This is a genomic window from Pseudacidovorax sp. 1753, from assembly GCF_040544975.1.
In the GTDB taxonomy this organism is placed as follows: domain Bacteria; phylum Pseudomonadota; class Gammaproteobacteria; order Burkholderiales; family Burkholderiaceae_C; genus Xenophilus.
The window spans coordinates 53976-109386 of record NZ_JBEPKY010000005.1; the positions used below are offsets into that span (position 1 = coordinate 53976).

53 protein-coding genes (2 of these 53 only partly in view) are annotated in these 55411 nt (G+C 70.5%); 38 read left to right on the top strand and 15 right to left on the bottom strand.

From position 1 onward, the window contains the following. Nucleotides 1–501, bottom strand: partial view of an SDR family NAD(P)-dependent oxidoreductase gene (locus ABIC63_RS07435; RefSeq protein ID WP_354319247.1) — the 5' portion only. It extends 357 nt beyond the left edge of the window; the window shows 501 of its 858 coding nt (coding positions 1–501); it begins with the start codon at nt 499–501; its stop codon lies beyond the left edge, outside the window. Nucleotides 502–640: 139 nt separating this feature from the next. On the opposite strand from ABIC63_RS07435, the gene ABIC63_RS07440 reads away from it, so the two are divergent. Continuing rightward, nucleotides 641–1684, top strand: coding sequence for a substrate-binding domain-containing protein (locus ABIC63_RS07440; RefSeq protein ID WP_354319248.1), 1044 nt, complete (start codon nt 641–643; stop codon nt 1682–1684). 24 nt (nt 1685–1708) lie between these two features. On the opposite strand, the gene ABIC63_RS07445 is transcribed toward ABIC63_RS07440, so the two are convergent. The 6 genes from ABIC63_RS07445 to ABIC63_RS07470 are packed head-to-tail and all read right to left on the bottom strand — an operon-like array spanning nt 1709 to nt 8913. Further along, on the bottom strand, nt 1709–2656 hold the full coding sequence (locus ABIC63_RS07445) for an NAD(P)H-dependent flavin oxidoreductase (protein ID WP_294372199.1): 948 nt from the start codon (nt 2654–2656) through the stop codon (nt 1709–1711). Next, the gene (locus ABIC63_RS07450) at nt 2653–3645 is read right to left on the bottom strand and encodes an NAD(P)H-dependent flavin oxidoreductase (protein ID WP_354319249.1); all 993 of its coding nucleotides are present in this window, start codon (nt 3643–3645) and stop codon (nt 2653–2655) included. The genes ABIC63_RS07445 and ABIC63_RS07450 overlap by 4 nt, the downstream gene beginning before the upstream one ends. Further along, a complete protein-coding gene (locus ABIC63_RS07455; protein ID WP_354319250.1) occupies nt 3642–4751 on the bottom strand; it encodes a CaiB/BaiF CoA transferase family protein in 1110 nt (369 codons plus the stop codon). The genes ABIC63_RS07450 and ABIC63_RS07455 overlap by 4 nt, the downstream gene beginning before the upstream one ends. Next, a complete protein-coding gene (locus ABIC63_RS07460; RefSeq protein ID WP_354319251.1) occupies nt 4748–6877 on the bottom strand; it encodes an acetate--CoA ligase family protein in 2130 nt (709 codons plus the stop codon). Before ABIC63_RS07460 ends, ABIC63_RS07455 begins: the two co-directional genes overlap by 4 nt. Before the next feature lie 15 nt (nt 6878–6892). Further along, a complete protein-coding gene (locus ABIC63_RS07465) occupies nt 6893–8038 on the bottom strand; it encodes an acyl-CoA dehydrogenase family protein (RefSeq protein ID WP_354319252.1) in 1146 nt (381 codons plus the stop codon). A 59-nt stretch (nt 8039–8097) separates the two neighbouring features. After that, on the bottom strand, nt 8098–8913 hold the full coding sequence (locus ABIC63_RS07470; protein ID WP_354319253.1) for an IclR family transcriptional regulator: 816 nt from the start codon (nt 8911–8913) through the stop codon (nt 8098–8100). 170 nt (nt 8914–9083) lie between these two features. Between ABIC63_RS07470 and ABIC63_RS07475 the strand changes: the two genes are divergently transcribed. The 6 genes from ABIC63_RS07475 to ABIC63_RS07500 all read left to right on the top strand — a co-directional run bounded on the left by ABIC63_RS07475 (nt 9084) and on the right by ABIC63_RS07500 (nt 15246). Next, on the top strand, nt 9084–10067 hold the full coding sequence (locus ABIC63_RS07475) for a Bug family tripartite tricarboxylate transporter substrate binding protein (protein ID WP_354319254.1): 984 nt from the start codon (nt 9084–9086) through the stop codon (nt 10065–10067). Between the two features lie 42 nt (nt 10068–10109). Then, entirely contained in the window at nt 10110–10541 is a 432-nt protein-coding gene (locus tag ABIC63_RS07480) for a Zn-ribbon domain-containing OB-fold protein (RefSeq protein ID WP_354319255.1), read from the top strand. Beyond that, nucleotides 10538–11692, top strand: coding sequence for a thiolase family protein (locus ABIC63_RS07485; protein ID WP_354319256.1), 1155 nt, complete (start codon nt 10538–10540; stop codon nt 11690–11692). The genes ABIC63_RS07480 and ABIC63_RS07485 overlap by 4 nt, the downstream gene beginning before the upstream one ends. A 17-nt stretch (nt 11693–11709) precedes the next feature. After that, on the top strand, nt 11710–12531 hold the full coding sequence (locus ABIC63_RS07490; RefSeq protein WP_354319257.1) for an enoyl-CoA hydratase/isomerase family protein: 822 nt from the start codon (nt 11710–11712) through the stop codon (nt 12529–12531). A 40-nt stretch (nt 12532–12571) separates the two neighbouring features. Further along, nucleotides 12572–13387 (top strand): SDR family NAD(P)-dependent oxidoreductase, encoded by an 816-nt coding sequence (locus ABIC63_RS07495; protein WP_354319258.1) that lies wholly within the window; start codon nt 12572–12574, stop codon nt 13385–13387. Between the two features lie 191 nt (nt 13388–13578). Continuing rightward, nucleotides 13579–15246 (top strand): ankyrin repeat domain-containing protein, encoded by a 1668-nt coding sequence (locus ABIC63_RS07500; protein ID WP_354319259.1) that lies wholly within the window; start codon nt 13579–13581, stop codon nt 15244–15246. Nucleotides 15247–15320: 74 nt separating this feature from the next. Here the strand turns inward: ABIC63_RS07500 and ABIC63_RS07505 are convergent, their stop codons facing one another. Then, nucleotides 15321–16376, bottom strand: coding sequence for a GGDEF domain-containing protein (locus ABIC63_RS07505; protein ID WP_354319260.1), 1056 nt, complete (start codon nt 16374–16376; stop codon nt 15321–15323). Next, nucleotides 16376–17536: an AAA family ATPase gene (locus ABIC63_RS07510; protein WP_354319261.1), complete on the bottom strand. Its 1161-nt coding sequence runs from the start codon at nt 17534–17536 to the stop codon at nt 16376–16378. The genes ABIC63_RS07505 and ABIC63_RS07510 overlap by 1 nt, the downstream gene beginning before the upstream one ends. Before the next feature lie 249 nt (nt 17537–17785). Between ABIC63_RS07510 and ABIC63_RS07515 the strand changes: the two genes are divergently transcribed. From ABIC63_RS07515 to ABIC63_RS07545, 7 genes are all read left to right on the top strand, one after another. Further along, entirely contained in the window at nt 17786–18358 is a 573-nt protein-coding gene (locus ABIC63_RS07515) for an adhesin (protein ID WP_354319262.1), read from the top strand. 178 nt (nt 18359–18536) lie between these two features. Continuing rightward, complete coding sequence (locus tag ABIC63_RS07520; RefSeq protein WP_354319263.1) at nt 18537–19316, top strand: amino acid ABC transporter ATP-binding protein; 780 nt, start codon at nt 18537–18539, stop codon at nt 19314–19316. 33 nt (nt 19317–19349) lie between these two features. Then, nucleotides 19350–20282, top strand: coding sequence for an aminotransferase class IV (locus ABIC63_RS07525; protein WP_354319264.1), 933 nt, complete (start codon nt 19350–19352; stop codon nt 20280–20282). Between the two features lie 38 nt (nt 20283–20320). Next, a complete protein-coding gene (locus tag ABIC63_RS07530; RefSeq protein ID WP_354319265.1) occupies nt 20321–21166 on the top strand; it encodes a transporter substrate-binding domain-containing protein in 846 nt (281 codons plus the stop codon). 177 nt (nt 21167–21343) lie between these two features. Further along, nucleotides 21344–22033: an amino acid ABC transporter permease gene (locus tag ABIC63_RS07535; RefSeq protein ID WP_354319266.1), complete on the top strand. Its 690-nt coding sequence runs from the start codon at nt 21344–21346 to the stop codon at nt 22031–22033. Nucleotides 22034–22038: 5 nt separating this feature from the next. Then, the gene (locus tag ABIC63_RS07540; protein WP_294372137.1) at nt 22039–22704 is read left to right on the top strand and encodes an amino acid ABC transporter permease; all 666 of its coding nucleotides are present in this window, start codon (nt 22039–22041) and stop codon (nt 22702–22704) included. Between the two features lie 55 nt (nt 22705–22759). After that, nucleotides 22760–23440, top strand: coding sequence for a GntR family transcriptional regulator (locus tag ABIC63_RS07545; RefSeq protein WP_354319267.1), 681 nt, complete (start codon nt 22760–22762; stop codon nt 23438–23440). A 99-nt stretch (nt 23441–23539) separates the two neighbouring features. On the opposite strand, the gene ABIC63_RS07550 is transcribed toward ABIC63_RS07545, so the two are convergent. Next, nucleotides 23540–24211, bottom strand: a complete 672-nt coding sequence (locus ABIC63_RS07550; RefSeq protein ID WP_294372133.1) for a TetR/AcrR family transcriptional regulator — start codon at nt 24209–24211, stop codon at nt 23540–23542. Nucleotides 24212–24365: 154 nt separating this feature from the next. On the opposite strand from ABIC63_RS07550, the gene ABIC63_RS07555 reads away from it, so the two are divergent. From ABIC63_RS07555 to ABIC63_RS07595, 9 genes are read left to right on the top strand one after another with little or no spacing between them, the layout of a single operon-like run. Continuing rightward, nucleotides 24366–25559, top strand: coding sequence for an acyl-CoA dehydrogenase family protein (locus ABIC63_RS07555; protein ID WP_294372128.1), 1194 nt, complete (start codon nt 24366–24368; stop codon nt 25557–25559). 14 nt (nt 25560–25573) lie between these two features. Then, nucleotides 25574–26665, top strand: a complete 1092-nt coding sequence (locus tag ABIC63_RS07560) for an acyl-CoA dehydrogenase family protein (protein WP_354319268.1) — start codon at nt 25574–25576, stop codon at nt 26663–26665. After that, nucleotides 26666–27460 carry an enoyl-CoA hydratase/isomerase family protein gene (locus tag ABIC63_RS07565; protein ID WP_294372123.1) on the top strand — a complete coding sequence of 265 codons (795 nt, stop codon included), beginning with the start codon at nt 26666–26668 and terminating at the stop codon, nt 27458–27460. Nucleotides 27461–27518: 58 nt separating this feature from the next. Next, complete coding sequence (locus ABIC63_RS07570) at nt 27519–28772, top strand: ABC transporter substrate-binding protein (RefSeq protein WP_354319269.1); 1254 nt, start codon at nt 27519–27521, stop codon at nt 28770–28772. Nucleotides 28773–28785: 13 nt separating this feature from the next. Then, a complete protein-coding gene (locus tag ABIC63_RS07575; protein WP_354319270.1) occupies nt 28786–29673 on the top strand; it encodes a branched-chain amino acid ABC transporter permease in 888 nt (295 codons plus the stop codon). Then, nucleotides 29670–30695, top strand: a complete 1026-nt coding sequence (locus ABIC63_RS07580; RefSeq protein WP_354319271.1) for a branched-chain amino acid ABC transporter permease — start codon at nt 29670–29672, stop codon at nt 30693–30695. Before ABIC63_RS07575 ends, ABIC63_RS07580 begins: the two co-directional genes overlap by 4 nt. After that, on the top strand, nt 30692–31525 hold the full coding sequence (locus ABIC63_RS07585; protein WP_354319272.1) for an ABC transporter ATP-binding protein: 834 nt from the start codon (nt 30692–30694) through the stop codon (nt 31523–31525). The genes ABIC63_RS07580 and ABIC63_RS07585 overlap by 4 nt, the downstream gene beginning before the upstream one ends. Continuing rightward, nucleotides 31518–32222, top strand: a complete 705-nt coding sequence (locus ABIC63_RS07590) for an ABC transporter ATP-binding protein (protein ID WP_354319273.1) — start codon at nt 31518–31520, stop codon at nt 32220–32222. The genes ABIC63_RS07585 and ABIC63_RS07590 overlap by 8 nt, the downstream gene beginning before the upstream one ends. A gap of 25 nt (nt 32223–32247) precedes the next feature. Then, nucleotides 32248–33930 carry an AMP-binding protein gene (locus tag ABIC63_RS07595; protein WP_294372109.1) on the top strand — a complete coding sequence of 561 codons (1683 nt, stop codon included), beginning with the start codon at nt 32248–32250 and terminating at the stop codon, nt 33928–33930. A gap of 17 nt (nt 33931–33947) precedes the next feature. Here the strand turns inward: ABIC63_RS07595 and ABIC63_RS07600 are convergent, their stop codons facing one another. The 3 genes from ABIC63_RS07600 to ABIC63_RS07610 are packed head-to-tail and all read right to left on the bottom strand — an operon-like array spanning nt 33948 to nt 36336. Further along, nucleotides 33948–35177, bottom strand: coding sequence for a beta-ketoacyl-[acyl-carrier-protein] synthase family protein (locus ABIC63_RS07600; RefSeq protein ID WP_294372106.1), 1230 nt, complete (start codon nt 35175–35177; stop codon nt 33948–33950). Nucleotides 35178–35211: 34 nt separating this feature from the next. Beyond that, entirely contained in the window at nt 35212–35493 is a 282-nt protein-coding gene (locus ABIC63_RS07605; RefSeq protein ID WP_294372103.1) for an acyl carrier protein, read from the bottom strand. Between the two features lie 3 nt (nt 35494–35496). Continuing rightward, the gene (locus ABIC63_RS07610; RefSeq protein WP_354319274.1) at nt 35497–36336 is read right to left on the bottom strand and encodes an alpha/beta hydrolase; all 840 of its coding nucleotides are present in this window, start codon (nt 36334–36336) and stop codon (nt 35497–35499) included. A gap of 173 nt (nt 36337–36509) precedes the next feature. Here ABIC63_RS07610 and ABIC63_RS07615 point away from each other — a divergent pair, with 173 nt between their 5' ends. The 5 genes from ABIC63_RS07615 to ABIC63_RS07635 all read left to right on the top strand — a co-directional run bounded on the left by ABIC63_RS07615 (nt 36510) and on the right by ABIC63_RS07635 (nt 41703). After that, on the top strand, nt 36510–37187 hold the full coding sequence (locus ABIC63_RS07615; protein ID WP_294372094.1) for a response regulator transcription factor: 678 nt from the start codon (nt 36510–36512) through the stop codon (nt 37185–37187). Then, complete coding sequence (locus tag ABIC63_RS07620) at nt 37184–38596, top strand: ATP-binding protein (protein WP_354319275.1); 1413 nt, start codon at nt 37184–37186, stop codon at nt 38594–38596. Before ABIC63_RS07615 ends, ABIC63_RS07620 begins: the two co-directional genes overlap by 4 nt. 17 nt (nt 38597–38613) lie before the next feature. Then, nucleotides 38614–39819: a LysR family transcriptional regulator gene (locus ABIC63_RS07625; protein WP_354319276.1), complete on the top strand. Its 1206-nt coding sequence runs from the start codon at nt 38614–38616 to the stop codon at nt 39817–39819. 101 nt (nt 39820–39920) lie between these two features. Beyond that, nucleotides 39921–40937, top strand: coding sequence for a Bug family tripartite tricarboxylate transporter substrate binding protein (locus ABIC63_RS07630; protein ID WP_354319277.1), 1017 nt, complete (start codon nt 39921–39923; stop codon nt 40935–40937). After that, the gene (locus ABIC63_RS07635) at nt 40930–41703 is read left to right on the top strand and encodes an alpha/beta fold hydrolase (protein ID WP_354319278.1); all 774 of its coding nucleotides are present in this window, start codon (nt 40930–40932) and stop codon (nt 41701–41703) included. The genes ABIC63_RS07630 and ABIC63_RS07635 overlap by 8 nt, the downstream gene beginning before the upstream one ends. 60 nt (nt 41704–41763) lie before the next feature. On the opposite strand, the gene ABIC63_RS07640 is transcribed toward ABIC63_RS07635, so the two are convergent. Continuing rightward, nucleotides 41764–42738 (bottom strand): helix-turn-helix domain-containing protein, encoded by a 975-nt coding sequence (locus tag ABIC63_RS07640; protein ID WP_354319279.1) that lies wholly within the window; start codon nt 42736–42738, stop codon nt 41764–41766. A gap of 169 nt (nt 42739–42907) precedes the next feature. Between ABIC63_RS07640 and ABIC63_RS07645 the strand changes: the two genes are divergently transcribed. Genes ABIC63_RS07645 through ABIC63_RS07655 form a run of 3 tightly spaced genes read left to right on the top strand, consistent with a single transcriptional unit; the run spans nt 42908 to nt 45835 of the window. Beyond that, a complete protein-coding gene (locus ABIC63_RS07645; RefSeq protein ID WP_354319280.1) occupies nt 42908–43441 on the top strand; it encodes a 2,4'-dihydroxyacetophenone dioxygenase family protein in 534 nt (177 codons plus the stop codon). A 17-nt stretch (nt 43442–43458) separates the two neighbouring features. Then, a complete protein-coding gene (locus ABIC63_RS07650) occupies nt 43459–44751 on the top strand; it encodes an MFS transporter (protein ID WP_354319428.1) in 1293 nt (430 codons plus the stop codon). Nucleotide 44752: 1 nt separating this feature from the next. Further along, the gene (locus ABIC63_RS07655; protein ID WP_354319281.1) at nt 44753–45835 is read left to right on the top strand and encodes a 2,3-butanediol dehydrogenase; all 1083 of its coding nucleotides are present in this window, start codon (nt 44753–44755) and stop codon (nt 45833–45835) included. 96 nt (nt 45836–45931) lie between these two features. On the opposite strand, the gene ABIC63_RS07660 is transcribed toward ABIC63_RS07655, so the two are convergent. Beyond that, a complete protein-coding gene (locus ABIC63_RS07660; protein WP_354319282.1) occupies nt 45932–47569 on the bottom strand; it encodes an ArnT family glycosyltransferase in 1638 nt (545 codons plus the stop codon). A gap of 134 nt (nt 47570–47703) precedes the next feature. On the opposite strand from ABIC63_RS07660, the gene ABIC63_RS07665 reads away from it, so the two are divergent. The 7 genes from ABIC63_RS07665 to ABIC63_RS07695 form a co-directional block, all read left to right on the top strand. Further along, entirely contained in the window at nt 47704–49152 is a 1449-nt protein-coding gene (locus tag ABIC63_RS07665) for a sensor histidine kinase (RefSeq protein WP_354319283.1), read from the top strand. Beyond that, nucleotides 49137–50489 (top strand): sigma-54-dependent transcriptional regulator, encoded by a 1353-nt coding sequence (locus tag ABIC63_RS07670; RefSeq protein ID WP_354319284.1) that lies wholly within the window; start codon nt 49137–49139, stop codon nt 50487–50489. The genes ABIC63_RS07665 and ABIC63_RS07670 overlap by 16 nt, the downstream gene beginning before the upstream one ends. A gap of 156 nt (nt 50490–50645) precedes the next feature. Next, nucleotides 50646–51524, top strand: a complete 879-nt coding sequence (locus ABIC63_RS07675) for a hypothetical protein (RefSeq protein WP_294371979.1) — start codon at nt 50646–50648, stop codon at nt 51522–51524. Between the two features lie 68 nt (nt 51525–51592). After that, nucleotides 51593–52135, top strand: coding sequence for a hypothetical protein (locus tag ABIC63_RS07680; RefSeq protein ID WP_294371977.1), 543 nt, complete (start codon nt 51593–51595; stop codon nt 52133–52135). 19 nt (nt 52136–52154) lie between these two features. Beyond that, nucleotides 52155–53489 carry an MFS transporter gene (locus tag ABIC63_RS07685; RefSeq protein WP_354319285.1) on the top strand — a complete coding sequence of 445 codons (1335 nt, stop codon included), beginning with the start codon at nt 52155–52157 and terminating at the stop codon, nt 53487–53489. Between the two features lie 101 nt (nt 53490–53590). Beyond that, nucleotides 53591–54514, top strand: a complete 924-nt coding sequence (locus tag ABIC63_RS07690) for a LysR family transcriptional regulator (RefSeq protein ID WP_294371972.1) — start codon at nt 53591–53593, stop codon at nt 54512–54514. A 101-nt stretch (nt 54515–54615) separates the two neighbouring features. Next, nucleotides 54616–55411, top strand: the 5' portion of a protein-coding gene (locus ABIC63_RS07695; protein WP_354319286.1) for an ornithine cyclodeaminase family protein. 221 nt of this gene lie beyond the right edge of the window; only the first 796 of its 1017 coding nucleotides appear in the window; its start codon is at nt 54616–54618; its stop codon lies beyond the right edge, outside the window.

Consider the following 55411-nt stretch of genomic DNA (forward strand, 5'->3'; position numbering starts at 1 on the left):
GCCCGGCGCCATGTGCCGCAGCGCCTGCTGGCCGAACAGCATGCAGGCGCGCACGTTGACCGCATGCTCCGCGTCCCATGCCTCGGCCGACTGCGCGTCGAGCGCGAGGCCACTGGCCACGCCCACCACCATCACCAGCCCGTCCAGGCCCTGCATGCGGGCGGCGGCGCGCTCGACCACACCGGGAATGGCCTGGGCATCGGCCACGTCGGCCACCTCTTCATGCGCGGTGCCGCCGGCCTCGCGCACCAGGGCGCAGGTCTGCGCCAGCGCGGCGGGGTTGATGTCCACGCAGGTGAGCGTGGCGCCCTCATGGGCGAACAGCTGCGAGATGGCGCGGCCGTTGCCCACGGGCGGCTGCGGATCGTCGATGTCGCGCTGGCCCGCGCCCACCACGAGGATGCGGCGCCCCGCCAATCGGCCGGACGATGGACGCAACCGGCCCAGCGCCTCGTCGTAGAGCTGGGCATCGGGTTGGATGGCGGGGGCGGATGAGGACATGGGGGATGGCTCCTTGTGTTGTCTGCAACGCTTCGGGAAGGCTGCATCGTGCCGAGGTGGAAACGTTTCCGGCCTAGCGCTAACCCTCGACTGCTGTCACCTAAGATGCAGCCATGCTGTGGACTGGAAACGTATCCGGATGAAGACGGACAAGGCACGCGTGGACCTGCGCGACGTGGCGCGGCTGGCGGGTGTGTCGCTGGGCAGCGCCTCGCGCGCGATGAACGGTGCGGGCGCTTCTGCGGCAACGCGCGAGAAGGTCGAGCGGGCCGCCGCCACCCTGGGCTGGCGGCCCAACCATGCCGCGCAGGCCCTGCGCTCGCGGCTCAGCCGCACGGTGGGCTGCCTGCTGCCGGACATCGGCAATCCGCTCTATGCACAGGTCTTTCGCGCGCTCGAGGACGAGTTCCTGGCACTGGGCTATCTGCCGCTGCTGGCCAACGGCGCCAACGACCTGGAGCGTGAGCTGCGCACGCTGTCGATGTTCATGCAGCGCGGCATGGACGGCGTGATCCTGGCGCCCGGCAACGAGCGCAGCCCCGAACTCGTCGAGGCGCTACGGACGCTGCCCATGCCGGCTGTGGTCTTCGACCGCGAACTGCCAGGCGTGCACGACAGCGTGGTGATCGACCATGCGGCCGGCGTGCGGGCGGCGGTGGAGCGGCTCATGGCGCTGGGCCACCGCGCCATCGCGCTGGTGCTGTGGCAGGGCGAGACGCGGCCCGTGCGCCGGCGTATCCAGGGCTACAAGGCGGCCTATGCCGGTGCGGGCCTGCCGGTGCCCGCGCTGATCGTGCAGGCGCAGAGCGTGACGGCCTCCGCCTTCGACGAGATTGCGGAACTGTTGGCCCGGCCCGGCCGGCCGACGGCGCTGATCGTGCAGGGCACGCACATGCTCAACAGCGCCCTGCGCGCGGTGGCCTCGCGCGGCCTGCGCATGCCGCAGGATGTCTCCATCGTCGCCATCGGCGACACGGCCTTCGCCCGCGACCATGAGCCTGCGGTATCGGTGCTGACCATCGACATGGCGGATGCGGCGCGGTGGCTCGCCAGGCTGCTCGTGGACCGCATTGCCGAGCCGGGCCTGCCGGCGCGGCGCGAGCGGGTGGAGCTGCGCTATGAAGAGCGGGACTCCGTCGTCCCGCTCGGCGACGAGGCCAAGCCTGCCGGCCGGCGCCGCTGAATCGCGACCGGCCATGCGCACGGCTCAGCGCGCCGCGCCCTTGTACTCCGCCCGCAGCTGCCGCACGAGCGCTTCCACGCTCTGCACCTCGCGCACGGCCGACACCGTGTGGCCGCCGCTCCAGATGTCGGTCCAGCGCTGGCTGGCCGCGCCTTCCGAGCCGCCGCCCCAGCGGCGGCGTGCCTCTTCGACCGACACGCTTTCGTCCAGCGTGTTCACGTCGATGCCCAGCCGCTCGGCCGACTGGCGCAGGAAGCTGGCCGGCAGTCCGGTGAAGGCCCGCGTCAGCAGCACGTCGTCGATGTCCGCATCGCACAGCATCTGGCGGTAGCCCTCGCTGGCCAGGCTCTCCTGCGCGGCGATGAAGCGCGTGCCCATGATCCCGAGGTTGCAGCCCAGCGTGATGGCGGCGCGCAGGGCCACGCCGTCGGCCATGCCGCCGGCCAGCACGATCGGGCCGTCGAACACGCGGCGCACGGCGCGCACGAAGGCGAAGGGATTCGCCCAGCCCGTGTGGCCGCCGGCACCCGCGGTCAGAAGCACCAGGCCGTCCACGCCCGACTGGATGGCGCGCTCCGCATGGTGCAGCGAGGCCACGTCCGCAAAGACCCGGCAGCCGCCGTCGTGCAGCACCGGCACCACCGACGACGGCGAGCCCACGCTGGTAATGACCAGCTGCGCGCCATGGCGGGCGATGAGGTCCACCTCGGCCCGCACCTTGGCCGGGTCGCGCCGCATGATCAGGTTGGGGCAGTACGGTGCCACCGTGTCGCCGCCGGCGCGTGCCTCCTCGTCCAGGCGCGACATCCAGGCGTCCAGCTCGTCGAGCGAGCGGCAGTTGGCGGTGGGAAAGGCGCCGATCACGCCGCTGCGGCAGGCAGCGGACACCAGCTCGATGCCCGACACGCGCAGCATGGGTGCGGCGATCACGGGCACGGCCAGGCGGCCGAGGAAGTCCAGGGAGGAGTTCATGGCAGAAGTGCTGGAAGGGCGCGCATCGCGTCCCGGCACTGGGCCAGGAACTCGTCGACGATGGCGTCCAGGGGTTGGATGCGGTGGGCGAAGGCGATGGCGGGGCCCAGGGACAGCATGCCCTGCTGCCAGTCGCCGCCTTCGTAGCAGGCGTCGCGCGCGAGGCGTCCGGCGATCAGCGGGCCGAAGGCCGCGTGGTCGGTGACGCCCGTGCGTTCGATGGCTTCGATCTGGCGCGCCGTCTCGTTGCGCAGCACGCGCCAGGTGTTGCCCAGCGATTGCAGCAGCCGAACGGTGCTGTGCTCGTCGCAACCCACCAGGTGCGCCTTGTAGGCCGGATGCGCCGATATCTCCTCGCAGACCAGGAAGCGGCTGCCCATGAGCACGCCGTCCGCGCCCAGGGCCAGTGCGGCAGCCAGTTGGCGACCGTGGCCGATGCCGCCGCCCAGCACCAGCGGCACGCTGATGCGCCCGCGCGCCAGTGCGCCCATCAGCATGGTCGGCAACTCGTTCATGCCGGGATGGCCGCCCTCCTCCATGCCCACCAGCGCAATCGAGTCGGCACCAGCGGCCTGCGCGGCCAGGCCATGGCGCAGGCTGGAGGCCTTGTGGATCACCACGCCGCCCGCGGCATGGATGGTCTCGATCAGCGTCTGCGGGCCGTAGCCCGCCGTCTCGAAATGGCGCACGCCATGAGCGAGCGCCATGTCGAGCCAGCGCGGGACGTCGGCGTTGGCCTCGGGCCGGGCCGAAAGCGTGAGGTTGACGCCGAAGGCGTGGCCCTCGGCCAGCTCGCTGCAGCGCTGCAGTTGGGCGCGCCATTCGGCCTCGCCCGGAAAGGAGCGCGGCGTCAGGAAGCCCATGCAGCCGGCCCGGGCCAGCGCACTCACGTACGCGGCATCGGACAGCCACATGAGCCCGCCGCCCAGCACCGGATGGCGGATGCCGAACAGCTGCGTCAGCCGGGTCTGCAGCAGGGCGGGCGTCACGGTGCAGTGCCGGCGCTGTCCAGGCGCGGGGCGCCAGCGAGCGCCCGCGGGTCGACCCCGCGCAGGTTCACGGGAAAGGGCACCGCCGCCAGCGGCTCGCTGCCGAGGAAGCGGCCGCGCCCGGCGAACTGCGCGGTGGCGGCCAGCTCCGTCGGCGCCACCACCGGGGCGACCGGCAGGTCGGCCCGTGCCATGCGCTCGAAAGCCGCATCGGCATCGAGCGCCGCGACCTGCGCGGCCAGCCGCGCATTGATGCCTTCGGCCTCGGCCTTGCGTGCCGCGAAGCCGCGGTAGCGCGCATCGACGAAGGGGCCCATGTCCAGCACCTCGCACAGGCGCGCCCAGAAGTGGTCTTCCAGCGCGGCGACCGACAGGTGCCGGCCATCGCGGCAGCGGAAGATGCCGTAGGCAGGCTTGACCAGCGCCACGCTTCGCTGATCCTCCAGCGTGGTGGTTCCGCCATCGCGGAAGCTGCCCAACCGCGGCGTCATCCAGTGCAGGGCGCAATCCGCGAGGGCCACGTCCAGGTGCTGGCCCAGGCCGCTGTGCTGGCGCTGCAGCAGGGCCGCCAGCGTGGCTGAAAGCGCATACATCGCACCGCACAGGTCCGCGGCCGGCAGGCCGAAGCCGGGCGCCGGTGGCCCGCCGGGCTCGCCGGAGAGCGCCATCACGCCCGCCGCCGCCAGGTAGTTGATGTCGTGGCCCGGCAACTGGGCCCAGGGCCCATGCTGCCCATAGCCGCTCAGCGACACATAGACCAAGCGCGGATGCGCGGCCTGCAGGCTGGCATGGTCCAGCCCCAGGCGGGCCATCACGCCCGGCCGGTAGGACTCGACCAGCACATCGGCGCCGGCCAGCAGGGCATGGGCCCGGGCGCGGCCGGCCTCGTCCTTCAGGTCCAGCAGCACGCTCTTCTTGCCGCGGTTGACGGCCTCGAAGCCGCCCGGCCCGAGGCGCCGGGCGTTGTCGCCATGCGGCGGACGTTCGACCTTGATCACCTCGGCGCCCATCTCCGCCAGCATCTGCGTGAAGAAGGGGCCGGGCAGCAGCTCGCTGAAGTCGAGCACGGTGATGCCGGCGAGCGGCGGAGCGGGTTCGCTCTTCATTCGCTCTCCAGCATCACGATGACGGCATCCAGCGGCAGCGCGCCCTCGCCCTCGCTGCCCACCCATACCGGGTTCAGGTCCATCTCCTCCAGGCTTGTCGAATGGGCCATGACGAAGTCCGAGACGGCGAGCAACAGCCGCTCCAACGCGGCCACGTCGGCGGGCGGCTTGCCGCGCGCGCCCTGCAGCAGCGGGTAGCAGCGCATTTCGCGCACCATGGCGCGGGCATCGGCGGGCCGCAGCGGCAGCAGGCGGCGCGTGACGTCGCGCAGCAGTTCCACATAGATGCCGCCCAGGCCGAAGGTCATGACATGGCCGAAGACCGGGTCGCGCGTGACGCCCACCATCAGCTCGAAGCCGCCACGCGGAGCCATCTTCTCGATCAGCAGGCCATCGATGGCCGCCTGGGGCTTGTGGTGGCGCACCGAGGCCATGATGTCGTCCCAGGCCAGCTCGACCTGGGCACCGTCGCCGATCCCTACCTTCACGCCGCCAATGTCTGACTTGTGCACCACGTCCGGGCTGGCGATCTTGGCGACCACCGGATAGCCCATGCCGTCGGCGATGCGGCGCGCTTCTTCGCGCGTGGCGGCCACGGCGGCAGGCAGCAGCGCGATGCCGGACTGCGCCAGCAGCTGCTTGGCCTCCAGCTCCGAGAGATTGCGCACCGTGCCCGTCGCCGGCATCGCGGAGGGCGCGGGCAGCGGCCTGCGAGGCTCGCCCAGCCCGCCGGCACGCTGCCAGCGGCCCCACTCCGTCCAGCGCTGCACGGCCTTGAGGGCCTTGCCCACCGAGCGCGGCGGCGCGAAGCCGCCCTCGACGAGCAGCCTGTAACCCTCGCCCAGGCGATCGCTCATCCAGATCGGGATGATGGGCGTGGGGCTTTGCTGCTGCGCGGCGCGGATGGTGTGGGCCAGGCTCACCGTCGTCGCGCCGTATTCGAGCGCGATGGGCGCGAGCACGCAGCCCAGGTTGGGGTCGGTGGTGACGGCGCCCAGCGTCTGCTCGATCAGGTCGGCATCGCTCAGGATGGCGGCCGTGGTGTCCACCGGGTTGTCGATGGCGGCGTAGTCGGGCAGGCGGCTGCGCAGCAGCTCGCGGGTGTGCGGCGCGAACTCGGCCAGCTTCAGGCCGGCGGTGCCCACGGCATCGGCCGTGAGCGCGGCCGTGCCGCCGGAGGAGCAGTAGATGCCGATGGCCTCCTGCGCCGGCGGCATCGCGCGGGCGAACAGCCAGGCGGTGTCGACCAGCTCGTCGATGTCGTCCACCTCGATCACGCCGTACTGGCGGAAGACCGCGCTGTTCACCTCGGCCGAGCCGGTGAGCGACGCCGTGTGCGACTGGGCGGCGCGCTGGCCGTATTCGGACTTGCCCACCTTCAGCGCGATGACGGGCTTGCCGTTGTCGGCGGCGCACTGCAGGGCGGCCAGCAGCCGGGGGCCGTCCTTGATGCCCTCCAGCAGCGTGACGATGACCTTGATGTCCGGCGCCGTCGCCATGTAGTGGATGAAGTCGGCCACCTGCAGGTCGACTTCGTTGCCGGTGGAGGCCCACAGGCCGATGCCCACCCCGCGCTCCATGGCCTGCATGACGTTGCGGCCCAGGCCGCCGCCCTGCGTGGCCAGGCCGATGGGGCCGGGCACCAGGTCGTGCGGGAAGGAGGGCGAGAAGGTCATGCCCAGCCGGGCGTTGATGTTGCACAGGCCCGGGCAGTTGGGCCCGTAGATGCGCATGCCGGCGGCGTCGGCGATCTCCTTCAGGCGCTGCTGGGCGCGCTCGCCTTCGGCGCCGGCCTCGCCGAAGCCGGAGGTCAGGATGACCAGGAAGGGCACGCCGCGGGCCGCGCATTCCTCGGCGACGGCCAGCACGCCGGCCGCGGGCACCGCGATGATGGCCACATCGGGCGTCTGCGGCAGCGCGGCGACGCTGGGCCAGCAGCGTCGGCCGCGCAGCTCCGTCTTGGTGGGGTTGACCAGGTACAGCTCGCCGCGGATGGTCGAGTGGTCGATCAGGTTGGTCAGCGTGCGGCCGCCGATGCTGTGGGGCCGGTCGGAGGCACCGACCAGGGCGATGCAGGCAGGGTCGATCAGGCGCGCCAGGTCGGCGCGGTGGGTGGAGGTCGTCATGCGTGCTCCTGCGGCTCAGGCGATGGCCGAGATGCCCAGGATCTCGCGGCCGACGATCAGCGTCTGCACCTCGGTCGTGCCTTCGGGGATGGTGCCGCCGCGCGTGTCGCGGAAGATGCGCTCGATGGGATAGTCGGTGGCATAGCCCAGGCCACCGTGCACCTGCAGCGCCATGCTCGCCACCTCGTGCGCGGCCTCGGTGGCATAGAGCTTGGCGATGGAGGCGGCCGTGCGGGCCTCGCCTTCGGAATCCAGCGCGGCGGCGGCGCGCAGGCCCAGCGCGCGGGCGGCCTCGACGCGGATCGTCATGTCCACGATCAGCTTCTGCACCAGCTGGAAGCTGCCGATGGGCTTGCCGAACTGCGTGCGCGTGCGCGCATGCGCGATGGACAGGTCCAGCGCGGACTGCGCCGCGCCCACGGCACCCATGGCGATGTTGACGCGGGCGCTGTCCAGGCCGATCAGCATCTTCTTGAGGGCCTTGCCCTCCTCGCCCAGCAGGTTCTCGCGCGGGATGCGGACGTTGTCGAAGTTCAGCTCGGCGGTGCCGGTGCTGCGCAGCACCATGGTGTCCACGCGCCGCACCTCGAAGGGCGACACGTCGCGCTCGACCAGGAAGGTGGACAGCTGGCCCTCGCAGTCCGGGCTGAAGGTGCGGGCCACCACGATGCCGAAGTCGCCGAAGGCGCCGTTGGTGATCCACAGCTTGCGGCCGTTGAGCACGTAATGGTCGCCCTGAAGGTCGGCGCGGGTCTGCACCTGCGCGATGTTGGAGCCGGTGCCCGGCTCGCTGATGGCGCTGAAGCAGCGGCGCTCATTGGCCAGCAGCGGCCGCAGGAAGCGCTCCTTCTGCTCGGGCGTGGCTTCCTGGGCCAGCTTGTTGATGGCGGCGTTGGTGATGTTGAGGATGGTGCGCAGCGACAGCCAGGCATAGCCCGCCTCTTCCATCAGCAGGGCCCAGGTGAGCTGGTCCATGCCCATGCCGCCTTCTTCTTCCGGCAGACGCCCACCCAGGTAGCCGAACTCGGCCAGCTTGCCGAGCACCTCGAAGGGAAAGGTGCGGTCCTGGTCGTGGCGCGACACGATGGGCGCGATCTCGGCCTTCATGAAGCGGCGGATGCTGTCGCGCAGCATCGTCTGCTCGGAAGAAAGGGTGAACATGGTTTTGTCTCCTGGGTGGTCGGATGGATGGCCGGCCTGGGGGCCGTGCCGGGGTGGCGCTAAGCCCGGGCCTTGGTTCGTTTGGAAGGTGCGGGCGCTGGGGATTCGGCGGACGCCGCGGCTTCGGCCACGGCCGCGTGTTTGCGGAAGACGAGGGCCTGCACTTCCTGCAGGGCCTCGATGCACAGGGTGCGCTGGGCGCGCATGCGGTCGGTGAGGCCGGCCACCGACAGGGCGATGGCCTCGCCGCCGATCTGGCCGGCGACGGCCACGGCGGTGAGGCCTTCGCTGCCTTCGTTCTCGACCCAGATGTAGCCCTGCTCCCGGGCCTTGGCCACCTGAGCCTCCAGGGCGGCCAAGTCGGTCAGCGTGCCCGAGGCCAGGCTGCGCAGCGGCTTGAGCCGCAGCTGGCGCGCCGCCTCCTCGGGCGTGCCGATGGACAGGATGGCCTTGCCCAGCGCCGAGACGTGCAACGCCAGCTTGTCGCCCACGTGCTGCATGTAGCGCAGCGGATGGCGGCCTTCGCTGAGCGCGATCACCTTGACGATGCCGTTCTCCAGCCGGCCGCACAGGCCGGTCTCGCCCGTGCGGTCGCGCAGCAGTTCGCAGGCCTCGGCGCCCACGGCATAGAGCGGGTCGCTGGCCGAGATCTCCTTGGCCACGGCCAGCAGGCGGGCCGTGGGATAGAAGCGCCGGCTGCGCGCCGTGCGCAGCAGGTAGCCCAGCTCGTGCAGGGTGTGTAGCAGGTCGGAACAGCTGCTTTCGGGCAGGTCCATGAGTCGGGCCAGGTCGGAGTTGGACAGCTCCCGCTTCTCGCGGGCGAAGACCTCCAGCAGGGTCATGGTGCGGGCAGCGGCGGGGACAAGGGTGGGCATCGCCTCTCCGATATTTCGTAGAAAAACACGATGGTACAGACCGTGCCGGTTCCGGCGTCTGGCTGACTTTCCGTGGTTGCGCTGTGAGTTCATCGATTTCGATTTGCTTTTCTACGAGGTGTTGAAGTAGTCTACGGCATACCGAATATTAAGAGCAACCGGAGACATCCATGAAACGCGCTTTCCACGCCCTCGCGCTGACCCTCGCGGCGCTCGTCGCCCACGGCCCCGCCAGCGCCGCACCCGACGACGCCTGGCCCACCAAGCCGCTGACCTTCGTCGTGCCCTTCCCGCCCGGCGGCATCACCGACAACACGGCCCGCGTGCTGGCGCAGAAGGTGGGCGACAAGCTGGGCCAGCAGGTGGTGGTGGACAACCGGCCGGGTGCGGGCGGCTCCATCGGCGCCGAGTACGCGGCGCGGCAGCCGGCCGATGGCTACACCTTCCTGTATGGCACCCAGGGCACCCATGGCGCCAATCTGGCGCTCTACAAGAACATCCGCTACGACCCGGTCAAGGACTTCGTGGCGGTGCACGGCATCTCGGAGTCGCCGCTGGTCCTGGTCATCAACCCGAGCCGCAGCTTCAAGACCGTGCCCGAGCTGGTCGCCTATGCGAAACAGAACCCGGGCAAGCTGAACTTCGGCTCCGCCGGGGCCGGCACCGGCACGCACCTCACGGCCGAGCTGTTCCAGGCTGCGACAGGGACCAAGCTGACCCATGTGCCCTACAAGGGCAGCAGCCCGGCCCTGACCGACCTGATCGCCGGCAACCTGGACCTGGCCTTCGACTACGCGGCGGTGGTGATGCCTTTCGTTCAGGCCGGAAAGCTCAAGGCCCTGGCGGTGACCAGCAAGACCCGACTGGCGAACGTGTCCCAGCTGCCCACGCTGGGCGAACTGGGCATCTCGGGCGCGGACTCCACCGCCTGGGGCGCGGTCTTCGTGCCCGCCAAGACGCCGGCCCCGGTCGTGCAGCGTCTGTCCGATGCCGTGGCCGCCGCCATCGTCGACCCCGAGTTCGTGGCCATCAGCGAGAAGAACGGCAGCCTGCCCATGCGCGGCATGCGCGGCGAGAAGCTCGATGCCTTCGTCAAGTCGGAGATGACCCGCTGGCGCGAGGTGGTGCAGAACTCCGGCGCCAAGGTCGACTGACCGGCCTTGCCTCCCATTTGCTCTTTCATCCCTAGGACTCTCATGACCCTCGACCTGCGGGGCTACCAGCCCCGCCATCCCACGCTCTACCAGCTGGCCGCCGACGGCGAATCGCTGGACTTCGTCTTCGCCCAGTGCCCGGCCTGCGGCCACCTGGCCTTTCCGGCCGACGCGCCCGGCTGCAGCCAGTGCGGCGACCCGATGAAAGACGCCGCGCGCATCACGCGCCCCGGCAACGGCACGCTGCTGGAGTTCGTGACCCTGCATGTGCCCCTGCTGCCCGGCATGCAAGTGCCGCGCATCGCCGCCGACATCCGCCTGGGCGAGGACGGCCCCATCGAGGAAGGGGTGATGGCCACCACCGACGAGTCGCAGTTGCGCGTGGGCATGCCGCTGCGCGCGGTGGCTCATCCCTTGCCGGAGGGCGAGGTGTTCGACTGCCGCTTCGTGCCGGCGACGGAGGCCCAGCGATGAGCGCGTGGATCGACGACAACGACGGCGTGTACGTGGCCGGCATCGGCATGCATGCGTACCAGTTCCCCACCGAGACGCCCTACACCCACCTGGGCCTGACCGCGGTGCGCCAGGCCCTGGCCGACGCGGGCCTGGCCTGGCCGCAGGTGAACAGCGCCTACATCGGCACCACCTCCATCGGCATGGCGGCCGGGCGGGTGATGCTGCGCCACCTAGGCTCGACCGGCCTGGCCGTCACCCAGGTCGAGAACGCCTCGGCCTCGGGCTCCTTCGCCTTCCGGCAGGCCTGCCTCGAAGTGGCGCGTGGCGTCAGCGACGTGGTGCTGGCCGTGGGTGTGGACAAGCACGGCGACGGCCGCCGCGCCGCCGACAAGGACGGCCTGGCGCACCTGAGCGATACCGCCAACGTGCCGCCGGTCAAGTTCGCCATGATGGCGCGCACCTACCTGCGCGAGCGCAACGCCGATGTGGCCTCGATGGCGCAGGTGGCGGTCAAGAACCATGGCAACGCTTCGCGCAACCCCTATGCACAGTACCGCAAGCCGCGCACGCTGGAGCAGGTGCTGGCCTCGCCGCGCGTGGCCGGCGACCTGACGGTGCAGCAGTGCTGCCCGCGCGGCGAAGGCGCGGCGGCGGCCATCGTGGTCTCGGGCCGCGCCCTGCGCCGGCTGGGCCTGGACCCCAGGCGCTGCGTGCGCGTGCGGGCCTCCACTGCCTGCAGCGAGACGCCCGAGACTGCCTACGGCCAGGCCGCCGTCGACCTGGTGCGCAGCAGTGCGCAGTCGGCGCTGGAGCAGGCGGCCATCTCGGCCGAGACGCTGGACCTGCTCGAACTGCACGACGCCTTCTCGGTGGAGGAGCTGCTCTACAGCGAGGCCATCGGCGTGTGCCCGCCCGGCGAGGGCGCGAGCTTTTTGATGCGCGGCGACTCGCGCATCGGCGGGCGCTGCGCCATCAATGCCTCGGGCGGCCTGATCGGCATGGGCCATCCGCTGGGGCCGACCGGCATCGGCCAGATCGCCGAGCTGACCCGGCAACTGCGCGGCGAGGCCGGCGAGCGCCAGCACAGCCATGCGCGCTGGGCCATGGCCCACATGATCGGGCTGGGCTCGGTGGCCATCGCCCACGTTCTTTCCGCACCCGGCGCCTGAAAAGGAGCGGCACCCGCATGACCACGACCACCACGCCCCCCGACCACGTCGAACTCGGCACCCTCACCTATGCAGTGCAGGGCCATGTCGCCGTGATCACCCTCAACCGCCCCGAGCGCATGAACACCATCGGCAGCACGATGAAGCCCGACCTGGCGCAGGCCTTCCTGCAGCTGGCCCGGGCCGACGAGCGCGTGCGCGCCGTGGTGCTGACCGGTGCCGGCGAACGCGCCTTCTGCGCGGGCGCCGACATCAAGGAACGTGCCGACCACCAGATCAGCGCCACGGACTTCTTCGTCGCGCAGAAGGCCACGCACGACCTGCTGCGCGACATCGAGGAATTCGAGAAGCCGGTCATCGCCGCCATCAACGGCGTGGCGCTCGGCGGCGGGCTGGAGATCGCGCTGTGCTGCGACCTGCGCATCGCGGCCGACCATGCGAAGTTCGGCCTGCCCGAGGCCCGCATCGGCGCCCTGCCGGCGGCCGGGGGCACGCAGCGCCTGCCGCGGCTGATCGGCGAGGCGCGCGCCAAGCACCTGATGTTCACCGCTGCCCAGATCGACGCCGCCCAGGCACTGCAGATGGGCCTCGTCACGCAGGTCTGCCCTGGCGCCGAGCTGATGACCGAGGCCATGAAGCTGGCCGGCACCGTGGCCGCGATGCCGCCGCTGTCCATCCGCTTCATCAAGCGCGCGGTCAACCGCGGCATGCAGACCGACCTGGACAGTGGCCTGGAATACGAGCGCTATGCCGCCGCCATGTTGATCGACAGCGAGGACCGCAAGGAAGGCATGCGCGCCTTCGTCGAGAAGCGGGCGCCTGTCTTCAAGGGCCGCTGAAGCGCCGCCCTTCCATTTCCATCATTCACGAGGAAGAACCATGAAACTCAATCTGGAGCGCCGCGTCGCGCTCGTCACCGGTGGCGGCCAGGGCGTGGGTCGTCAGATCTGCATCGAGCTGGCCCGCGAGGGCGCGCGGGTGGTGGTCAACGACCTGTTCGCGCCGCGCGCCGAGGCGGTGGCGGCCGAGATCCGCGACCAGGGCGGCGAAGCGATGGCCGCGCCAGCCGACATCACCCAGGCCGGGCAGGTGCGCGCCATGGTGGACCAGGCCGCGAGCCACTTCGATGCGCCGGTGGAAATCCTGGTCAACAACGCCGGCATCATTCCCGAGCGGCGCGAGAAGGGCGGGCGCACCCCGGCCTTCGTCGACATGCCGGTGGAGGACTGGGCCAAGATCGTCAACCTCAACGTGTACGGCACGCTGCACTGCTGCCACGCGGTGCTGCCGGGCATGGTGGCGCGCAAGGGCGGGCGCATCGTCAACATCATTTCCGAGGCCGGGCGCATCGGCGAGGCCAACATGGCCGTCTACTCCGGCGCCAAGGCGGCCATCGCGGGCTTTGCCAAGGCCCTGGCCAAGGAGCATGGCCGCCATGCGGTGACCGTCAACTCCATCGCGCTGGGCGCCGTCTCGCACGAGGGCATCAAGGACGGCCCGCTGCATGTGGACGCCACGCCGCAGAACAACGAGCTGCTGGCCAAGATGCTGGGCATCTACCCCATCTCCAAGGGTGTGGGCCGGCTGTCGCGGCCGGACGACGTATCGGGGCTGGTGGCCTTCCTGGCCTCGGACCGGGCGCTGTTCATCACCGGGCAGACCATCGGCGCCTCGGGCGGCTTCGCGATGGTCTGAGGGGCAGGGCGGCGGCGGCCCGCCGCCGGCCCGCCCTTTATGATCCGGCCCGCGTGCAAGACGCCTCCGGGTCCGCGGGAAGGGTTGAACCCACTTGCCTGTCTTGCGGCATCCATCGCGGTGCCGCCTCCTCACCACCTTGGGTGCAGCCGGTCTTGCGGGCCATCGGCGTTCGATGCACAGAGGTGTCCATGCAATCCCTCCCTCCCCGGCCCGACATCGGGCATCTGAAGAAGCAGGCGAAGTCCCTGCTGGCCGACTACCGGCGAGGCGCGCCCACGGCGATGCAGCGCTTCCGGTCGGCATTGCCCGCCGCGCGCGGCCGGGACGAAGCCGCCCTCGCGGCCGCATCGCTGCGGCTGCACGATGCGCATTCCTGTATCGCACGCGAGCACGGCTTTGCCAGCTGGGCGGATCTGCTGGGCTTCGTTGAGGCGCGGCGGGCGCTCCTCGACGACCCACAGGCAGCGCTGCTGCACTGGCTGCGGCTGGTCTATGCCGGCGATGTGGCCGGCGGCAACGGCGCCAGCCGGCCCGCGGTGGCGGCACGGCTGCTGGCGGAACATCCTGCGCTCTTGGCTGGCGCCGATCCCTCGCTGGCTTGCGCCATCGGCGACGAGGCGGCGCTGCGGGCCGCCACGCAACGCGATCCGTCCTGGGTCCACCGGCCCGGCGGCCCGTTGCGGCTGCCGCCGCTGGTGGCGGTCACCCATTCCGGCCTGGCGCGCGTGCCCGGTTTCGCGGAGGGCCTGCGGGCCTGCGTCGCAGGGCTGCTGGCCGGCGGCGCCTCGCCCAACCAGTCCATCGGGAGCCGGTGGACGCCCGCCTCGCTGGACGCGCCGGACGAGTCCTTGCGCGTGTCGGCGTTGTACGGCGCGGCGGGCCAGGGGGGCGACGCGGCCATGACGAAGCGGCTGCTCGATGCTGGCGCCGAGCCGGACGATGGCGAGTCGCTCTACCACGCGCTCGGCACGCCCGCCTGCGCACGCCTGCTGCTGGAGGCCGGCGCGACGATCGCGGGCACCAACGCCATCTACCGCGCGCTCGACTTCGACGATCCGCAGGCCCTGCAACTGCTGCTGGCGCATGGCGGCAATCCCAACGAGCCGCCGCCCGGCCCGCCGACCTCGGACTGGGGCACGCCGCTGCTGTGGGCGATCCGCCGGCGCCGTTCGGTGGCGCATGTCCAGGCGCTGATCGACGCAGGCGCGCGCACCGATGTGCGCACGCCCGACGGTGTGACGGCCCGCGTCCTGGCGCTGCGCTTCGGCCTCCCGGAGATCGCCGCGCTGCCGGCGTTGGCCGCGTCGGGGAGTCCAGGCAGCGACGACCTCGACACGGTCGAGGCCTTCGTGGCCGCATGCGCCCGTGGCGACACGTCGTCCGCGCTGTCCCTCCAGCGTGCCGAGCCCGATGTGCTCGCCCGGCTGGACGACGCGCAGCGGCGCCTGCTGCCGGAACTGGCGGCCGATGGATGCGACGTCGCCGTGCGTGCCATGGTGGCCTGTGGCTGGCCGCTGGAAGTTCGCGGGGGCGACATCGACGGCTCGGCCCTGAACCAGGCCGTGTTCCGCGGCGATGCGGCGCTTGTGCGCCTGCTGCTGGAGAACGGCGCCGACTGGCGCGCGCCGCATGGCTTCGGCGACGACGTGCGTGGCACGCTGTCCTGGGCCTCGCTCCACATGCCGTCAGGCGAGGGCGACTGGGCCGGCTGCGCGCAGGCGCTGCGGGGCCACGGCATGCCGGCCGCCCTGCCCGATCCGGACGGGTCGGACGCGGTGCTGATCGATGGCCGCTGTTATCTGTTCGCGGACGAGGTGCGGGCCGTGCTGCTCGGCACGGTGGCACGCACCGGCTGAGCCCCGGCGGGCCACCCGCGGCCCATGAAACCGAAGAGCCGCCGGAGCTCGAATGGCCGCGGGGCAGCCCAGCTTCACTCGGCAATGCAAACCCGGTCGCGGCCGGACTGCTTGGCCTTCAGCATCGCCAGATCGGCCCGGTGCAATGTCTGCATGACGGATTCGCCCGCCCGCAGCGTGGCGATGCCGATGGAGACGGTCAGGCGTTCATCGGGCCGCGGCACCTGCGCAAGCAGCAGGCGCAGGCGTTCGGCCACCGCTGCCGCCCGGGCTTCCGAATGGCCCGGCAGCAGCACGCAGAACTCCTCCCCGCCGAGCCTGCCCAGCACGTCCTGCTGCGGCAGGGTCTGCCTCAACACCTCGCCCATCCCCCGCAGCACCGCGTCGCCCGCCGCGTGACCATGGCTGTCGTTGAGCCGTTTGAAATGGTCGATGTCCAGGTACAGCAGTGCGAGCGATGCCCCGGTGTCGCGCGCAAGGCCGGCCACCTGTTCCGCCTGGTGCAGGAACTCGGCCCGGCTGCGGGCGCCCGTGAGGGCATCCGTGGCGCTGAGCTCCGCGAGCCGGCATTCCTGGTCGAAGGCGCGGCGTTGGTAGTCCTGGACGCGGCGGTGGGTGACGAAGGCTGTGGCGAGGGCGATGCCCGCATAGAGCAGCGCGAAGACGGTGTCGGTCCGGTTGGCCGTGTGGTCGAACACGAAGGGCAGGAAGAAGGCATAGCAGGCCAGCGAGCCGCCGACCCACTGCGCCAACGTGATCCAGAAGAAGCTGGTGGTGACGACGACGATGATTGCCGCGGGGAGGAAGTACATGAGCGGCCGGTCGGTGCCGAGCGCGCCCAGATAGCAGTTGAGGCTCACCATGGCGATGGTCGCCATGCAGGCCAGGCCGTAGGTCTGGACCGAGGGTGCGCGGGCGATGAGGAAGGCGAAAAGCGCAGTGAGCGGCAGCAGCAGTACCCGCAGCCCCACATACTCGGGCATCGGGATCAGCAGCCGCGCCAGCAGCGCCGCCAAAGAACCGGCCACGGCGGTCACGCCCATCTCGACCGCCGTGAGCTGCAGGCGCTGGCGGGTGTGGTCCCGGTAGATTTCTTCTCGGTCGTCGGCGGGGGCGGTGCGCAGGCGCATCAGCTTCTCGTCCCCCCACCCAGTGCCTTGCGCTCGCGCCAGGCCGTCTGGACGAAGGGATCGGTCACCGCATAGACGCCATGGCCCTTGCGGATGATGAGGTTGGCGTCGCGCAGTTCGTCGGCCACGCGCTGCACCTGGTCGGCCGTCACCTCGCGAGCCAGTTGGGCGGTGTAGTCGGCCAGGGCCTGGGCGCCGAACAGGCCGGTGGCGTCGCCCTCGGCCCGGGCCACGCGGTCGAACACGGCGCCGGCGAGGGTGCCCAGGTCTTCCACCTTGCGCAGTTCCACGTCGGCCGCCGCCGTCTTGAGCGTGGCGGCGATCACAGGCAGGAAGCGGTCGGCCTCGGCCGGGTCGGCCTGCTGCAGCTGGCGCAGGGCGCGGATGAGCTCTTCCGGGCGCCGGCCCAGGGTGTCGAAGGCCTCGATGGCGACGGCCAGACTGGGCTGGACGCGGGCGCCTTCCAGGGCGATGCCGTCCAGCACATGGGCCACGTAGTCGCCGTCCAGCGTCGGGTAGTCGACCGAGGTTGCGCCGGCGAAGGCATGCCGGCCCTGCAGCGTCATGCCCACCACCTGGGCACGGTGCGAGCCCGTGCCGATGAAGATGAAGTGGCCGGGTGTGGCGGGCCGCGGGTTGATCGCGTCGCGTGCCGCCTTGATGGCCAGCAGCATCTGCGCGCCGTCTTCGCCGGCCAGCGCCTGCTGCACCTCGTCGACGATCAGCACCACGTCGGTCCGGGCCTTGTCGACCACCTCTGTCAGTGCGTCGGCCAGCGTCACGCCGCCCTTGGCGCCCACCTCGTTCAGCTGGAAGCCGAACTTGAAGCCGGCGGCGCCCACATCCAGCCCTTTGAGCCGCTTCAGGCGCGCGAGCACGCCCGAGGCAGGCGTCTGCAGTTCGCCCAGCGCGCGCTGGATCGCCGTGTGGATGAGCGTGGCGGGGTTGGCCCGCGTATCCGTCCAGAGGTCCACATAGATGACGATGGCGCCCAGCGCCTCCAGGGCCGGGATCAGGTCCTGCCGCAGGAAGGTGGTCTTGCCGGTCCGCCGCAGACCCGACAGGAACAGTCCGGAGCGCAGGCCCTGGTCGAGCAGGCCCGGACGCAGGAGCTGACGCGCCATCTGGTCGGCCAGGGCTGTACGGTGGAACAAGGTCATTTCGGCGATTTTACCCAGATCGGCTAATTAGCTGAAATCCATAAAACACGCGAAAGGGGCGGCCCCTGCGTGCGCCCGCCACGGACCGGCACGCGCGGGTACGCAGACGGGCCGTGGCTGCAGGCCCCGTCCCACAGCCACCTGCGTTGCGCCCGCACGCCGGGCGGCCGGACTGTGCATCGAAGGTTCGGCCAGACCGGTCGAGAGGCGACCGGTTTCACGTGACCAACTATGAAAGGAACAGTCACCATGAAGCAACGACAACAACAACGATCGCACCGTCTCCTCGCCTGCGCCCTGTTGGGCGGATTGCTGGCCGTCGGCGGCCATGCACAGGCCCAGGGCGTGGGGGTCGGAGTGGGCGTCAATGCTGACGTGAATGCATCCGGCTCCGCCGCCGGCCAGCGCGCGGGCGTTGGCATGTCGACGGGCACCAGTGCGGGTGCCAACGCCGGCACGACCCACAACGGCGCCCACGCGGGCGGCAGTGCCGGCGCCCAGACGAGCGGCGCCGGCAACGCGGCGGGTGGCGTGGGCAACGCGGTCGGCGGCGTGCTGGGCGGCGTGACCGGCGCCGTGGGCAATGCACCCACCGCCGTGGGCGGCGTGGCCAACAGGGTGGGCGGTGCCGCGAACACGGCCACCGGGGCCGCCACGTCTGCAGGCGGCGCGGCAGGCGGCCTGACCAACACCGTGGGCGGCTCGCTCAACGGCACGGCCGGTGCGGCGGGCTCGGCGGGCGGTGCATTGAGGGCGCCGGGTGCGGCTGTCGGCGGCAGCGGCAATGCCCAGGGCTCGGGCGCGGTGAACCTGCAGAAGTAATCCGCAGTCTCTGACTTGGAAGGCCCGCGGCGCGAAAGCGCGGCGGGCCTTTTGGCGTGGGCACAAGGTCAGGCTGGCATGGATGCTGCAAGGGAAAACCAGACTGCCGATTGTTAGACAATCCAACAAAATCCCCGCCGGCCTTCTTGCCAGACGCCGATCCATCCTTCCGCTTTTCATGACCCAGCCCATCCTGCGCATCAGCGGCCTCCACAAGCGCTTCGGCGATCACCATGTGCTGCAGGGCATCGATTTCGACGTGCAGCCCGGCGACCGCGTGGCCATCCTGGGCTCCAGCGGCTCGGGCAAGAGCACCTTCCTGCGCTGCCTCAACTTCATGGAAACGCCCAGCGCCGGACGGATCGAACTCAAGGGCCAGCCCATCGGCCAACCCGACGCGCGCGGCGGCGATGGCGTGCGCTACACCCAGGCCGAACTGGCACAGGTGCGACGGCAGGTCGGCATGGTGTTCCAGCAGTTCAACCTGTTCCCGCACATGACGGTGCTGGGCAACGTGATGGAAGGCCCCATCACGGTGCGCGGCATGGGCGCCGCGGCGGCCCGGGACATCGCCCTGCGCGAACTCGACAAGGTGGGCATGGCCCACAAGGCCGACGCCTATCCCGGCCACCTGTCTGGCGGCCAGCAGCAGCGCGTAGCCATCGCCCGCGCGCTGGCCATGGCGCCCGACGTGCTGCTCTTCGACGAGCCCACGTCCTCGCTCGACCCGGAGCTGGTGGGCGAAGTGCTCAACGTCATCCGCGACCTGGCCGAGGAAGGCCGCACGATGCTGCTGGTGACCCACGAGCTGGGCTTTGCCTATCACTACGCCAACAAGGTGCTCTTCCTGGCCGACGGCCTGATCTACGAAGCCGGCACCCCCGACGAGGTGCTCAAGCACCCGCGCAAGGAGCGCACGCAGCGCTTTCTCGAACGCTTCACGGCCTTCAGCTTCTGAATCGGCCGTTTCCTCATTCCGCGCCCTCTTCCCATGCAGCTTTCCAACCCCGCCTCCGCCACGAGCTCCCAGGCCTACCGGGCCGATGACCGCAACGAGCAGGTGCTCGTCTATCTCAACGGCGACTTCGTGCCCCGCAGCGAGGCCAAGGTGTCGATCTTCGATGCCGGCTACGTCTGCGGCGATGGCGTGTGGGAGGGCGTGCGGCTGGTCAACGGCCGCGTGATCTCCTTCGACGCCCACATCGACCGCCTGTTCGAAGGCGCCAATGCCATCGCCATGGACATCGGCCTGACCAAGCAGCAGGTCAAGGACGTGATCCTGCGCACCTTCGAGGTGAACGGCATGCACGACGGCGCGCATGCGCGCCTCATGGTGACGCGCGGCCTCAAGAAGACGCCCAACCAGGACCCGCGCTTCATCATCGGCAGCGCCACCGTGGTCTGCGTGGCCGAGCACAAGGTGGTGGACGCCGCGGCCAAGAAGCGCGGCCTGGCGCTGCACACCAGCACCATCCGCTGCAGCACGCCCGACGTGTTCGACCTGCGGCTCAATTCGCACAGCCGGCTCAACTTCATCCAGGCGCTGATCCAGGCCATCCACGTCGGCGCCGACGAAGCGCTGATGCTGGACACGAACGGCTTCGTCTCCAGCTGCAACTCGACCAACTTCTTCATCGTGCGCGGCGGCGCGCTGTGGACCTCGTCCGGGCGCTACTGCTTCAACGGCATCACGCGCGCCACGGTGCTGCGCCTGGCGCGCGAAAACGGCATCCCGGTGCACGAAGGCGACTACACGCTGGCGGAGGTCTATGCCGCCGACGAGGCCTTCGTCACCGGCACGCTGGGCGGCCTGACGCCCGTGGCGGCCATCGACGGGCGGCGCCTGCCGACCGAAGGCTACGGCCCGCTCACGCAGCGCCTGGCCGACCTGTACCAGGCCTACATCACGGCGCCGGCCGCCTGATTTCTCTTTTCTACCTGTCCACTTTGTAGGAGCGACGAATGAACATCCTGTCCCGCTTTGCCGCCGTCCGCCGCGGCCTGCTGGTCGGCCTGGTCGGCCTGGGTCTGCTGGCCGGCCTGCCGGCCCAGGCCCAGACGCTGGAGAAGGTCAAGAAATCCGGCGAGCTGCGCATCGGCGTGGCGCCCGGCGACCCGTGGTACTACCGCGACCCCGCCACCGGCCAGTGGACCGGCGTGGGCGTGCTGATGGGCGAGCAGATCGCCAAGAACATCGGCGTGAAGATGGTGCCGGTCGAGACCACCTGGGCCAACAGCGTGGCCGGCCTGCAGTCGGGTCAGTTCGATGTGATGTTCGTGCTCGATGCCACCGAAGAGCGCAAGCGCGCCATCGACTTCCCTACCGCGCCCATGCTCTGGTACGCCCAGGGCGTGCTGGCCAAGGACGGCCTGACGGTCAAGAACTGGAGCGACCTGGACAAGCCCACCGTGCGTGTCGGCGTGGCCCTGGGCACCGCCACCGACCGCGATCTCACCAAGCGCCTGCCCAACGCCAGGATCGAGCGCTTCACCAATACCGACGAGACCGTGGCCGCCTTCAATGCCGGCCGTGTGGATGCCATCGGCTTCTACCACTCGGTGCTGACCATCGCGTATTCCAAGATCAAGAAGGGCAGCGTGCAGATCCCGCAGCCGGTGGTCGCCATCGCCACCAGCGCCGGCGTGCGCAAGGAGCAGGACCCGGCCTTCCGCGACATGCTCGACGAGCAGTTCAAGAAACTCTATGCCTCGGGCCAGACGCAGGCGCTGTACGCCCAGTACCTCAAGACCAAGGGGCTGGATCCGGACAAGATGCCTGGCGTGACCAAAGAGTCTCTGGAGAAGTAGTGACACCCCCCAAGTCGCTTCGCGACTCCCCCCTCTCTGTCGCCTTCGGCTTGGAGGGGGGCGCACCCGGTGGCCTGGCAGAGCCAGTTCCACGGGTGCCTTGGCATGGCCTGCTCCGCGGCCATTCGAGTCGCCCTCGCGCCATCCGGGTTGCGCGCGGCGCCACGGACACATGACATGAACTACGACTGGGACTTCGGCGCGGTCTGGGAATACCGCCAGATGCTGCTGACGGGCGTGCTCGGCACCTTCCGCATCGCGGCGGTGGCCATTGCCATGGGCGTGCTCATCGGCGCCGTGCTGGCCACCATGCGCCTCGCGAAGACGCGCTGGCTGCAGTGGCCGGCGCTGTGGTTCACCGAGTTCTACCGCAACACACCGCCGCTGGTGCACTTCTTCTGGGCCTTCTATGCGCTGCCCGTGGTGCTGGGCGTGAGCCTGGACCCGTACGTGGCGGCCATCATCGCCCTTTCGACCCAGTCGGGCGCCTTCTATGCCGAGGTGTTCCGCGGCGGCGTGGTCAGCATCGACCGCGGCCAATGGGAAGGCGCCCGCGCGCTGGGCATGCGTCCGCCCGCGGTGCTGCGGCGCGTGGTGCTGCCCCAGGCGCTGCAGCGCATGCTGCCGCCCTTCATGGAACGCTCCTTCGAGCTCATCAAGACCACCGCCCTGGCCTCGACGCTGGCGTACTCCGACCTGCTCTACCAGGCCATGCAGGTCAACAGCATCACCTTCCGCCCGCTGGAGGTCTACACCGTGGTGGCGGCCATCTTCTTCGTCACGCTGTTGGTCCTCAGCACGCTGGCGCACCTGCTGGAGGCGCGGCTGACCCGCGCCACCCGGCCCGTTTCCGCAACCGCGAGGTGACCGGCATGGACTTCTCCTGGGACTTCACCCCGGTGCTGCAGAACTGGCCCGTGCTCCTCAAGGGCGTGGGCATGACGGCGCTGCTGTGGGTCATCGCCTTTCCGCTGTCGATGGTGCTGGGCCTGCTGCTGTCGCTGGCCACCGGCTCGGGCCGGCGCGTGCCGGTGCTGCTGGGGCGCAGTTGGGTCGAACTGTTCCGCAACACGCCCGTGATGGTGCAGCTGATCTGGTTCTTCTATGCCTTCCCGATCCTCACCGGCGTGCAACTCACGCCGCTGGTGGCGGCGCTGTGCGGACTGGTGCTCAACGCTTCGGCCTACTGTTCCGAGATCTTCCGCGGCGGCATCGCGTCGCTGCCCGTCGGGCAGTGGGAAGGCGCTCGCGCGCTGGGCATGACGCGCACCCAGCTGATGCGCCGGGTCATCGTGCCGCAGGTGCTGGCGCGCATGCTGCCCGCCTTCACCAACCGCGGCATCGAGCTGGCCAAGAACACCTCCATCGCGTCGGTCATCGCGGTGCAGGAGCTGATGTACCAGGGCCGCGCGCTGTCGGCCGCCTTCTACCGGCCGCTGGAGATCCTCACGGCCGTGGGCCTGATCTACTTCGTGCTGATCTACCCGGGCTCGTACCTGGCCTCGCGGCTGGAGAAGCGCTTCGCGCTGCGGGCCTGAAGCCCTTGCACCCCGCGAGCCGCATCAGCCCCTGGCCGAGAATCGCGCGCACACCATGAGCAGCATCCCCCGTTTCGAGCCCCTGCCCACGCTGACCCGCCGCGACCAGGTGGCCGAGACGCTGCGCCGCGCCATCCTCTCGGGCCGCATCGCGCCGGGCACGCAGCTGGTCGAAAGCCGTCTGGCCGGCGACCTGGCCGTGAGCCGCGGCCTGCTGCGCGAGGCCATCCGCGAGCTGATCGAAAGCGGCCTGGCCACCAACCGGCCCTATGCCGGCACCTTCGTCACCGAGGTCAATGCCGCCGTGCTGCGCGACGTCTACGAGATGCGACGCGTGATGGAAAGCCAGGCCTACCGCCGCATCTGGCCGCTGCGCGACGCCGCCTTCCGCGATGAGCTGCAGGCCCGCTTCGACCACATGATCGCGGCCGTGCGCAGCGACGACCTGTCGGAGGAAATCCGCGCCGAGGCGCATTTCCACGGCCTGGTCTACGAGCGTTGCGGCAACCACCTGATGCCCGCGTTCTGGCAGCAGATGACGCAGAAGATCCAGCTCGGCTTCGCCATCTGCCAGATCGCGCATGCGCCCAAGGTGGACTTCGAGGCCAACCACCGGCGCTTCCTCGACTGCGCGCTGGGCGAGAGCCTGGACGAGATGGTGAGCGAGCTGAACGTGCACCTGGACCGCGGTCTGGCGACGATCCAGTTCGAAGCGGGCGCGGCCGCAGCCGCCTGAGCCATGACGAAGGCCGCTGCGGCCAGCTCCTGAGGCCAAACGTCCGACCGCCACTTTGGGCGGCGTCTGCGGCCTGGTGTCAAGTCGCTGAGCAAGCGCTCATGGCGCTCCCGCCGGAAGCCCTCCACCCATCAGGCCTCCCTTGAGGAAACGGAGGTAGGTCTTCATCACCGCATCTGGTATGCCGGAAGACTGCGTCCGTCGATGCAGGTGGTAGAGGTACAGGTAGTCCCGCGCGGCAATGAGCAGATAGGCCAGCGTGGCGAGTTCATCTTCACCGTAGTTGATGATTTCTCCATCTCGCTTCGCACGCTTGAGAAACTTCACGTAGCGACGCACCACCTCTTCGTGGTGACGGGACCAGGCCTTGGGCGCCTCAACTTCCGCTTCGTTGAGGACGCGCCAGAACCACGGGTTTTCCGAAAGGTATTCGAAGACTGCGCGGGCGCCTACCTCCTCCACCTCGAAGAAGCCCTTGGCGCCGTGCGCACGCTGGCGCACGAGCTCGAGCATCTGGACGCCGAAGTACGGCAGGAGCTCGTCGAAGAGCGCTTGCCGAGATTCGAAGTAGAGGTAGAAGGTGCCTTGGGCAATGCCTGCCTCTGCCGTGATGCGCTGGACTGAAGCATCGCGGTAGCCGAACTCGCCGACCACCTTGGCGGCAGAGACCATCAGGCGATCGCGGGTGCGCGCTGCCTTCTCCTCGCGGCTGAGTCGCACAGCGGCTGATTTTTTTCTCGCGGTGCGAGGGATGCCTGTCGCGGCGGCCAATACGCGTCCTTTCTGGCTTCGCTCGACGGCGAATAGCCTCCGTCCCAGTCTACTGAAGCGGCTCGGCGTGCCGAGCCGCAGCGTTTTCCCTAGTGGTCAGCGCATCGGATCGGACGAAACTGAATTATGACTCATCGTTCATTTTGTTTGTGTGATGCTGAACAGCCCTGCCTTTGAAGCCGAACAACGCTTTCGCCAGGAAGTGCGCGACTACTGCGAGAACGAGCTGCCGCGCAACGTTCGCGACAAGGTGCAGGCGAACCTCTTTCTGACCAAGGAAGACAACCTCGCCTTCCTTCGTTCGTTGGCACCCCGCGGATGGGTGGCCGGCCACTGGCCGCGGGAACACGGCGGCGCGGCATGGACGCCGCTTCAACGCTTCGTGTTCGAGGAGGAGAGCATGCGCTGCGGCGCGCCGTGGCTGATTCCGTTCGGCGTGAACTACGTCGGGCCGGTGATCTACACCTTCGGCTCCGAGGCGCAGAAGCGACGCTTCCTGCCGCCCATCCTGTCGTCGCAGGAGTGGTGGGCGCAAGGCTATTCCGAGCCCGGTGCCGGCTCGGACCTGGCCGGGCTCAAGACGCGGGCTGTGCGGCGCGGCGACCGCTACGTCGTCAGTGGCCAGAAGATCTGGACCAGCTATGTGCAATGGGCCGACTGGATGTTCTGCCTGGTGCGCACCAGTGACGAAGGCCGGCCCCAGCAGGGCATCTCGTTCCTGCTCATCGACATGCGCAGCCCCGGCGTGCAGGTGCGTCCAATCCGCACCATGGACGGCTGCCATCATGTCAATGAAGTTTTCCTCGATGAGGTCGAGGTGCCCGTGGAGATGCTCGTGGGCGAGGAGGGCAAGGGTTGGAGCTACGCCAAGTTCCTGCTGTCCAACGAGCGCATCCTCTCGGCCGAGACGGGCCGCGCCACGCGCCAGCTGCAGCACCTTCGTGCGTTGATGGCCGAGGCGCCCAGCGATGCGGTGCGCAATCTCCCCGTCTTCGAGCGGCGGCTGGCCGAGCTGGAACTGCGCCTGCATGCGCTGCGTGCCTTCTGCCTTGCCTACGCCCGCACCATGGACCCGGCGGCACCACCGGGGGTCGAAGCGTCGATCATGAAGATCCGCGGCACCGAGCTGCAGCAGGCCATTGCCGAGGCCACGCTGGATTGGCTGGGCGCCGCAGCCGTGGTCTACGACCCCCTTTTCGTGAACGCCGACACCCTCGCGTCCCCCGTGGGGCCTGCCACGACGCCCGGTGCAGTGCGCGAGTATTTGCATGGCCGCGCGTCGACCATCTATGGCGGCTCCAACGAGATCCAACGCAACATCATCAGCAAAGCGGAGCTCGGCCTGTGAACCCGACGACCTGGATGGACGACACCGATCAGGCCCTCGAATCGGCTGCGCGCCGGTGGGTTGCACAGCGCCATCGTTTCGAGGACCGGCAGCACCTCGCGCCCGACAGGCGTCGCCATGATCCGGCACTTTGGCGCTCTCTTGCGGAGCTGGGCTGGTTCGCGGTCGCGACCTCCGAGACCCACGGCGGCTTCGGCCTGCGCCCGTCGTCCATCGCCCTGCTCTGCCAGATCGCGGGAAGCGCATTGCTCACGGAGCCGCTGCTGAGTTGCGGTGCACTCGCACCGCAGCTGATCGAAGCGCTGGGCGACGCCACGCAAAGGTCGAAGTGGCTGCCTGACATGCTGCAAGGCACCCGCCTTGTGGTTGCCCTGGTCCCACCCGATCAGGATGTGGGGCCGGGCGTCACGCTCACGGCAGACGGTCGACTGCAGGGCCGCCTCGAGGTGGCGGTGGATGCGGACATCGCCGATGCACTGCTGATTCCTGCAGATGGCCGGCTCTGGTACCTGCCGGTCTCAGCAAGCGGCGTGCAACGCCAGCCGTATCCGCTGCTCGACGGACGTGGGGCTGCCACGGTGCATCTGGCCGCAGCGATTGCCGAGCCGCTGGCCGACCCCGAGCGTCGCTTTGCCGATGCCATGGCCCAGGCCCGCGCACTGGCGGCCGTCGCGGTGGCGTCGGATTCGCTCGGCCTGATGCAGTCGGCCTTCGATCAGACCCTGGACCATCTGAAGACGCGGCGGCAGTTTGGCATGCCCATCGGCAGCAACCAGGCCCTTCAGCACCGTGCGGTGGATGCATACATCCGGATCGCCGAAAGCCGTGCGGTCATCGACGAAGCGGTTGCAGCCTTGTGCGGCAACGCCCCACCCGTCGAGGCGGCGCGTGCCGTGCATGCTGCCAAGGCGCTGGCCTGCGAGAACGCCCGCAAGCTGACGCAGGAAGCGGTGCAGATGCACGGCGGCATCGGCATCACCGAGGAACACCCCGCCAGCCACTATCTGCGCCGCGCCCGTGTCAACGCGCAATGGCACGGCGCCGAGGATCTGCACCTGGCTGCGTTCGTCCGCGCCGGCGGCGCGCCCACTCCACAGGAGATCTGAATGGACTTTTCCAGCTACACCTGCATCGAGTTCGAGCGCCAGGGTCGCGTGCTCACCATTGCGCTCAACCGGCCCGAGCAGCGCAATGCGGTCAATGCGCGGCTGCACCACGAGCTGTCCCGCGTCTTCACCGACGCGCAACGCGACGAAGGCAGCGACATCGTCGTCCTCACCGGCCGAGGCCGTGCCTTCTGTGCCGGTGGCGACATCGACTGGATGCAGCAGTCAATCGATGAGCCCGCCGAGTTCGAGCGCACCGCCCGAGAGGCAAAAGACATCGTCTATTCGCAGCTCGACCTGGAGAAGCCGCTGATCTGCAAGCTCAACGGGCACGCGACCGGCCTGGGCGCCAGCCTTGCATTGCTGAGCGACGTGATCATCGCCTCCGACGAGGCTCGCATCGGCGATCCGCATGTGAGCGTGGGCCTGGTGGCCGGCGACGGCGGCGCGTTGATCTGGCCGCAACTGGTGGGTTATGCCAAAGCCAAGCGCTATCTGCTGACCGGCGAACTGCTGGGTGCCAAAGAGGCCGAGCGCATCGGTCTGCTCACCGAGGTGGTGCCGCTCGCACAGCTCGACGGCGCCGTCGACGCCTTGGCATCCCAGCTGGCATCGGGCGCCACCAAGGCCATCCGCTGGAGCAAGATCACCGCCAACCTGCCGTTGCGCCAGCTGTTCCACAGCTACTTTGATGCCGGCGTGGCCTACGAATGCATGTCCAACCTCACCCAGGACCATGCCGAGGCCGTGCGCGCCTTCCGCGAGAAGCGCAAGCCCGTCTTCAGCGGGCGCTGAGCCTGCCTTTGTCGTCCCTGACCTTCCACCGCCACCAAGAGCAATCCGGAGACACACCATGACATCCCTGCATCGCCGCACCCTCTTCAAGCAGGCCGCCGTCGCGGCGACCGTCGCCAGCATGCCGGCCTGGGTCCGTGCCCAGTCCGGGCCGCTGCGCATCGGGCTCATCACGCCGCTGAGCGGCCCACAGGAGTTCATCGGCTCCTACGTGAAGAACGGCGCCGAGATCGCGGTGGAGCAGATCAACAAGGCGGGGGGAATCCTGGGCCGTCAGGTGGCCCTGGAACTGCGCGACGACAAGGCCAATCCGGCCGCTGCGCTCGCGGCGGCACGCGAGCTGCTCGGCGCCGGCATCAACCTGCACACCGGCGGCATCTCCAGCGCCGTGGTGCTTGCGCTGGCGCCGGTGATGCAGCAGGAGAAGGGCGTCTTCATGACCTGCGGCGCGGGTACCGAGAAGATGAACCACGAGAACTACTCGCCCAACGTGTTCCGCCCCGGCGACGCGCCCGATGCACGCACCCGGGCGCAGGCCAAGCTGATGGCACAGAAGTACCCTCAGATCACGCGATGGACGGGCCTGGTGCCCGACCACGAATATGGTCGCACCACCTGGAGCATCTTCGTCGACGCGTTGCTGGAGTTCTATCCGGCACTCACCGGCAAGAAGCCCGAGATCATCGATCCGGTGCTCATGCCTTATGGGGTTTCCGACTACCGCAACTCGATCACCCAGGCGCTGCGCCAACCGGCGGACGGCGTCTTCAACTGCACCTATGGCGGCGATGCGATCACCATGTTCCAGCAGGCCCGCGGCTTCGGCCTGATGAGCCGCTACAAGGTCATCTGCGACGCCGCCAACGAGTTCCTCGTCGCGCGCGGACTCAAGCAGCAGCTGCCGCCGCAATGGACGGGCATGCACTACTACGCTGCTGCCAACAAGGGCAACCCGATCAGCGACCGCTTTGTGGCCGACTACGCGGCACGCACCAAGGACCCCGAGCCCCTGGGCTGGGCCGCAGAAGCGCATGCCAGCCTATACGCCCTGCAGAAGGCCATCGAGAAGGGCAAATCGACGGACACGGAGGCCGTTATCGCCAACCTCAAGGGCCTGACCTGGGACACCGTGACGGGGCCGCGCACCATGCGCGCCGAGGACAACCAGGCCATCAAGGATGTCGAGCTCGTCTATCTCGAGCCGGCCGATGATGCGAAGGGCTACAAGGTCGCCCAGTACGTCAAGGTGGACGGGAAGTCGGTCCTGTTCCCGCCGACCCCGGGCAAGAAGCTGCAGTTGCGCACTGCCTGAGGACGGTCCCGTCATGGCGCTGTCGGACATTGCCACGCTGCTTGTGAACAGCCTGACCTGGGCCATGGCGACCTTCCTCGTCGCCGCCGGCCTCACGCTGGTGTTCGGAACGCTGCACATCCTCAACTTCTCGCACGGCGGCTTTTTCATGATCGGTGCCTACGCGGCGTATTCGCTGACGCAGGCGCTGGGCGGCGCGGGCTCCATCGCGTTCTACCTGTTCGCGTCGCTGGCGGCCGGGGTGGCCGTGGCGCTGCTGGGTCTGGTGGTCGACCGCCTCGTGTTGCGGCGGCTGTCGGGCGTCGACGACGCCTATGTGCTGATCGCCACCTATGCCCTTCTTCTGGTGTGCGAAGGGTCCACCAAGCTGCTGTGGGGCCTCAACTATCACAGTGTGATGCCGCCTGCGGTGCTGGACGGCGCCTGGTTGCTCGGCGACGCCGTGCTCCCGCGCCTGTCGCTCTTCATCATCGTGTGCGGTGTCGTGGTGTACCTGGGGCTGGAGGGCTTTCTCAACCGGACCGCGCCTGGCCGGCTCGTCAAGGCGATCGCGGCCGATGCCTGGATGGCCCGTCTGCTGGGCATCCGGGTGCGCTGGGTGTACACCGGCGCGGTGGCGCTGGGGTTTGCGCTGGCCGGACTGGCCGGCGGGCTGCTGTTGTCCAACCAGACCTTGTCGCCGACGCTGGCCAGCGCCTTCGTGATCCAGGCCTTCGGCGTCATCATCATCGGCGGCATGGGCAGCATCAGTGGCGCTTTTGTGGGGTCGCTGTTGCTCGGGTTGATCGACGCGGTGGGGCAGTGGGTACTGCCCGGTCTGCCCGGTCTGCCCTTCTTCCTGGCCATGACGCTGATATTGCTGCTTCGCCCACAGGGCCTCATGGGAAAGGCCCGCGCATGAACGCCGCTTCCGCGCCCGTCAAGCGGGGCGTCGCCATCTCCCGGCGCGACTGGATGGTCCTGGCTCTTCTGGTGCTGGTGTCGCTGCTGGTGCCGGCCGGGCTGAACCGCGGGCTGGTCTTCATCGCCGGCATGATCTGGATCAACGCGGTCTTCGGGCTCGCCTTCAACCTCCTGTTCGGCATGTCGGGTGTGCTCAGCTTCGGCCAGGCGATGTTCTTCGCAGCCGGCGCCTACCTCTGCGCGCTGCTGCTGCAGTCGCAGGCGGTGCCTTTCGTGCTGATGGTGCCGCTGGCCGGGCTGCTGGGTGCGGCTCTGGCCACGGCGGTGGGCGTGGTGGCGTTGCGGCGTAGCGAAGGCGTGTACTTCGCCATCCTCACCTTGGCCTTCGCCGAGTTGGTGCATCTGCTGATCGCCAACACCTCGGTGCTGGGCCGGAACGACGGGTTGGCCGGCCTGGCGCGCCCACGTCTGGGCGGAGCGACCTGGGGGCTCGATCTGGCGCAGGGTGACCGCTTCTACTTCGCCATCGTCGTCACATGCGCACTGCTCATTGCGTTCGTGCGCTGGCTGCAGGGGACCCCCTTTGCGCGGGCCCTGCAGGCGCTCAAGCAGGACCCGGACCGCGCGGAGTTCCTGGGCATCCCGGTCAAACGGCATCGGCTGGCAATCTTCGCCATCGCGGGGGGTGTCACGGCTGCTGCCGGTGCGCTGGTGGCGCCCTGGGCCCAGATCGTGACGCCGGAACTGGCGCATTGGTCCAACTCCACCAACCCCATCCTCTACACGCTTCTGGGTGGTAGCGCGTATTTCTGGGGGCCGGTGCTGGGCGCCATCGTTCTGTCGTGCGTGTTCTACGCCACCCGCACACTGGTCGGGCTCTCGGACATGGTCACCGGCCTGCTGCTGCTCGGGGTGGTGTTGTCCTTGCCAGGTGGCATTCTGGGTCTGGTGGATCGGCTGCGTCGCCCGGCGCCGGAAGCTCTCACCCGCCCCGCGACTCCTCGGGAGGCCACGCGATGAGCAACCCCAGTGGCGATCGGCAGAGCACCCCGCCCCCAGGCGACGCTGAAGGCCGCTTCGCGGCCGCCCGCCTGGAAGCCCTGGGCCTGATCAAGGCGTATGGACGCATCCCAGTCCTGCGCGACGTGAGCCTGGCGGTCGAGCCGGGCGAATCGCACGTGGTCATCGGCCCCAACGGTGCAGGAAAGACCACGCTGTTCAAGGTCCTCACGGGAGAGCTCGTGGCCGACCGGGGGCAGGTGCGTTTTGCGGGCAAGGATCTGGGCCGGATGCCCGCCCATGCGCGGGTGCACCGCGGCTTCGGCCGGACCTTCCAGGTGGCCAAGGTCTTCACCGGTCTGTCCGTGCGCGACAACCTGCGCGTCGCTCTGGAGGCGCGGGAGCGCCGGGCCCGGCCGTGGCGCGGCATCTCGCGCGCGACAGCGAGGGGCTTCGAGGAGGCGATGCCGCAACTGCTGGCCGACACCGGCTTTGCCGGTCGGCCTGACGTGTCAGCGGGCAGCCTTCCGTATGGCGACCGCAAACGGCTCGAACTGGCAATGGTGCTGGCCCTGCAGCCGACCATCCTGTTTCTTGATGAGCCCACGGCCGGCATGTCGGCTGCAGAGAGGCAGGCCACGGTGACGCTGCTCAATGCCGTGCGGCAGCGCCATCGGTTGTCGATGCTGCTGACCGAGCACGACATGGACGTCGTCTTCGGCCTGGCTGACCGCATCTCCGTACTGCACCACGGTGAGCTCATCGCTTCGGGCACGCCCGCGCAGATCCGCGCCGACGCCCGGGTGCAGGAGGTCTATCTGGGCGCCGAGGAGGACATGGCACATGCTTGAGATCCGAGGTCTGCAGGCTTCCTACGGCGACAGCCAGGCGCTGTTCGGTATCGACCTGCGTGTGCCCGCCGGTGCCGGCGTGGCCCTGCTCGGGCGCAATGGCGCGGGCAAGTCGACGCTCATGAAGTCCGTGCTGGACGCGGGCCCGCGCACGCAAGGAGAGTTGCGCTTCAACGGCGTGGCCCTGCAGGGGCAGTCCACCGAGGCGCGCGCGCGGATGGGCCTGGCGCTGGTGCCGGAGGACCGTCGGCTCTTCGCGACTCTGACCGTCCGGCAGAACCTGGAGCTGGCCTGGTATGCCGCGCCCCGTGACCGACCCCGCATGACCGTGGACGCGGTAGTAAAGCTGTTTCCCCTGCTAGCTCCGCTGCTGGAGCGGCTGGGCGATCAACTCTCTGGCGGCCAACAGCAACTCGTGGCCGTCGCGCGGGGCCTGATGGCATCGCCGGCCCTGCTGATGCTCGACGAACCGGCAGAAGGCTTGGCGCCCAAGGTGGCCAACGACCTTGCGCGCGAGGTGCGCGCGGCACGGACGGCGCTGGGCCTGACGGTGCTGGTGGCCGAGCAGAGCATCGCCTATGCGCGGCAGTGCACCGAATACGTGTACCTGCTGGACAGCGGCCAGATCGTCTTCGCCGGCGACTGGGCCGCGTTCGATGCCGACCCGCAACTCAAGATGCGCTATCTGGCCGTGTGAAGCGGCCGCCTGAGGAGATCCGAGGATGAAGACCGACGTGAGCGGCTGGCAGTTGCAGTGGGACGCGGCCCGCGCCCGAGAGTGGTGGGCCGACGGCCGATGGCCTCGCCGCACCGTGGCCGCGGCGCTGCGCGACATGGCCGAGCGCGAGCCGGACCGGGTCACGCAGGTCTGCGGTGGCACGCCGGTGACCGCCGGCGCAGTGTGGTCGCAGGCCCGCGCGCTGGCGTCGTACCTGCAGGCGTCCGGCTTCCGCCCAGGCGATGTGCTGGCCTTTCAGACCCCCAACTGGCACGAAGCGGCTGTCATCGATGTGGCCGCCTGCCTGCTGGGCGTGGTCGTGTGCCCGATCGTGACCATCTATCGCGACAAGGAGGTCGAGCTGATCCTTGCGGACAGCCGTGCCAAGGGCATCTTCATCGCGCCCGAGTTCCGCGGCTGGGACCATGCCGCCATGCTGGAGCGCTTGCGGCCCCATCTGCCCGACCTGGCCCATGTGTGGACCGTGCGTGGCCCGCACGGCTCCGGTCGCGATCTGCGTGAGTTGGTCGCCAATGCCCCGCCGCCCGCGCCGCTGCCGGCCGTGTCCACCCAGGCGGTCAAGCTGGTGCTCTACACATCCGGCACCACCGGGCGACCGAAGGCGGTACTGCACACGCACGACACGCTGATCCGCGCCACGCTGATGTGCGCCCGGCACTGGGGCCTGAAGGCGGGCGACACGACGCTCATGCCGTCGCCCTTGACCCATGTCACGGGCTTCAGCCACGGCATCGAGATGCCCTTCTATGTCGGCACACGCTGCGTGCTGATGGAGCGGTGGGACGCGGCCCGCGCCGCGGACATCATCGAGCAAGAGGGCGTGTGCTTCACCATCGGCGCCACGCCGTTCCTGCAGGAGCTGATGGATGTGGCCGAACGCGAGCGGCGCCGCTTGCCATCGCTACGGCTGTTTCCCTGTGGCGGCGCCGCAGTTGCGCCGGAAGTCATCCATCGCGTGTCGCGCGTCCTCCCGGGGTGTACCGCCTTTCGCGTCTATGGCTCCAGCGAGGCGCCCATGATCACCCTGGGATTCAGCCGTCCCGACCAGGCCCGCCTGGCGGCCGAGACCGACGGCGAGGTGGTGGACTACGAGGTGCGGGTGCTCGACCCTGCCGGCCATCCGCTGCCGCCGGGCGGTGAGGGTGAGATCTGCGCGCGGGGCCCTTCGCTCTTCGTCGGCTATGTCGACCCGCAGCAGACCCGCGAAGCCTTCGATGAAGACGGCTTCTTCCACACCGGCGACGTCGGCTATCTCACGCCCGACAACGCGGTGGTCTTCACGGGTCGGATCAAGGATCTGATCAACCGCGGTGGCGAGAAGATCAGCGCCAAGGAGGTGGAGGATCTGCTGCACCAGCATCCTTCGGTGACGGGCGCCGCAGTGGTTGCCATGCCCCATGCCCGGCTGGGAGAGACCGTGTGCGCCTTCCTGATCCTGCGCGCCGATGCCCCGCAGGAGACATCGGGAATCGAGGCAATGCTGGCGGCTGCGGGTGTCGCGCGGCAGAAGCTGCCCGAGCACTACTTCCTGGTCGGGGAATTTCCCACCACGGCCTCCGGCAAAGTCCGCAAGGATGTACTCCGTGCCCAGGCTCGGGAGGGCGCCCCGCCCCTTCACAGCCAACCCCCCGCGCGGATGGCCGATTCGGGAGATGTCAAGGCGTAGCGCCGACGCTGGCCGCCCTACCCCACCCGGCTCGCAATCAGCACCGCATTCGTCCCGCCGAACGCAAAGGCGTTGGACATCACATGCCGGATGTCGCCGTTGGCGCGTGGCGCCAGGCCGTGCACGAGGTCCACGCCCAGGGTGGAGTCGGGCGCGGTGGCGCTGGCGGGCAGCTGGCCGAGTTCCATCGCGCGCAGGGCGCACAGCAGTTCGATGGCCCCGCCGCCGCCCATGATGTGGCCGTGCAGCGCCTTGGTGGCACTCACCGGCACACCGCGCGCACCGAAGATCTCGGCCAGCGTGGCGGCCTCGGCGGCATCGCCGGCGACGGTGCCGGTGCCGTGCGCATTCACATGGCCGATGTCGCTGGCGGCCAGACCGGCGTCGGCCAGCGCGGCGCGTACCGCGCGCACCTGGCCTTCGCTGTTCGGGTTGCTGATGTGGCTTGCATCGCAGCTGGTGCCGTAGCCGGCCAGCAGCGCCTGCACATCCACGCCGCGGCGCTCGGCCGAGGCGACCGATTCGATGATCACCGCGCCCGCACCCTCGCCCAGCGCGAAGCCCGCACGGTCGGCCGAGAAGGGCCGGCAGGTGTGGGCGGCATGCGCCTCCAGCGGCGCCAGCACGCGCATGGCCTGCCAGCTGGCGATCACGCCCGGCGTCAGCAGGGCCTCATGACCGCCGGCGATGGCCACGTCCACCCAGCCGCCGCGCACGGCCCGCATGGCCTCGCCGATGGCCACCGCCGACGAGGCGCAGGCGCAGGCGTAGCCCACGGCCGAGGCGCGTGCGCCGAAGGCCAGCGCAAGCTCGGCCACGGCCGCATTGGGCATGGTCGTCAGCACCGTGGTGGGCCGCAGGCGGCGCTTGCGGCCGTAGAGCTGCTCGGTGGACTGGTCGAAGCTGCTCGCGCCGCCCATGCCCGTGCCCCAGAACACGCCCAGGCGCTCGGGCGCCGGCTGGCGGCTGCTCTCGAACAGGCGCGACTGCTCCGCCGCCTCGAAGGCGGCGCTCAGGGCCATCGCCGTGCCGCGGTCGAGCGTCACGCCCGAAGGGGCGCGGCTCTTGCGCTCGTCGAACTCGCTGCAGGCCGCCACGCCGACGGTGAAGCGCTCCACCCCGTCGATGACGACTTCGCGCGGTGCGATGGCGCACTGGTTGGCGGCCAGCGCCCGGTCCAGGGCCTGGACGCTGGTGCCCAGCGGGCTGACCAGGCCCAGACCGGTGATGGCGACGGGCGTGCTCACAGCGTCACCTCGGCCTGGCCTGCGTCGAGGGTGCTCATGCGTGGGCCGGCGTGGCGCCGCCGGTCTGCTGCTGTGCCATGTGCGCGTCGATGGCGTCGCACAGGTCGCCCAGGGTGATGCCGGCCTCGCGCGGGTCCAGGCGCTCTTCGGGCAGGCGCAGCTTGAGCGCGTCCTCGACCGAGAAGATGAATTCCATCAGTGCCAGGGAGTCGAGGCCCAGGTCGGCCAGCGGCACCTCGGGGCGCAGCAGGGCCGGGTCGCAGCGGTGCTCTTCCTGGGCGATGCGGGCGATGGTCTGGAAGGTGGTCGACGGCATGGATCAGCTTTGGTTGGAGGTGGAAGGGGCGCGGCCCTCGGCCACGGCGCGGGCGAACTCGATCGTCTCCTCGGCCACCTGGCGGCGGTCGTTGTCGATCGAGATCATGTGGTAGCTGTTCTCGAGCACCACCGTGTGCAGCGGCGCATGCTTGAGGCCCTGGGTGAGCAGGTCGATGTTGGACAGGCTGGCCACCTCGTCCTCGCGGGCATGCAGAGCCAGCACGGGACAGCGCACGCGGTCGAGGCTGCGGCGCACGGCGCGGCGCAGGCGGTCGTATTCGCGCAGATGGGCCACGCCGATGGCGGCGCAGCCGGCGCGGGAGATCTGGCGGTCCTTGAGCTCCTGCTCGATCCATTCGCGCACGCGCTGGTTCTTGACGCCGTAGGGCGCGCGCTCGCGGTAGCGCCACAGGCGGCCCAGCGGCGTGTACAGGGCCAGCGGCAGCAGCCAGCGGCTGCGGCCCACGCTCCAGCCGTCCATGCGCAGCGTGGTGGACATCAGCACCACGCCGGCCGCGGCCTGCCCCAGCCGCGCCACGGCGGCCAGGGCCAGCGCGGCGCCGGCCGAGATGCCGGCCAGCAGCACGGTGCCGTACTGCTGCTTGAGCTGCGCGAACTCGGCGCACACCCGGTCCACCCATTGGTCGAAGCCGGTGCTGCGCTGGCCATCGGCATCGAAGGAATAGCCCGCGATGTGGGGCGCGCTCACATGCCAGCCGCTTCGGCGCAGCGAGGACTGCAGGTGCAGCAGTTCGTCGGCGGTGCTGCACAGGCCGGGCAGCAGCAGCACGGCGCCGCGCACGGGGGACGCAGCAGCGTCGGACAGGAAGGATGCGGTCATCGTCGGCTCCACGGACCCCTGCCTCGTGCGGGCGGGCCATCCGTCGTTGGGGCCGCAGATTACGCAGCGCTGCCTGAAGAAAGTCCCAAGAAATCCTGAAGACTTCTTCAGGCGGAAAACGGGCTTGCAAAGGCATACTGCCTGCCCCATGTGCCCGCCATTGCCCACGCCCGATGCGCATCCTCCTGGTTGAAGACGACCGCAAGGCCGCCCGCGTGCTGGCGCGCGGCCTGCAGGAGGAGGGCTTCGTGGTCGACGTGGTCCATTCGGCCGAAGAGGCGGACGAAGAGGCCTTCGTCACTGCCTACGGCCTCATCGTGCTCGACCGCATGCTGCCCGGCCAGGACGGCCTGGGCTGGTGCCGCGACCTGCGCGAACGCGGCGTGACCACGCCCGTGCTCATGCTCACCGCCCGCGATGCATTGGTCGACCGCGTGGAGGGCCTCAACCTCGGCGCCGACGACTACCTGACCAAGCCCTTCGCCTTCGACGAACTGCTGGCGCGCGCGCGGGCGCTGCTGCGCCGCTCGGACCTGGCCCGACCCTCGGTGCTGGTGGTGGGCGCGCTGCGGCTCGATCCGCTCAGCCATGCCCTCACCGGCCATGGCCAGCCCATCGACCTCACGCAGAAGGAGTTCGCGCTGCTGCACATCCTGATGCGCCATCCGGGCGAGGTGGTGAGCCGTGCCCGCATCGCCGAGCAGATCTGGAAGGACGACCTGCTCGCCATCGACAACCTCATCGACGTGCACATGGGCAACCTGCGGCGCAAGCTGGAGGGCATCGCCGATCCTTCCATCGTCACCGTGCGCGGGCGCGGCTTCCGGCTGGACGTGGGGGCCACCGCATGACCATGCTGAGCTTCCGCCGGCGCCTGGCCATCGTGCACTTCGCCGTCGTCTCGCTGGTGATGGCGGTGGTGGCGGCCGTGGGCATCTGGGCCTTCTCGACCGACCTGCGCGGCGACCTGGACGACGCCATCCTGGCGCTGGCCGAGCTGGAGTCCGGCATGCTGGCCGTGGCCGAGCCGGGCACGCCCGCCGTCGTGCACGAGGCCGCGCGCAACCGCGGGCCTTCGTATGCGCGGGTGGATCGCCTGGTGCAGGTGGTGGACAAGGACGGGCAGGTGGTGGCGCGCAGCGCCAACCTCGGCTCGGCCACGCTGCCGGTGCCGGCGGACCTGCGGGCCCAGCTGGTCGGCGGCGGCCCGCTCTACGAGGACCTGGAGCGCTTTGCCGGTGAACCCACGCGGGTGGTGTCGGTGCCGGTGCCCAACCGGCCCGACCTGATGGCCGTGCAGGTCGCCGCCTCGCTGGAGGACCTGAACCACGCGGTGGCCAGTGCCGGCGTCATGATGCTGCTGCTGACCGTGGTGCTGATCCTGGCGCTGGGCATCGCGGGCGAGCTGCTCACCCGCCGCGTCTTCAATGCCATCGACGACATCGTCGAACAGGCGCGCCGCATCGGCCAGCGCAACCTGGCCAGCCGGCTGCCGCACCCCGGCGTGCCGGACGAGATCGGGCGGCTGGTGGACACGCTCAACGAGATGCTCGACCGCCTGGAGCGCGGCATCGAGGCGCAGCGCAACTTCACGGCCGATGCCTCGCACGAGCTGCGCTCGCCGCTGTCGCGCCTGCGGGCCGAGCTGGAAATTGCGTTGCGCCGCCCGCGCGATGCCGCCAGCTATGTGGAGACGCTGCATTCCGCGCTGGACGAGGTGGAATCGCTCACCCTGCTGGTGGAGGAGCTGCTGGTGCTGGCCCGCCTGGATGCCGGCCAGGAGCGCGGCGAGATGGAGTCGCTGTCGCTGGCCGACCTGGTGCGCGAGACCCTGCGGCGCATGGCCCCGGTCGCGCGCCAGCGCCAGGTGGTGCTGACGGTGAGCGAGGGGGCCGACCTGCAGGCCGTGTCGGCCCGCGTGCCGGTGCAACTCGCGCTGACCAACCTGATCGACAACGCCATCAAGTACTCGCCGCAGGGCGGTGCCGTCACCGTGAGCCTGCTGGCCGATGCGGCCGCCCGCGAGGCCATCGTGCGCGTGACGGACGACGGCCCCGGCATCGAGCCCAGCGACCTGCCGCACCTGTTCGAGCGCTTCTACCGCGGCGCCCGCGCCCGGGAGGCGGCGGCCGGCCTGGGCCTGGGCCTGTCGCTGGCGCAGGCCGTGATGCACGCCCACGGCGCCCGGCTGGAGGCGGGCAATGCGCCGGGTGGCGGGGCGCGCTTCGACCTGCGGCTGCCGATGGTGGCGGCGGGCTGAGTACGCCGTTGGCCGCCATGGTCCCTGCAGAGGCCGCCCTGCCGACGCTGCGGTCCTTGCGCGCGGCCATGGCGGTGGCCGCGCACGGCAGCACGACCGCCGCAGCCGGGGCGCTGCACCTGTCGCAGCCCACCGTGGCGCGCGCCATCGCGCAGATGGAAGCGGCGCTGGGCCTGCGCCTCTTCGAACGCAGCCGCCACGGCATGCGGCCGACCGCGCAGGGCGCGCCGCTCTTCGCGCGCATGCGCGAGACCCTGGCCCACCTCGCGCGTGCGGATGCAGGGCCCTGGCGGACGGCGGTCGGCGGCGGTCGCCTGGCCGCCCAGGTGAGCGAGCGCCAGCTGGACGTGGTGGTGCTGCTGGCCACCGCCGGCAGTCAGCGCCGCGCGGCGTCGCGGCTGGGCATGGCGCAGGCCTCGGTGCAGCAGGCACTGGCGCAGGTGGAACACCTGGCGGGCGAGCCGCTGTTCGACCGTCTGGCCGGCGGCCTGCGCCCCACCAGCCGTGGCGCCTGGGTGGCCCACCATGCGGCGCTGGCGTTGCGCGAGATGCAGGCGCTGGCCGAAGATGCCGCAGCCGCCCGCGGTCGGCTGCGTGGCCGCCTGGCCATCGGCACGCTGCCCTACTCCACCGGCGCCGTGGTCTCCGCGGCGCTGCAGCACGTCAGTGCGCGCTGGCCCGAGTTGCAGCTGTCGGTGGTGGACGGCACCTACGACACCTTGCGCAGCAGCCTGCAGCAGGCGCAGATTGACATCATGGTGGGCGCCTTACGGCCCCAGGTGCCAGCGGACCTGCGACAGGTGCAGCTCTTCCATGACCCGCTGGCGTTTCTGGTTCGCGCCGGCCACCCGCTGCTGACGCGTCGCCGGCTGCGCCTGGCCGACCTGGGGCGTGCCCAATGGGTGTTGCCGATGGCGGGCTCGCCCGCCTGGGAGGCGCTGGCCCGCGCCTTCGATGCCCACAACCTGCCCGCCCCGAGCGGCGTGCACATCAACAGTCCGGCGCTGATCGCGACGTTGCTGCAACAGAGCGACCGGCTGGCGGTGGCGCCGCCGAGCCAGTGGCACGGCGAGCTTCAGGCCGGGCTGCTCGCGACGCTCCAGGTCGCGCTGCCGCATCCGCCGCGGGCCATCGGCTTCACCGTACGCACCGGCTTCGCGCCGACCCCCGCCCTCGCGGCCTTCCAGGAGGCGTTGGCCGCCGCGGCGGCCCCGCGACGGTGACAGGCAGAACGCATGGAAAGGGGCGCACGCGCATGGTTGCGCGCTGCGCTGGAGGGCATCCTGCGAAGCTCGGGCTGGAGCCCGCATCGACAGGAGACGACATGATCCCAGGCAACACCGGGCGCACACAGCCGCCCCCACAACCCGGCCGCCGGCGGGCTCTGGCCACGGCGCTGGCTGCCAGCGCCCTGCCCTGGCTGCCCTGGGCCGCGCGGGCGCAGTCCGCATCGAAGGGGCCGGTGCGTGTCATCGTGCCGCATCCGCCCGGCGGGCCGGCCGACCAGATCGCGCGGATCACCGCGCAGGGCCTGCAACAGGCGCTCGGCACGCCCTTCCTGGTCGACAACCGCCCGGGCGGCGGGGGCATGCTCGGTGCCCAGGCCGTGGCCCAGGCGCGGCCCGACGGCGAGACGCTGCTCGTCAACGCCTCGGTGCACGTCACCTATCCCGCGCTGTTCAAGCATGTCGGCTTCGACGTGATCGAGGACTTCGCGCCCATCACGCAACTCACCCGTGTGCCAATGCTGCTGCTGGTGAATCCGCAGCTGCCGGTGCGCGATGTGCGGGGCCTCATCGCCTATGCCAAGGCGCATCCGGGTGCGCTCTCCTTCGGCTCCTCCGGCAACGCGGGCGCCGCCCATCTGGCGGGCGAACTGCTCAAGCAACTCGCGGGCGTCGACATGGTGCACGTGCCCTACCGGGGCGCCGCGCCCGCCCAGACCGACCTGATCGGCGGGCAGATCCAGGTGATGTTCGACTCGGCCTCCTCGTCGATGCAGCAGGTGCGCGCGGGCCGGATGCGGGCGCTGGCGGTGACCTCGCAGGCCCGCATGGCGCTGCTGCCGGACCTGCCGACGATGGTCGAGTCCGGGCTGCCGGGCTATGTGCTGACCAACTGGTATGGCCTGTGGGCACCCAGGGGCACGCCCGCCGCCATGGTGCATCCGCTGCAGGCGGCCACGGCCCGTGCGCTGCACACGCCCGAGGTCGAGGCGCAGATCCGCCCGACCGGCGCGGAGGTGGTGGCCAGCACGCCGGAAGAATTCGCCCGCTTCGTCGTGGCGGAGAAGGCGCTCTGGGCGCAGATCGTCCTCAAGTCGGGAGCCAAGCTTGACTGATGCGCCCACCACCCCGTCGCAGCCGTCCCGTCCCTTGCTGCTGCTGATCCCGGGCCTGCTGTGCGATGAAGCCGTCTGGGATGCCCAGGTGCAGGCCCTGGCACCGGTCGCCGACTGCGTCGTCGCCCGGCACGACGCAGCCGACACCATCGAGGACATGGCCCGGCAGGCGATCGCGATGCTGCCGGCCGGGCAGGCATTCAGCGTCGCCGGCCACAGCATGGGCGGCCGCTGTGCGCTGGAGATCTGGCGGCAGGCGCCCCACCGCGTGCAGCGGCTGGCGCTGCTGGACACCGGCTACCAGGCGCGTCCCGCCGGCGCGACCGGCGAGGCCGAGGCCACCCAGCGCATGGCGCTTCTGGTGCTGGCCCGGGCGGACGGCATGCGCGCCATGGGCCACCAATGGGCCCGGGGCATGGTGCATCCGGCGCGATGGGAGTCGCCGGTGTTCGCGCGGATCCTGGACATGATCGAGCGCTTCACGCCCGCCCAGTTCGAGGCGCAGATCCATGCCCTGCTCCATCGTCCCGACGCCACGGACCTGCTGGCCACGATCACGGTTCCCACGCTGCTGCTGTGCGGCCGCGAGGACGGCTGGAGCCCTTTGTCACGGCACGAGGAGATGCAGCGCCACATTGCTCCGGCGAAGCTGGTGGCGGTGGAGGACTGCGGTCACATGAGCACCATGGAACAGCCGGAGGCGGTGGCGCTCGCACTGCGAGGATGGCTGGATGACTGGGCCCCAGGAGACCGCACCGCTCGCTGACCGAGGTCGCGCCGAGAACCGGTCATTGCAGGCCCGCGCCAGCGGGCGCGGGCCTGGCGCTCATCGTCTTGCGGTTGCGCGCAGGGCCAATGGCGACGCACCGTAGCGAGTCCGGATGGCGCGGCTGAAATGCGCGAGGCTGGAGAAGCCCCAGCGAAAGGCGATTTCGCTCACAGACGTCTTCTGGAGCTTCAGATCGAGCAGGTCCCGGTGTGCGCCGGCGAGCCGGCTGTTCCAGATGTATTGGGCGACCGAGTCCTCGTCGGAGGCGAACAGCCGGCTCAGGTGCCGCAACGAAATGCCGACCGCATCGGCCACCGTCTGGGGATGAAGGTCGGGCTCCGCGATGCGCATGGCGATGAACTGCTTCGCCGTGAGCAGATAGGACAGGCCCGCACGCGATGCGCCGGCCCCGCGGACATGAACGTCCATCAGTGCAGACAGGAGTGTCTGCGTCTGCATGCTGAACTTGTCGGCTTCCGCCCGGACCGGCTCGCGCAGAAAGCGTTGAACCGTCGCACGGAGCGTCTCGCTCAGCATCGCCTCCGCGCCGGCGCGGGCTGAGATCTTGAGCGGCAGATTCCCGAGGCGGCCTGCTTCGACGGATTCGCGCCAGACCGTGATCGGAACGTCGATCAGCAGCTGCCGCATCGACGTGAGAAAGCCGAACAGGTAGGGAATGCGGGTGTCGTAGATCACCGTCTCGCCTGGCTCGAGCAGCAAACACTGCTCGCGCTGGATGAAGTACGCGCGCCCCTGGACGATCTGGCACGCGAAAAGCGACTCCTTGGGAATCTGGTGTACCAGCGAGGCGTTGCGTTCGACCACATGGTCCTCGCCCCGGATGTCCGCCACGCCGAGGCCCGGCAGGGAGATGCCCATCTTTTCGACTTCCAGCCCCGTGCTGGACAACGACGAGCAACGCAGTCCCACCAGCGTTGCGGCGCACTGCGCCTCCCAGTAGGCCAGCCGCTCGGCGGGCGGCACATGCGCCGTGGAATCGCGTGTGCAGGTCAGTACATCCGATGCCGTCATGTTTGTCTCCTCAGGTACGCCCTCGCACCTTGCCACTTCATGGGAGAGCCCTCCCCGACCAGCAGATCGACTGGCGGGCCCAGTCAAAAAGCCGGTCCCGATCAGTCAAATGCCTTGGAAAGAGGCTGAATAAAGTCTCGCCCACCCACAAACACACAGGAGACTGATCTTGGTCGATAAAGCCGTCACCGAATTCTGGCAAGGCCTGGCGCCGATTGCCAATCCGTTCCAGCCCGATGCGTTGCCCGAGGCCTTCATCGCCAACGCGGCAACGGAAGACGAGCGCTACTACGTGCCGTTCACCGAAACCGTCTCGTCCCGGCCGCTCTGGATCTCGCCCTCCCAGAACAAGTGGTGCGACATCCTCATGGCCAAGAAAGCCGGCCTGGTCAACCGGCACTACCACCCGCACGAAGTCTTCGCCTACACCCTTTCCGGGAAGTGGGGCTACCTCGAGCATGACTGGACGGCCACCCGTGGCGACTTCGTCTACGAGACGCCGGGCGAGGGCCACACCCTGGTGGCATTCGACCACCCCGAGCCCATGCGTGCCTTCTTCATCGTCACCGGGCCGCTGATCTGGCTGGACGAACAGGGGCAGCCCGACGGGTACTTCGACGTGCACTCGTACATCGCCATGTGCAAGGCGCACTACGAGAAGGTCGGCCTCGGCGCCGAGGCTGTCGAGAAGCTCTTCCGTTGAGATCAGGGAGCGCCCCTATGACCACTCATCCCCCTTCGAGGACGGTTTGGAGCTACGAGAACAGGCTGCTGGCGATCCTGTTCATGACCTTCGGCTTCGTCTTCTTCGACCGTCTCGCGCTGTCTTTCCTGTTCCCGTTCATGACGGCCGAACTGCACCTGACCAATGCGCAGCTCGGGATGGTCTCCTCCGCACTCGCCCTGACTTGGGCGATCTCTGGCGCCGCGGCGGGCGCATGGTCCGACGCGCGCGGAACGCGCAAGCCGCTCCTGATCGCCGCGGTGATCGGGTTTTCGGTCTTCTCCGCGCTCTCCGGCCTTGTCGCCGGATTCGTCAGCCTCATCGTCTTCCGCGCGCTGATGGGCATGGCTGAAGGCCCTGTGCTGCCGCTCGCCCAGTCCTTGATGGTCGAGAGCTCCACGCCGAGCCGGCGAGGCTTCAACATGGGCCTGTTGCAGGGGTCCGCGGCCGGCCTGCTGGGCGCCATGATCGGCCCGCCGGTGGTGATCGGCATCGCGACGGCCTACGGCTGGCGCGAGGCCTTCTATGTCTCGTGCATTCCGGGCTTCCTGATCGCGTTCTGCATCTGGCGATGGGTGAAGGACCGCCCCAACGGCCGCACCGCTGCATCGGGCATTCCCAACACCAGCACCGCGCCGACCGTCAGCCGCTGGGCCTTGCTGAAGCAGCGCAATGTTCTGTTGTGCATGCTGATCAGCTGCTTTTTCCTCACCTGGTTTGTCGTGATCATCTCGTTCGCGCCGACCTATCTGGTCACGGGCCGCCACTTCTCCGCAGCGGACATGGGCCTGGTCATGACCTGCCTGGGCGCCGCCTGGGTGTTCTGGGGCTTCGCCGTGCCGGCGATCTCCGACCGCGTAGGCCGCAAGCCCACGATGGTCGTGTTCGCCCTCATCGCCGCCGCCTGCCCGGTCGAGATGATCCACATGCAGTCCGCCTGGGCGCTCGGCGCCGTCGTCTTCGCCACCTACACGGGGCTGGGCTGCTTCACCCTGTTCATGGCGACCATTCCCGCAGAGACGGTGCCGCCCAATGCCATGGCCGGCGCACTGGGACTGATCATGGGTGCGGGCGAACTCATCGGCGGCTTCCTTGCTCCCACCGTGGCAGGCTTCGCGGCCGACCAGTACGGCCTGTCCGTCGCCATGTGGACCTCCGCCGGCGGCGCCATCGTCGCGTGCCTTCTGTCCATGGGCCTGGTGGAAACGGCGCCCGCCGTGCTCCGCCGGCGCAAGCCTGCGGGTGCCGACCCCCTCGCGCTCGGCGCGCAGCACGCCGGAGGCCGCTGAGATGCGTGCACTGCGCTGGTACGGGCCGCGCGACGTGCGGCTGCAGGAGATCGAAACGCCCCGGCCGGGCCCCACGGAAGTGCGCGTGGCCATTGCCTACTGCGGCATCTGCGGCAGCGACCTGCACGAGTATGCCGATGGGCCGCATGCCATCCCGGTAGCCCAGCCGCATCCGGTGTCGGGGCGCGTGGCTCCGCTGACGCTGGGGCACGAGTTCTCCGGAACCGTGGTGGAGGTGGGGTCGGCGGTGCGATCGCTGCGGATCGGCGACCGCGTGGCCGTGGAGCCCGAGTACCGATGCCAGGCATGCGCCTACTGCCGCGGTGGTGCCTACAACCTCTGTGCCTCGATGGGCTTCGCCGGCCTCATGGGCGACGGCGGCATGGCCGATTTCGCCGTGGTGCCCGCCTACATGCTTCATCGACTGCCGGACGGCGTGAACCTGCAGCAGGCCGCCGTGCTGGAGCCGGCGGCAGTCGCCCTGCATGCGCTGCGCCGGTCAGGGCTGCGGCCGGATCAGACGTGTGCAGTCTTCGGCCTCGGACCGATCGGGCTCCTGCTCGTCGCGCTGGCCCAGCTTCATGGCGCGGCCCGCGTGGTGGCGGTCGACGTCTCGCCGGGTCGCCTGGAGGCAGCCCGCCACCTTGGCGCCACCCACGGCTTCGATGCACGCGAGATGGATGCTCAGGCACTGCAGGCCGCCATCGCCGGCGTGTCGGACGGGTTGGGCATGGACATCAGCTTCGAAGCCGCAGGTCTTCAGGGCACCTTCGAGGCGTGCATGCGCGCCCTGCGCAAGGGTGGCCGAATGGTGATGGTGGGACTGATGGGCGAAGCACGATTCGATGCGTTCCGGGCCGTCAATGACGAACTCACGCTCACCACCAGCGTCGGCTATCGGGATGTCTATGCAGACCTTCTGCGCATGGTGGAGGAAGGGCAGCTCGATCCGACCGCCATCGTCACGCGCGTCGTGCCCCTGGAGGATGCCATCGCGGAGGGGTTCGAGGTCCTGCTGAACGACAAGCAACAGATCAAGGTGCTGGTGAAGCCGTCGCAGGCGGAGGTGGCGACGGCGCCATGACCCGACGGCGCGGGCCGGCAGGGCCTCGCGCCGGTTATGCGTCTGCGGGCTGCATGCGTCTGCGGGCTGCGGGCGTCGGCCGTGGGCGGTCCTGGATCAGGGTCGCCCGGCACGTGGCTGGGCCAGCTCGATCGCGTCAGGCGTGCACCGATCCCCCGCCGCCGCCTGCTCGTGCGGCAACACCAAGCCCCAGCGCATCGACACCATCCGCGTGCTGCCCTGCGCCCACGGCAGCTCGATGCGCCCCTGGCAGTCCGTCTGCGCCAGCCGCGTCTCCAGCGTGGGCCATTCGGACTGGAAGGGCTGCGTGTCCAGAATCACCACCATGCCGCCGTCACGCTGCAGCGCGCCGGGCGCGATCCACGGCGAGGTGCGTTCCTCGCCATCGATCCACAGCTGCACCCGTGGGCCCATCTTCAGCGCCACGGCGCCGGCGAACCAGGTGTCGCCCACCAGCATCGGCAGCGGACGGTCGGGTACATGGGCATGCCAGACCGCCTGGAGGCGGTCCGCGATCTGCTGCGAGGGCAGGCTGCCGCGCGTGATGTGGCCCCGGCGCGCCTCGCCGCCGCCCTCGGCCCAGGCGCCGCCGATGGCGCCCACCGCGTGGAACAGGCCGGCGGCGGCGAGCAGAACCGCCCAGCGTCGCGGGCGCCAGTGTTCGGCATCGAGCCCCGGCACGCGCATCGCCAGCCACAGCGGCAGGGGCAGGAAGAAGGTGGTGAACCAGTGGCCGTGCGCCTTGGTGCCCAGCAGGGTGATGGCCGCCAGCACCAGCACCACCGGCCCGAAGGCGGCCCAGGCCAGGAAGCGCCGGTCTTCGGGCCGGACAACCGCTGCCTGCGTTGGCCCTGTGGGCGCGCCGGTCCGCTGTCGCAGCGCGAAGGCCAGCGCAACGATTACCAGCATCGGCAGCAGCCGGCCGACCTGCATGCCCAGCTGCTGGCGCAGCTGCAGGGTGCGGTGGTGCCGGTGTCCGTGGCCTTCGACCGAGGCGGCGGCATAGCCCAGCGCCTGGTCGCTGTGGGTCAGCGCCCAGACCAGGTGCGGCAAGATCAGCAGCAGCGCCGCCGCGGCGGCCAAGGCCAGGCCGCGCCAGATGCGCGGCTGCCGCCAACGCCCGGCCTGAAACAGCAGCAGGGCGCCGACGGCGAACTGCACCACCGCGCTGTACTTGGTCAGCAGCGAAAGGGCCGCGAACACGCCCAGCGCGATCCAGTGCCGCGGCTTCGCGTCGGCCCGGCACAGGGTGCGCCACAGCATCCACCAGTAGCCGGCCAGGGGCAGCAGCTGCACGGTGTTGTGGTTGAAGACCACGGTCCGCGGCAGGTGGTAGGCCACCAGCGAGGCCAGCACCACGGCCAGCAGCGCGCGCTGAGGCGGCATGCATTCGCGCGCCCAGCGCCACAGCAGATAGAGGGCGGCTGCCCCGCAGCCCACCCCCGCCACATAGGTCAGCCAGGGCTCAGGTCCCGCCAGGCGCACCAGCACCGCCATGATCCAGGTGGGCAGCGGCGGGTGCTTGTAGTAGCCCCACTGGAAGCGCTGGGCCCAGAACAGCTCTTCCACGTTGTCCCACGGCGGCGACTGGTAGGCCAGTACCGGCGGAAGGGCCCACAGCAGCACGAGGGCCAACAGCACGAGCGGCACGGCGCCGCGCGGCAGCTGCGCAGGCAATGCGGGTGCGGCGGGCGACGCGGATCCGCGGGGCGGGGAGAGTTCGAACGACAACATGGGCGGCGGTTTGTACGACGTTCTGCCTCACCAGCGTCTGACGAGCCCGGAGCATGTAGGGCCATTCGGACGGGCGGTAGGCCTCGCGCATACTGGCGCGCCCTTCAGCCTGCCGCCCCGCCCCTGCCCTCTTCATGCGATCGCTGCGCCTGCAACTTGCCGTTTTCTGGGCGCTGCTCATCGCCGTCTGCCTGCTGCTCGGGGTGGTGCTCCTGGGCCTGTACCGGCTGAGCCCCGCCATGCAGATGAAGGTGGGCCGCGCCCGGGTCGAGCAGGCCTGCGAACAGCTGGCCCAGCGCTACGCCCAGTCGGCCCCGCCCGCGCCCGTACTCCAGACCGACCTCGCGCGCGTGCTGCTGCAGCTCGTGCTGACCGAGGCGCCCTATGTGGAGGGCGGCGTGTGGAGCCGCGCTGGCGGCATGCTGGGCTATGCCTATCCCACCTACGAGGGCGCCGGCGTGAAGACCGACGTGCCGCCCGCGGAGCGTCCACTGCTCGAACAGCTGGCGCGCCAGGCGGTGGACACCGGCCGCGCCCAGACCCAGCAGGTGCGCGGCAGCCGCGAGTTGCTGATCGTGGCCGCCTGCCCCTTGAACGTGGGTGGCGCCTCGGCCTGGACCATGACGCGCACGCAGCTGGGCGCGGTGGCGGCCGAGGGCGGCCTGCGCGCTGGCATCGCCGCGCTGGTGGCGGCCATCGTCTTCTCCGGGCTGTGGCTCGGCTGGCTGCTCTACCGCGGGCAGGCACGGCTGCGGCGGCTTGAAGGGGCCCTGGCCGCGGCGCCCGCCGACGCCATGCCCCGGCTGCCCCGCACCGGCCTGGACGAGCTGGACCGCATCGTCGCCAGCTACAACGGCTTCGCCGGCCGCTTCGAGGAAGCCCGCGCCGCCGCCCGCGAGGCGCAGGCCCAGCGCAGCCGCGACATGCGCCTGGCGGCGCTGGGCCGCATGAGCTCGGCCGTGGCCCATGAGATCCGCAATCCCATCGCCGCCATGCGCCTGAAGGCCGAGAACGCGCTGGCCGGCGAGCCGGCGGCGCAGGGCCGGGCGCTGCAGGCCATCGTGGGCCAGATCGACCGGCTCGATGCCGTGGTGCAGAGCCTGCTGGCGCTGGTGCAGCCGCTGGACCTCAAGCCACGGCCCGTCGACCTGCCCGCCTGGCTGGACGAGCGCCTGGCCGCGGCCGGCGCGGGGGCCGCGTCCCGCCAGGTGCGGCTGGTGCTGACCAAGGGCGCACCCGATCGCGCCGTGTTCGATCCCATGCACCTGGCCCGCGCCGTCGACAACCTGCTGGACAACGCCGTGCGCCACGCGCGCAGTCCAGGCGGCCAGGTGCAGCTCGCCGCCCACCATGACATCGAACGCGGCCAGCTTGTCCTGACCGTCTGCGACGACGGCGAGGGTGTGCCCGAGCCCATGCGCGGCCGCCTCTTCGAACCCTTCGGCACCGGCCGCGCCGACGGCACCGGCCTGGGCCTGGCGCTGGCGCGCGAGGTGGCCTTCGCCCATGGCGGCGAGCTGCGCCACGAAGCCGGCGCGCCCGGCGCCCGCTTCCTCCTGGAGATGCCATGGCAGACCTGCTGATCGTCGACGACGACGCGGCCTTCGCCGATTCGCTGCGCGAGACGCTCGAAAGCCTGGGCCACACCGTGCAGACCGCGCCCGGCGGCGAGGACGGCCTGGCGCTGCTGGGCGCGCATCGCTTCGACCTGGTCTTCCTGGACCACCGCATGCCCGGCATGGATGGTCTGCAGACCCTGGCCGCGATGAACGCGCGGCTGGCGCGCCGGCCGCCCGTCATCGTGCTGACGGCCCATGCGGGCAGCGCCGGCACCATCGAGGCCATGCGCCTGGGCGCCTTCGATCACCTGGCCAAGCCGGTCAGCCGCGACGCGGTGGTCGACGCCGTGCGCCGCGCGCTGGCATCGGCCACGCCCGCCTCGGCCGCGCCGGCGCCGCAGCCCGTGGCGGACGACGGCGAGCTGATCGGCGTGAGCGAGGCCATGCGCGAGGTGCACAAGCGCATCGGCCTGGCGGCTGGCAGCCGGGCGCCGGTGCTGGTGATCGGCGAGACGGGCACCGGCAAGGAGCTGGTCGCACGCGCCCTGCACCGCCACTCCGACCGGGCCGACGGACCCTTCGTGGCCGTCAACTGCGCCGCCATCCCGAAGGACCTGCTGGAAAGCGAGCTCTTCGGCCACGTCAAGGGCGCCTTCACCGGCGCGGTGGCCGAGCGGGCCGGCTGCTTCAAGGCCGCCCACGGCGGCGTGCTGCTGCTCGACGAGATCGGCGACATGGCGCTGGAGGTACAGGCCAAGCTGCTGCGCGTGCTGCAGGAGGGCGAGGTCACGCCCGTGGGCAGCCACCGCGTGCAGAAGGTGGATGTGCGCGTGGTGGCCGCCACCCACCGCGACCTGGCCCAGGCCGTGCGCGACGGCCGCTTCCGTGAAGACCTGCGCTACCGGCTCGACGTGCTGGCGATCCGCCTGCCGCCGCTGCGCGAGCGCTTGGCCGACATCGTGCCGCTGGCGGAGCATTTCCTGCGGCTGGCGGCGGCACCCGGCCCGGCCAAGCGGCTGTCGGCCGAGGCGGCCCGCGCCCTGCTGGCCTACGACTGGCCCGGCAACGTGCGCGAGCTGCGCAATGCCATGGAGCGCTGCCACGCGCTGCAGCGCGGTGCCGTGATCGCGCAGGTCGAGCTGCCGGGGGCGGGAAGCGTGGGAAGTGCGGCCGAGGGCGCTGGCGGCCTGTCCCCCGACTGGTACGACGGAACCCTGCCCGAGGCGGTGGAGCGGCTGGAGAAGCTGCTGTTGCAGCATGCCCTGGCCGCAGCGGGCGGCAACCGCTCCATGGCGGCGCGGCAACTGGGCATCCATCGGCAGCTGCTCTACACCAAGCTCGCGCAGTACGGGCTGGAGTGACGCCACGCGCAGGCCGCTGTCCTGTTCCCGGACAGCCGCTGTCCGCCACGCGGCCAACCCACGGCGCCCACCCGCAGCCAAGTCCTTGATCTGCAAGGCAAGCGCGGCTGGCACGTCTTTTGGGACAGGTCAGGCATCCGTCAACAGGAGCCTTCCATGACCTTGACTCGATTCCCCCTTCGCGCCGGCCTGCTCGCCGGCCTCGTCGTCGCCTCCGGCATCGCGGGCGCCCAGCCGGCGCTACAACCGGTGCCGCCCGCCGCGCCCGTGTTTCCGATGACCGATGCGGCGCCGCGACCCATGGCCGCACCGCGCGCTGGTGCCCTGCCTGCGCCCATGCCCGAGGCGCGTCCCGGCGCGCTGGCGGCGCCCCTGCCTGAGCCTCGGCCGGTGCCGGTGGCCGGGCCGATGGGCCTGCCGCCTCCCGCCCAGACCCAGGCCACCGTGTCGGGCACGCTGGCCCGCTGGCTGATCAACCCCAACGGAGAAGCCGACGGCCTGCTGCTGCAGGACGGCACGCAGGTAAGCTTTCCGCCCCACCTGTCGGCCGAGCTGACGGCCCTGGCCCAGCCCGGTGAGCGCATCGACGTGAGCGGCTGGCGTGCCACCGACGGCGGCGTGCTGCAGGCGCAACAGATCGGCGCGCGGGGTCGCACGGTGGTCGACCAGCCACCGGCGCCGGGCGCCGTGCCGCCCGCACCGCGCGCCATGGGCGCCCTGGCCGCGATGGACGCCGGAGGCCGCATCGCCCGGGTGCTGTCCACCGGCCGCGGCGACGTCAACGGCGTACTGCTGCAGGACGGCACCATCGTGCGCTTTCCCCCGCACGTCGGCCGCATGATCGGCGGCCTGCTGCAACCCGGCGCGCCGCTGTATGCGCAGGGCTGGGGCACCCGCGGCCCGCTGGGCACGGCGCTAGAGGCCACCCGCCTCGGCGCCTCGCCGCAGGCCCTGCAGGACGTGCTCTCGGGCAGCGCCGACATGCCGGCACCCCGCCCCGGCCCGGTGCCGGGCCCGCAGCGTCGGCCGGTCTGACGGCTTTCTGCGCGGCGCGTTGGCGCCGCGCCACCTTTCCTCCCCTTTTCCAAGAACCCGGAGCATCCATGCCTCATCCCGAAGAAATGATCGACGTCTATGCCGTCGAAGGCCAGTTCCAGCACCTCATCTACAGCCCGCGCGGCGGCTACGAAGGGCTGCTCATCGACACCCACGGCATTCCCACACAGTTCGTGTTCGACAAGCACGACGAGACCGCGGCCGATGCCTTCGCGAACGTCAAGCCGGGCCAGTCGGTCACGGTGGAAGGCAGCCTGCGCCTGCCTTCCGACAAGGGCGAGGGCGACCACGTGGTCTACGACTTCCACCGGCTGAGCCATGTGGCCGGCAGGCCCGTGGACGCGGCAAGCACCGACGGCCCCGTGCGCGGTAGGGTGGTGCGCATCAACCATGCGAAGCACGGCGCGCCCAACGGCGTGGTGCTGGACAGCGGCGACTTCGTGCACCTCAAGCCCGATGGGTTCGTGCATGCCGGCCTGAAGATCGGCGACGCGGTGGAGGCCGAAGGCCCCGCGCGTCCGCTGGCCGGGGGCCGCGGCCGGGTGATGGAGGCCCGCACCGTCAACGGCCAGCCGCTGCCGCAGCACTGACGTGGCCACAGAGGCGCGCATGACCACCACCCCCACGCTGGCGATGCCCATGGCCGCCCCTTCGCGCCCGGCCCCGGCTGCCGCAGCCACCGCGGGTTCGCTCACGGCCCTGGCGTGGATGGCCTTCTTCCTGGCCGACGTGCGCGATGGGCTCGGGCCCTTCCTGGCCACCTACCTGCAGAGCCAGCGGGTCGAGCAGTCACTGATCGGCCTGACGCTGACCGCGGGCGGGCTGGCTGCCGTGGTGATGACGCCGCTGGCGGGTGCGTGGGTGGACCGGTCCGCGGCCAAGCGGCTGCTCCTGGTCGTCGCGGTGATGCTGGTGCTGGCCGGCAGTGCCTGCGCCTTCACCACGCGCTCGCCGGCCCTGCTGATCGCCTCGCAGGCCGTGGCGGGTGCGGCCGGGGCGCTGCTGGCGGCGGCGCTGGCCGGCCTGACGCTCGGCCTCGCGCGCCGCGAGGGCCTGCGCCGGCAGACCGGCCGCAACGAGGCCTGGAGTCACGCAGGCAACATCGTCTCGGCACTGGGGGCGGGCGTAGTGGCCCACCTGTTTGGCGCCCCCTGGATGATGGCCGTCATGCTGGCCATGTCGGTGGGCGCGCTGCTGTGCGTGGCGGCCATCCGTGCGAAGGACATCGACCATGCCGCGGCCCGGGGCGTGGACCCGGCCGCGTCCGATGGGCCGCCCACCGCCGCGGCGCCCGAGGGGTTTTCCGAGCTGCTGCGGCACAAGGCCCTGTGGCTCTTCGCGCTGACCTGTGCCCTCTTCCACCTGGGCAACGCGGCCATGCTGCCGCTGCTCAACCAGCGGCTCGCAGCCACCCAGCCCGACGCGGCGCCGCTGCTGTGGACCGGCGTCGCCATCGTGGTGGCACAACTCACCATGGTGCCGGTGGCGCTGTGGGTGTCGCGCAGCCGGCGCTGGGACCTGTCGGCCTTCGTCTACCTGGCCATCCTGATCCTGCCGGTGCGCGGTCTGCTGGCCTGGGCCTTCCCGAGCGTGTGGGCCAACCTGCCGGTGCAGGTGCTGGACGGCATCGCCGCCGGTGCGCTGGGCGTGGCCACGCCGCTGATGGTGGAGCGCTATGTGCGCGGCTCGGGCCGCTACAACCTGGCCCTCGGCCTGGTGCTGACGATGCAGGGCGTCGGCGCGGCCTTCAGCGCCGGCCTGGCCAACGGCATCGTGGGGCGCGGGGGGCACTTCGGGCTGGCGTTCGCCGTGCTCGCCGGTTGCGCACTGCTGGCGCTGCCGGCCTTCGTGCTGGCCCAGCGGACGGGCGGACGCGTCCACGCCGGCGCCGCCATTCCAGCCCACGCTGGCGCTCTGCCGCGCGTGCCGGATCTCCGCGCCTGAGTGGCAACTGCCGCGCCACTCCTCCGCCGGTGTCGCGACAAAGTGATGCGGCGGGGGAAGCCGAGCCATTTCGCATTGCGCCCTGCGCACAATCCGGGGCCATGGCCGCCTCTGCTCCCACCATCCTCGACGCCAAATGGCGGCTCTTCGTGCATGTGGCCCAGGCTGGCAGCGTCACGGGGGCCGCGGGGACGCTCGACATGCCGGCGTCGGTCGTCAGCCGCAACATCGCCCAGCTGGAGACCGATGCGGGCACCCGGCTCTTCCGGCGCACGGGTCGCGGCGTCGTGCTCACCGAGTTCGGCGCGCAGGTGCTGCCGCGCATCCAGGCGCTCATGCGCGAGGCCGAGCAGCTGGCGGACGACATGCGCACCCGCAGCGGGCTGCCCATGGGCGATGTCCGGGTCGGCATGCTGCCGTCCACCGTGGGCGTGCTCGCCGGTCCGCTGTTCACCGAGGCGAGGCGCCGCTGGCCGGAGGTGCGCCTGCACCTGACCGAGGGCGCCAGCGGCCAGCTGGAGGAATGGCTGGGCCAGGGCCGGCTCGACATGGCCACGCTGCTGCGCGAGACCGACACGCCGGACGACGCCACCGAGCCGGTGCTGGCACGGCTGCACCTGAACCTCGTGATGCCGCGCCAGCATCCGCTGGCCGGGCGCAAGACCGTCTCCTTCGACGAGCTGGCCGGACTGCCGCTGGTGCTGCCGAGCGACCCGCATCCGCTGCGCGCCCGGCTGGTGAAGCTGGCGCGGGACCGTGGCGTCGCGCTGACCTGCGCGCTCGAGGCCGATTCCATCCGGCTCCAGCACCAGATGGTGGCCAGTGGCGGCGGCGTGGCCATCACCGCCGGCACGCTCGACGCGCCGCTTGCGCGCCAGCTTGCCGTGGTGCGCATCGCGCGCCCGACGCTCACCCGCGCGGTCGTGCTGGCCGAGACGGCCCAAAGGCCGAGCACGCTGGCCACGCGATCGGTGGCGGCGCTGCTGCGCACCCTGGCCCCGGGCGTGCTGCGGCTGCACGGCTGAGTCCGCCCGCTTTGCATTTGCGCGAATGCTGCTTTCGCGCCGATGCGCTCGCCGGGCAGGCAGGGGCTCCCTAGCATCGGGTCTCTTTCCAAGGAGACACCATGGGCTCGTCCCACCCAGAAGCGGCTTCTGCGCCGCCGCCCACCCTGTTCCTCAGCGACGAGGACGTGGCCGAACTGGCCGATTGGCCGGCGGCCATCGCGGCCCTGCGCCAGGCCTATGCCCAACCGATCGCGCCTGCCGCAGTGCCCCCACGCTCCATGGCCCGTGGCGACGGCCTGTGGCTGCGCGGACTGAGCGCGGTCTCGCCCACCGGCGCGCACATGGGCTGCAAGCTGATCGCGGCCTCGATGACGGCGCGACGTGCCAGCTACCTGGTGTCGCTGTTCGACCAGCGCAGCACCGCGCTGGCAGCGCTCATCGACGGCAACCGCATCACGGGCATCCGCACCGCCGCGACGGCCGCCCTGGCGGTGGACGCCGCGGCGCCCCGGCGTCCGCTCGCGGTGGCCGTGATCGGCGCCGGCTTCGAGGCACGCGGCCTGCTGTCTGCGCTGGCGGCCGTCCGCGCACTCTCGCGGGTGCGGGTCTACAGCCCCACGCCGCAGCGCCGCGAGGCCTTCGCGGCGGACTTCCACCGGCAGCTGTGCGACGACGTGCAGGCCAGTTCCAGTGCCGAGGCGGCCGTGGCCGAGGCCGAGGTGGTGCTGTGCGCCGCGCGCAGCCGCGACGAGACGCCCGTGCTGCAAGGCCGCTGGCTGGCCGCTGGCGCCACGGTGGTTTCCATCGGCTCCACGCTGCCGGAGCAGCGCGAGGTCGACGTCGACACCCTCGCCCGCAGCGCACTCATCGTGGCCGACATGCCCGACGAGGTGGCGCACGACACCGGCGACATGC

Bases quoted from the DNA above. Each gene is read 5' to 3' on its own strand.
- ABIC63_RS07440 (WP_354319248.1), top strand. From the start codon at position 641: ATGAAGACGGACAAGGCACGCGTGGACCTGCGCGACGTGGCGCGGCTG.
- ABIC63_RS07445 (WP_294372199.1), bottom strand. From the start codon at position 2,656: ATGAACTCCTCCCTGGACTTCCTCGGCCGCCTGGCCGTGCCCGTGATC.
- ABIC63_RS07455 (WP_354319250.1), bottom strand. From the start codon at position 4,751: ATGAAGAGCGAACCCGCTCCGCCGCTCGCCGGCATCACCGTGCTCGAC.
- ABIC63_RS07460 (WP_354319251.1), bottom strand. From the start codon at position 6,877: ATGACGACCTCCACCCACCGCGCCGACCTGGCGCGCCTGATCGACCCT.
- ABIC63_RS07465 (WP_354319252.1), bottom strand. From the start codon at position 8,038: ATGTTCACCCTTTCTTCCGAGCAGACGATGCTGCGCGACAGCATCCGC.
- ABIC63_RS07470 (WP_354319253.1), bottom strand. From the start codon at position 8,913: ATGCCCACCCTTGTCCCCGCCGCTGCCCGCACCATGACCCTGCTGGAG.
- ABIC63_RS07475 (WP_354319254.1), top strand. From the start codon at position 9,084: ATGAAACGCGCTTTCCACGCCCTCGCGCTGACCCTCGCGGCGCTCGTC.
- ABIC63_RS07480 (WP_354319255.1), top strand. From the start codon at position 10,110: ATGACCCTCGACCTGCGGGGCTACCAGCCCCGCCATCCCACGCTCTAC.
- ABIC63_RS07485 (WP_354319256.1), top strand. From the start codon at position 10,538: ATGAGCGCGTGGATCGACGACAACGACGGCGTGTACGTGGCCGGCATC.
- ABIC63_RS07490 (WP_354319257.1), top strand. From the start codon at position 11,710: ATGACCACGACCACCACGCCCCCCGACCACGTCGAACTCGGCACCCTC.
- ABIC63_RS07495 (WP_354319258.1), top strand. From the start codon at position 12,572: ATGAAACTCAATCTGGAGCGCCGCGTCGCGCTCGTCACCGGTGGCGGC.
- ABIC63_RS07500 (WP_354319259.1), top strand. From the start codon at position 13,579: ATGCAATCCCTCCCTCCCCGGCCCGACATCGGGCATCTGAAGAAGCAG.
- ABIC63_RS07505 (WP_354319260.1), bottom strand. From the start codon at position 16,376: ATGCGCCTGCGCACCGCCCCCGCCGACGACCGAGAAGAAATCTACCGG.
- ABIC63_RS07510 (WP_354319261.1), bottom strand. From the start codon at position 17,536: ATGACCTTGTTCCACCGTACAGCCCTGGCCGACCAGATGGCGCGTCAG.
- ABIC63_RS07515 (WP_354319262.1), top strand. From the start codon at position 17,786: ATGAAGCAACGACAACAACAACGATCGCACCGTCTCCTCGCCTGCGCC.
- ABIC63_RS07520 (WP_354319263.1), top strand. From the start codon at position 18,537: ATGACCCAGCCCATCCTGCGCATCAGCGGCCTCCACAAGCGCTTCGGC.
- ABIC63_RS07525 (WP_354319264.1), top strand. From the start codon at position 19,350: ATGCAGCTTTCCAACCCCGCCTCCGCCACGAGCTCCCAGGCCTACCGG.
- ABIC63_RS07530 (WP_354319265.1), top strand. From the start codon at position 20,321: ATGAACATCCTGTCCCGCTTTGCCGCCGTCCGCCGCGGCCTGCTGGTC.
- ABIC63_RS07535 (WP_354319266.1), top strand. From the start codon at position 21,344: ATGAACTACGACTGGGACTTCGGCGCGGTCTGGGAATACCGCCAGATG.
- ABIC63_RS07540 (WP_294372137.1), top strand. From the start codon at position 22,039: ATGGACTTCTCCTGGGACTTCACCCCGGTGCTGCAGAACTGGCCCGTG.
- ABIC63_RS07545 (WP_354319267.1), top strand. From the start codon at position 22,760: ATGAGCAGCATCCCCCGTTTCGAGCCCCTGCCCACGCTGACCCGCCGC.
- ABIC63_RS07555 (WP_294372128.1), top strand. From the start codon at position 24,366: ATGCTGAACAGCCCTGCCTTTGAAGCCGAACAACGCTTTCGCCAGGAA.
- ABIC63_RS07560 (WP_354319268.1), top strand. From the start codon at position 25,574: ATGGACGACACCGATCAGGCCCTCGAATCGGCTGCGCGCCGGTGGGTT.
- ABIC63_RS07565 (WP_294372123.1), top strand. From the start codon at position 26,666: ATGGACTTTTCCAGCTACACCTGCATCGAGTTCGAGCGCCAGGGTCGC.
- ABIC63_RS07570 (WP_354319269.1), top strand. From the start codon at position 27,519: ATGACATCCCTGCATCGCCGCACCCTCTTCAAGCAGGCCGCCGTCGCG.
- ABIC63_RS07575 (WP_354319270.1), top strand. From the start codon at position 28,786: ATGGCGCTGTCGGACATTGCCACGCTGCTTGTGAACAGCCTGACCTGG.
- ABIC63_RS07580 (WP_354319271.1), top strand. From the start codon at position 29,670: ATGAACGCCGCTTCCGCGCCCGTCAAGCGGGGCGTCGCCATCTCCCGG.
- ABIC63_RS07585 (WP_354319272.1), top strand. From the start codon at position 30,692: ATGAGCAACCCCAGTGGCGATCGGCAGAGCACCCCGCCCCCAGGCGAC.
- ABIC63_RS07590 (WP_354319273.1), top strand. From the start codon at position 31,518: ATGCTTGAGATCCGAGGTCTGCAGGCTTCCTACGGCGACAGCCAGGCG.
- ABIC63_RS07595 (WP_294372109.1), top strand. From the start codon at position 32,248: ATGAAGACCGACGTGAGCGGCTGGCAGTTGCAGTGGGACGCGGCCCGC.
- ABIC63_RS07605 (WP_294372103.1), bottom strand. From the start codon at position 35,493: ATGCCGTCGACCACCTTCCAGACCATCGCCCGCATCGCCCAGGAAGAG.
- ABIC63_RS07610 (WP_354319274.1), bottom strand. From the start codon at position 36,336: ATGACCGCATCCTTCCTGTCCGACGCTGCTGCGTCCCCCGTGCGCGGC.
- ABIC63_RS07615 (WP_294372094.1), top strand. From the start codon at position 36,510: ATGCGCATCCTCCTGGTTGAAGACGACCGCAAGGCCGCCCGCGTGCTG.
- ABIC63_RS07620 (WP_354319275.1), top strand. From the start codon at position 37,184: ATGACCATGCTGAGCTTCCGCCGGCGCCTGGCCATCGTGCACTTCGCC.
- ABIC63_RS07625 (WP_354319276.1), top strand. From the start codon at position 38,614: ATGGTCCCTGCAGAGGCCGCCCTGCCGACGCTGCGGTCCTTGCGCGCG.
- ABIC63_RS07630 (WP_354319277.1), top strand. From the start codon at position 39,921: ATGATCCCAGGCAACACCGGGCGCACACAGCCGCCCCCACAACCCGGC.
- ABIC63_RS07640 (WP_354319279.1), bottom strand. From the start codon at position 42,738: ATGACGGCATCGGATGTACTGACCTGCACACGCGATTCCACGGCGCAT.
- ABIC63_RS07650 (WP_354319428.1), top strand. From the start codon at position 43,459: ATGACCACTCATCCCCCTTCGAGGACGGTTTGGAGCTACGAGAACAGG.
- ABIC63_RS07655 (WP_354319281.1), top strand. From the start codon at position 44,753: ATGCGTGCACTGCGCTGGTACGGGCCGCGCGACGTGCGGCTGCAGGAG.
- ABIC63_RS07660 (WP_354319282.1), bottom strand. From the start codon at position 47,569: ATGTTGTCGTTCGAACTCTCCCCGCCCCGCGGATCCGCGTCGCCCGCC.
- ABIC63_RS07665 (WP_354319283.1), top strand. From the start codon at position 47,704: ATGCGATCGCTGCGCCTGCAACTTGCCGTTTTCTGGGCGCTGCTCATC.
- ABIC63_RS07670 (WP_354319284.1), top strand. From the start codon at position 49,137: ATGGCAGACCTGCTGATCGTCGACGACGACGCGGCCTTCGCCGATTCG.
- ABIC63_RS07675 (WP_294371979.1), top strand. From the start codon at position 50,646: ATGACCTTGACTCGATTCCCCCTTCGCGCCGGCCTGCTCGCCGGCCTC.
- ABIC63_RS07680 (WP_294371977.1), top strand. From the start codon at position 51,593: ATGCCTCATCCCGAAGAAATGATCGACGTCTATGCCGTCGAAGGCCAG.
- ABIC63_RS07685 (WP_354319285.1), top strand. From the start codon at position 52,155: ATGACCACCACCCCCACGCTGGCGATGCCCATGGCCGCCCCTTCGCGC.
- ABIC63_RS07690 (WP_294371972.1), top strand. From the start codon at position 53,591: ATGGCCGCCTCTGCTCCCACCATCCTCGACGCCAAATGGCGGCTCTTC.